Below are 55,196 nucleotides of genomic sequence, written 5' to 3' on the forward strand. Positions count from 1 at the left end.
ATCGGGCCGAAGGTCGTCATCCCGGCGGGCTTCGCGATCGCCGCGATCGCCATGGTCTGGCTCACCGGCATCGGTGTCGGCTCGTCCTTCTCGAGCGCCGTACTGCCGCAGTTGATCCTGATCGGCGTGGGCCTCGGCATCGTGATGCCGCCCGCGATGTCGCTGGCCACCATCGGGATCGCGGCCGAGGACGCGGGCGTGGCCTCCGCGACGGTCAACACCATGCAGCAGGTGGGCGGTTCGATCGGTACGGCGCTGCTGAACACGCTGGCCGCGAGCGCCGCGACGAGCTACCTGGTCGGCAAGAACCCGGCCGACAAGCTGGCCCAGGCACAGGCGACGATCGAGAGCTATACCACCGCCTTCTGGTGGTCGGCCGGCTTCTTCGCCGCAGGCGCGGTGATCACCTTCCTGCTCTACGGCGGCGGAAGGCTGGAGCAGGACCCGAACGCCGCACCGGTCGTCCACATGTGATCGCGTCCTGACCTCAGGATCACCCCTGGACCGAGGGGCCGCCGTCTGCAGGGAGACGGCGGCCCCTCATCCCTCTGCCACGGGACCACCCCTCATCCGCCTCCGGTAGCGGGCCCTCGCTGCCGCGAGGCGAACCTGCTGGGCCAGCTCGCTCTGCGGGACGGCGGGCCGGTAGACGACAAGTCCCCGCTGCCGTTTCTCCAGCCTCAACTCACCCGGCGTGGGGGCGACTTCACCGTCGTACGCGAGAGTGTCCGCGCCGGTGAGACCCTCCAGCTCGACCCAGGAAACGCGTTCGGCGCTGTAGACCCGTGAACGGCCGAGGGCCCCGGCGAGCGCGGAGACGACGACCCGGGTGCGGGCGAGCCGGTGGTCACCGTCGATCAGGCGCAGATCCAGGAGTCCGTCGTCCAGGCGCGGCCTGAAGGCGGGGGCGAAGCCGTCCGGGACATAGCGACCGTTGCCCGCGAAGAGCAGCCACAGACGCCGGGGACGGCCGTTGACCCGCAGCTCCATGGGGGTCGCGGTGCGCAGGACCCGGGTGAGGGCGACCGCGGCCGCCGGCCATTTGCCCCACCGCTCCTCCAAGTGCTCACGGATCCGGACGAGTTCGGGGTAGAGGCCGATGCTGAAGGTGTTGAGGAACCGCACCTCGTGGCCGGCCACCGGACGGGCCACGCCGATGTCCACGGCCACCGCCTCGCCCCGGGCGACCGCCACGGCGGTGTCCTCGAAGTTCGGTACGCCCACGTCCTGCGCGAAGTGGTTGAGGGTGCCGCCGGGGAACACCGCGAGCGCGAGCCCCCGTCCGGCCGCCGCGCGCGCCGCCGCGTTGACACTGCCGTCGCCCCCGCACACGCCGAGTGCGCCGCCCGCCGCCGCTGCCCGTTCCACCGCCTTGGCGAGCAGTTCTGCGAAGTCGTCGTCCGGGGCGCGTTCGATCAGCTCGGCCTCCGGCAGCAGCCCGCGCAGCCGTTCGACGGGCGGCATTCCTGTCGTGGATGCGCCCGTGCCGGCCCTGCTGTTGACGAAGACGACCAGTCCCCGCCCCCCGGGCAGCGCGGGCGCGTCGGCCGCGGGCCGCTCCCGCTCCGGCCGCGCGGGGTGCGGCGGCCACCAGCGGCAGGTCAGTGCGGCGGCGCCGGCGCCGATCGCGATCCCGGCCAGCACGTCTCCTGGGTAGTGCACGCCGACGTAGACACGCGAGAAGGCGACCGAGGCGGCGACCGGGGCGACCAGAGCCCCGTACCCGGTGGATTCCAGGGCGACTCCGGCGGCGAAGGCCGCGGCCGACGCGGAGTGCCCCGAGGGGAACGACGTGGTGTGCGGCTGACGTCTCAGGTGCCGGATCGACGGCACGTGGTCCAGTACCGGACGGGGGCGGCGGGCGCTCCACTTGACGACGGTGTTGACGGTCAGCGAGGCGAGGGCGAGCGAGCCGGTACCGCGCACGGCCGCCCGCCGGGCGGTACGGCCGCCGACGAGCGCGAGTGCCGCGGCCGCGCCGAACCACAGCCGCCCGTGGTCGGCGGCCCGGCTGAGCCGCCGCAGTGCCGGATCCGCGGCCGGGAACCGGGAGCCCGCCACCCGCCAAAACAGCCTCAGATCCAGTTCGCCGAGTGTGCCCATGGCCCCACTCCTACCGGGAGCGAAGCCGGATCGGCATCCGCTGCACCTCCAACCGGAGCAGCACCGTCACACAGTGCCGGGCCAATCCGTGTTCCCCGGACATCTCTCCTCAGCTGTAACGCCGGAGGCCGGCCGACAGCCCCACTCTGTCCGGCCGACCTCCGGTACGAGATCACGCGGCCCTCGCGACGAGGCCCGCCTTCCCCGGTATCGGGCTCTCGTTGGACGCCCACGGGGACCGCGCGATCCCGGTCTCTCAGAACGTGAAGACGTTCATCCCGTAGGAGTTCTTCACGCACTCGTTGGCGAAGGTGCGCTCGTAAGCGACCCGCTTGCCCTGCCAGACGCCGTCGACGGTGACGACGACGGGGTCGAACTCCTTCGTACACATCACGCCGGCTCTGACGGACAGGGCGCCGAAGTCCCCGCCTGTCTCACGGAGTTCGGCGCAGGCCCGCGGGGCGTCGGGGTGCGTGCCGGAGGCGGTCGGGGCGCAGTTCAGGGTGACGGCGCGATCCGCGGTGGCGGTGGCGGCGCTGTGACCGTGGCCCACGCTGAGCACGAGGGCAGAGGGGGCGTAGAGCGCGGACGGGCCGGGGCCCGGGGCGGCGAGGGCGGTTCCGCCCAGTGGCCCGCAGACGGCGGTGGCCGTCAGGGTGAGAGTCGCTGCCCAACGCGCGGTTGTCGGCATTGTGTGCATCCTTCCGCTCGATCGAATGCGGGACCGGCTCGGTCGGTGCCGGTTCGGCGAGCGCGAGTCTGCCGAGTCCGGACAGGAAACACACATCCGACCCACTGGTTTCAGTAACTTTGAGTATTGAATCAGTGGCTCGAAGTCACAGGATTCGAACGTAACAGCCCGGAAGCGAGCGCTTACTGATCGTCTTGAGCGCCTTCCTGGCCGGATTTCCCCGGCTCAGCAATAGGCCGGAAACATTCCGCTTCCGCTCACGGCTGACCCACTGCTCATCCCTTGCACAGGCCTCCGTCGGGGAGTAATGGTGATTACATGATTACTGCAGAGCAACACGAGAAGCTGCGCGGCTGGTTCACCGGCCGACTGCCCGACGACCTCTTCGAGAGCCTGACGGAGGTGACCGTCGACCGCGAGGAGATCACCGTCGTCGGCCGCATCCCCGAGCCCCGGGTCACCGAAGGCGCCTCCGCCGCCGAGAAGGAGGCGGCCCTCCAGTCCCGTATCCAGGAATTCCGGGAGCGCACCCGCGAGCAGCGGATCGAGGTGGCGCGCGAGGCCGAGCACCGGTTCCGCAAGAAGGTCTCGTGGGGCGTGGAGTGCGGGGGCGAGCGCGCCCTGTTCACCCACATCGCCGCGCCGGTCATGACCCGGCTGCGCCAGCCCGAGCGCCAGGTCCTGGACACCCTCATCGCCGCCGGTGTGGCGCGCAGCCGCAGCGACGCCCTCGCCTGGTGCGTACGTCTGGTGCAGCGGCACACCGACGACTGGCTCACGGAGCTGCGGGACTCGCTGGAGCACGTACAGCGCGTCCGGGCCCAGGGGCCGGACGCCGAGCCCCAGGCCGCCCCGGCCGCCGGCGAGGAGGAGTGACCAAGTCCCACTGGCGGAGGGGCGAACAGACCCACCCCCGGCCCCGATCCGCACCGCAGAGTGGACGGATCTTGCCGCAGTCGCAAGGATCGACCCGTACTGCGCGAACTCAGGGACGAGGGACGGGGACGCACGGATGGCGAAGCACTGGGCCGACTTCCAGTACGAGATCTATCTCAACGGGATGGCAGGCGCCGTACCGCGGCTGCCCACCGATCTGACCCGGCTGGAAGAGCTCACCGAGCAGCGGCTGGGCCCAGGCCCGGTCGGCTATGTGGCAGGCAGCGCGGGCAACGGAAGCACCGCCCAAGCCAACCGCACCGCCCTCGACCGGCGCCGGATCGTGCCCCGGATGCTGCGTGACGTACACGAACGCGACCTGTCCGTCGAGCTGTTGGGGCGACCGCTGCCCGCACCCCTGGCCCTCGCACCCGTCGGCGTACTGTCGATCATGCACCCGGACGCGGAGCCCGCCGCCGCACGGGCCGCCGCGGCACAGGGCGTCCCGTACGTCCTGTCCTCGGCCTCCAGCACACCCATGGAGCAGGTCGCGGAGGTGATGGGTGACGCGGAGCGCTGGTTCCAGCTGTACTGGGCGAAGGACCTCGAAGTCACCCGAAGCTTCCTGGAACGGGCCAAGGCCGCCGGGTTCACCGCGCTGTTCGTCACCCTCGACACTCCCATGCTCGCCTGGCGGCCACGCGATCTCGACCGGGCGTACCTGCCGTTCCTGCACGGCGTGGGCACCGCCAACTACTTCACCGACCCGGCGTTCCGGGCGGGCCTGGCGAAGCCGGTGCACGAGGACCCGAACGCCGCCGTCATGCACTTCGTGGGCATGTTCGCGGACCCGGGCAAGACATGGCCCGACCTGGCGTTCCTACGGGAGAACTGGGACGGCCCGATCGTCCTCAAAGGCGTCCTGCACCCGGACGACGCCCGTCGTGCGGCCAGTGCCGGGATGGACGGCGTGGTCGTCTCCAACCACGGCGGCCGTCAGGTGGCCGGCGCCGTCGCGGCGGCGGACGCGCTGCCCCGCGTGGTGGAGGCGGCGGGCGACCGGCTGACCGTCCTCTTCGACAGCGGCATCCGCACCGGCGACGACATCTTCAAGGCGCTCGCCCTCGGCGCGCAGGGCGTCCTCGTCGGGCGTCCGTACGCCTACGGACTCGGCCTCGACGGTCAGGCGGGCGTCGAACACGTCATCCGTTGCCTGCTCGCCGAGTTCGACCTCACACTCGCCCTGTCCGGGCACGCCCGCCCCACCGACATCGGCCCCGACGACCTGATCGAGGAAACCGCGTGACATCGACGCCGCACGGGGCACGCTGACCGACCAGGACGCCACGGAGCCCGCGACGACGTCTTCGGCCCCGAACCACCTGCGCCGGCCCCGCGGTTGCTCGGCGCCCCGTGCGTGGTGCTCTGCCCCGCATGTCGCGGGTCACGCGCGGGGCGCTCGTGCGGATCGCGTCGACAGCCGTCCCTACCGCCGCCCTCGTGGATGGCGGCGTGCGCCGGCCATCGTCCGGTAACCCGTGTTCGCCCACCCCTACAGGCCGATCCCCCTGATCACCGCGTCGAGTTGCGTGAGCAGAGGCAGCACGGGCTCAGGGCTCGCGTTGTCGCCGACCGTCACGGAGCGGGGTTCCCGGTAGGGCTCCGACGAGGTCGCCTCCGGGTCGACCGGCACGCCGGTCGGCTGTGCGCCGGGAGGCTGTTCACCCGGCGGCTGCTCACCGGGCAGCTGCCCGTGGGGAGGTTCGGGCGGGCTGTCGCCGGCGGACGGCGCACCGCTGGCGGCCTGCGGCGAAGGGCTGGTCCTGCCCGAGATCGACAGTGAATCCGGGCCGGCCGACTCGGAGTCCGTCCGCCACTGCTGTGCGCCGGAGCCGTCCCGGACTTTGACGACGATTTCGGAACCGGGGTCCGGCAAATCGGGCGCGACAGCGAGCCGGTCGCTCCACCGGGGCTGCAACTCGCCCCGCGCAGTGAGGTCGTAACGCACGTCGTCACCACGCGCCGCGTCCTCGGCGGCACAGGGCTCCAGCACCACGAAGCCGTCGTCGGCACGGGAGTCCAGGCACAGTTCGGGGTCGGCGACGCTGCGCAGCAGACCGTCGCCGCCGTAGGACCACTGCTGGGTCCAGGCGGAGGAACACACCGCGAGTTCGGTCTCGGCCCCTGCCTTGGCCTCACCGCCCCGGATGTCGAGGCACAGGTCGGCGGCGAGATTGCGCAGCCGGGTCTGCTCGGCGCCCGTGGGATGCCCCGCCGAGCCGGGGGGCGGGGACGCGGCCGGCGGGGCCTCGGATCCGGGCTCGGGCGACAGCGTGCGGGCGTTGCTCGCTCCCGTGGAGGCCGTGGGGTCGGCGCCCGGCTCGTCGTCCGACCACAGAGTGGTGGCGAGAACGGTCGCCAGCACGGTGGCCGAGACCACGCCCGCTCCGGTGATCAGGGCTTTGGCGTGCCGCTGTGCGGGCTGGGGCACGCCGCGTGGGGCGGGTATCTGGGACAGCAGACGATGACGTCCGCTGTTGCCCGGGAGCCCGCCACCGCCGTCCTGGCGCCTGCCGGCGAGCGGTCCTCCACCCCGGGGGCGCATGCCTTGCTGCGCGCGCCCCGGACGGGAGTCCAGATAGCGCCGGGCGCCCCAGCCGAGTACCGCTTCGGCGAGCAGAACGCCCAACCCGCCGTCGAAGTGGCTGAGTTGCTCGGCGGCGAAACGGCAGTAGCGGCACTCCAACAGATGCTGTTGGACATCGGGAAGCAAGGCGCCGCCGCGGCGAATCGGAACGTCCAGCAACCGATTGTGGAAAGCGCATTCCCGGGTCGGCGCGAGTTCCCGGTGGGCGCGTACACAGCCCTCACGGAATTGCTCGCGGGCCTGTTCCAGAGCCGCCGACGAGGTGTCGGTATCCATGCCCGACAGACCGGTCGGTACGGATATGTCCTCCGCTTCGACCTCGGTGTGCCACAGCAGGCTCTGGGCGAGTGGCTGCAGAGCGTGAAAAGCGCGCTCGGCGAGCTTCCGGCTTTCGGCCGTCATGGACTTGGCGGCCCTCATGCCGCGGCCCCCGGCGGGCTTTCTCAGGTCCGGCAGTACGCCGGTTATCCGATCCGCGGCGGCCCACTCTCTGACGGTGTCCCGAACTGCCACGAGAAGCCGGGGCCGCACGGCGACACCGGACTCGCCCCGCGTCAGGCGGTCGACCGTCCGCTGGAAGGAGGCCGCGGTCACCATCGAGGCGACGTTCGCCGAGGAAGCGAGGCAGATGACCGAGTAGTCGTACGCCGGCTGCCAGTGCCGGGCCATCAGCAGGGCTACGGGGTGCGCCGCCCCGTCCTCCGGCCGGTCTCGCAGCTCCGCGGCGAGACTCTCGTCGGATTCCCCGGGAGTGCCGCCGGGAGGATAGGGGGGACGTGGGGGGTGGGGGGTGTGCACAGAGCGGGTTCCTTCCAAGGTGCAAGGTGGCACATAGAAGTTCCTTCACCGCCGAAAAGCAGCTCTCATTGGTGCAGACCTTTTCGCCGGAGCGCCGGGAAAACAGCCGGGGCGAAGTCCGTAACGACAATCGCCGCCAAGAGCCTTTCGAGCTCCTCGACGGCCTTGAATACCGAACAGCGATTCGGGCCCGGCTATTGGCCCAGCACAGGAAGGTCACCTTCGCACAACATGCTCATGACCAACAAGACACCTGAGTAACTTCCGTCTCAGTGAGAGAAAGTCAGATCCGGTCGGCAACTCTCGCGACTCGTACCGGCTTTCGAAAATTTCATGCGCCCCGTGTGAACGGCGCGCACACGCCGGTGGCCCGCGCACGCTCCCGGCGCGCACTACGGGGCTGTCCACTGGAACCGGCCCTCCTCGGGGGCCCCGCGCGGTACGGCGGCTCTCCCGCGCGAAACGGGCCGCCGACCCTGATCTCCCGCCCTCGGTCGGCGGCCCCGAGGGCGGGTCGCCCGGCCCGCTCGCCGACCGGTGTCAGATCTGCCAGGACCTCAATCGGTCCGCCGCGGCGAAGACGTCCGTCTTGCCGTCGATCAGATCACGGGCGAGATCGACAAGAGCGCCGTACGGCGGGTCGATGCCGACACCGCTGACGAACATGTAGGCGACCGCCGCCGCGCAGGCGAAGCGGGCGTTGGCGGTCGGCAGAGGTTTCAGCAGGGCCAGGGTGTGCAGGAGCGCGGCGGCGCGCCAGGCGGGGTCGGAGTCGACGCCGAGGCGGGGCGGGTCGACGCGGTGCCGGGCCACGGCGGCGACGAGCGCCGAGAAGTCGTTGACCGTGGGCTGGTCCGGCATGACCTCTTCGTGGCGCTGGAGCAGCCAGGGCACGTCGATATGGATGACGGGTGCCATGGGTCAGGCTGCCCGGCCCGCGCCCTTGCGGGGCGGTTCGTCCTCGGGGAACGCGGCGGCGAACTCCGCCGCGTGCGCCGCGAAGAACCGGCGGAAGACCTCCGCGCCTTCCTGCAGCGCCCGGTGCCGCACGATGTCGGCCGCGGCCGCCTCCCGCACCAGGGCCTTCATCGACGTACCGCGTTCCTTGGCGATCTGCCTCAGGTCCTCTAGCTCGCGGTCGCTGAACTCCACATTGAGAGCTGGCATGCCTTCACGGTACCGCCCGGGTACTTACGCGTAAATACTCCCAGCTCAGCGATGACGGGGCGCGGTACCTGCGATGCCCGGAACAAGGGCGTGGGCGGGCGGGGGCAGTCCGATGTCCGGGAGCGCCGGAGCGACGCCGGTGCACTCCTGAGGCCGCGAGACCCGGAACCCGTCCCGTAAGACCGATACAACACGTCGCGGGCCCAGGGGGCATGAGTGTTGAGCAGATTCAGACACCGGTGGACGCGCTCGCCTCGGGCCAGCGGCGCGCCATGCCGACGCCCAAGTACCTGCGGCTGCTTGAGAGTTGGCTTCCGGCCCTGGTCACCGCCCATGATAGGACTGTGGGACCCCGAACACCACGCCACGCCCATCCGCCCGGTCGGCATGGCTAAGCTGTGCGTGAGCCATGTGTCGCGTGCGAAGGCCGCCCACGCACTAGGCTGGAACAACGAGTGACGCGCTTGTTCACTGTGTGTGCGCAATGGAGTGGCGACGATGAGCCCGGAGACACCCCTCGGTGGGCCCGCCACAGCGCGGGCCGTCATCGATCTGAACGGCACCGTGATTCGGTGGAGCGAGGGGGCCCGGCGCCTGCTGGGCTATGCGCCGGAAGAGGTCGAGGGAAAGCCCGCCGCGGACCTGCTGGCCACAAGGAGCAGGGTCCAGTTGCCGGACCCCGCCGAGGACCGATGGAGCGGCACCGTCGAGCTGCGCCACCGCGACGGCCACACGCTGTCCGTGTGGCTGCTCGCCCATCACGGCCCCCCGGGACAGGGCGGCGACGACTGGCTCGTGCTGACCCCGCTGAACCACGCCGATCCCGATCCGCAGGACGACTTCCTGATGACGGCCGCCCTGACGCAGTCCCCCTGTGCCACCGCCGTCTACGACGACCGGCTGCGCCTGCACGGGGTCAATGAGGCGATGGCCGCCGTGCTCGGTCTCCCGGCCTCGCGCATCCGTGGCCTCTCGACCCCCGAGGTCGGCGGCAATCTGGACGGCGAGGAGATAGAACAGGAGCTGCGCGGGGTCCTCGAGTCGGGACAGGGCCGCGAGACACAGGGATACGTGCGGGCGGGCGGCGAGGAGCGCGCGCACGCCTGGCTCGGACTGCTCGCGCCGCTGACCGACGCCGAGGGGCGGGTGCGCGGTGTGTGCCTGACCGCTCACGACTTCTCCGAGCACTACATGGCCCGGGAGCGCCTGCAACTGGTCAACGAGGCCAGCGTCCGCATCGGGAGCACCCTCGACGTCACGCGGACGGCCCAGGAGCTGGCCGAAGTGTGCGTCCCCATCCTCGCCGACTACGTCAGCATCGACCTGCTGGATCCCCCGGAAAGCGGGGGCGACCGGGAGTCGGCACCGCCGAGCATGCCGGTCGCGCTGCGCCGTGCCGCACACCAGTCGATCCACCCCGGATCCCCCGAGCTGGTGGTCAAACCCGGGCAGGTCGACGTCTACCCCGAGGGTTCGCCCCAGGCGGACTCCCTGATGGCCGGCCGGACGATCGTGGCAGCCGATGCCGCCAGCGCGCTCGCCGGCTGGCTCGGCCGGGACCAGATACGCAGCGAGGTCATGAAGGAGTACCGCATCCACGCGGTGATGTCGGTGCCGATCCGAGCCCGCGGCACCACCCTCGGAGTGGCCGTCTTCAGCCGGTCCCGGCGGATCGATCCCTTCACGTCCGACGACGTCCTGCTGGCCGAGGAGGTGACCGCGAGGGCCGCCGTCTGCATCGACAACGCCCGCCGTTTCTCCCGTGAGCGCGCCACAGCGCTGGCCCTGCAGCGGAGCCTGCTGCCCCAGTCACTGCCCCGGACGGCCGCCGTTGACGCCGCCTCGCGCTACCTTCCCGCGGCGCGTGCCGGGGTGGGCGGCGACTGGTTCGACGTGATCCCGCTGTCCGGGATGCGAGTCGCGATGGTAGTCGGCGACGTGGTCGGCCACGGCATCCAGGCCTCGGCGACCATGGGGCGGCTGCGCACCGCCGTCCGCACCCTCGCCGACATCGACCTCGCCCCGGACGAACTGCTCACCCACCTCGACGACCTCGTCGTACGACTGTCCGTGGAGGCCGGGGCCGAGGGAACCACCGGCGAGGTGGGGGCCACCTGTCTGTACGCGGTGTACGACCCGGTCTCCCGGCGCTGTGCCCTGGCCCGGGCGGGCCACCCACCGCCCGTCATGCTCCCGCCGGGCGGCTCGGCCCGCGAGATCGAACTCCCCGCGGGGCCGCCACTGGGCCTCGGCGGACTGCCCTTCGAGTCCGTCGAACTCGACGTTCCCGAGGGCACGGTGCTCGCACTGTTCACCGACGGCCTGATCGAGAGCCGCGAGCGGGACATCGACGCAGGCCATCGACTGCTGTGCGATGCGCTGGAAGCGTACTCGGACTCCCTGGAGGGGGCATGCCACGCGATCCTCCAGAGGCTCCTTCCCGGCGGCGGCGCCCCGGACGACGTGGCTCTGCTGCTCGCCCGTACCCACGGGCTCCCCGCCTCCCAGGTGGCGACCTGGGCCATTCCCGCCGACCCCGCCCTCGTCGGGCCGATCCGCAAGCAGGTCGTCAGGCAGCTGAACGACTGGGGCCTGGACGAGGCGACGTTCACGACCGAGCTCGTGGTGAGCGAACTGGTCACCAATGCCATCCGGTACGGCGAATCGCCCATCCGGCTGCGCCTGATCCACGACACCACCACCCTGATCTGCGAGGTCTCCGACGGCAGCCACACCGCACCGCATCTGCGCCGGGCCAGGACCTTCGACGAGGGCGGCCGGGGTCTCCTGCTGGTCGCGCAGCTGACGCAACGCTGGGGCAGCCGCCACACGGCGGACGGCAAGACGATCTGGGCGGAGCTGACACTGGTGGAGGAGTGACGGCGGACCGGCCCGGAAGGAAGTCCGCCCGGGAACGGGGCTTACCGGACCCCGGGAAACTCGCCGGTACGGGCCGGACGCGGTCGGCCTGGTTTGATGAAGGGGCACCATGACCGTGTCCCGGAGGACCGAATCCTGAACGCCCCGCTCGCCGAAACCCTCTCCATCGTGCTGCTCGTCGCGGTGCTCGCCTGCGCCGTGATCCGTCCCTTCAACTGGCCCGAGGCGGCCGTGGCGGTGCCGGCCGCCGCCGTCGTGATCGTCACCGGGGCGATCACCTGGGACCACACGGTCGCGGAAGCGGCACACCTGGGACCGGTGATCGGCTTTCTCGCGGCGGTGCTGGTGCTCGCCCGTTTCTGCGACGACGAGGGCCTCTTCCGGGCCTGCGGAGCGTGGATGGCCCACTGGGCGGCGGACCGCCCAGGCCGACTGCTGACCGCGGTCTTCGGGCTCGCCTCGGCGATCACGGCGGTGCTCAGCCTGGACGCCACCATCGTGCTGCTCACGCCGGTCGTCTTCGCGACCGCGGCACGGATGGGCGCCCGCCCGAAGCCGCACGTGTACGCCTGCACCCACCTCTCGAACACCGCCTCCCTCCTCCTGCCGGTCTCCAACCTCACCAATCTGCTCGCGTTCAGCGCCAGCGGTCTGAGCTTCACCCGCTTCGCCGCGCTGATGACTCTCCCCTGGCTGGTCGCCATCGGCGCCGAGTACGTGGTCTTCCGGCGCTTCTTCGCCCCCGACCTGGGTTCGGCGGCCATTCCGGTGCCCGATGTCGCCGAGCCACCCGCCATGCCGCTCTTCGCCCTGATCACGGTGGGCTGCACGCTCGCGGGGTTCGTCCTCGCCTCCGCGCTCGGCATCGATCCGGCGTGGTCGGCCGCGGCCGGGGCTCTGGTGCTCGCCACCCGCGCCCTCGTCCGCCGGCGGGCCACCCCTCTCACCGTGGTGCGTGCCACCGCGCCCGCCTTCCTGGCGTTCGTGCTCGCGCTGGGCATCGTCGTTCGGGCGGTGGTCGACCATGGGCTCGCCGACGCCCTGGGGCGGCTGCTCCCGGAAGGCAGCGGCCTGCTCGCGCTGCTCGGCATCGCGGCGCTCGCCGCCGTACTGGCCAACATGATCAACAATCTGCCCGCGGTCCTCGTGCTGATCCCCCTGGCCGCATCGTCAGGACCCGGCGCGGTGCTGGCCGTCCTGCTCGGGGTCAACATCGGCCCGAATCTGACCTACGCGGGCTCCCTGGCGACCCTGCTGTGGCGGCGTATCGTGCACCAGCACGACCATGGCGTAGATCTCAGGGAGTTCACCCGGCTCGGCCTGATCGCCGTGCCGGCCGCGCTGATCCCGGCCGTACTGGCCCTGTGGCTCTCACTCCAAGTCATCGGAGGCTGACAGACATGCGGGTGATCGTCTGGCTCGTCGAGGGAACGTGGCCCGCGTGCGTGGACGCCGTGCGCCGGCACGCGCCGCACGCGACGGATGTGGTCCTGCTGTACGTCGCCGAGCCCGACGTCCCGGGCCTGGCGCACGGCGCCTTCGCCGGCCTGCTCGGCCGCGCGCATTCCGAGCCCGACCCCGGGGACAGCCTGGCGGACCTCGGTACCTCGTCCGCGACGCGGCTTCTCGACGCGGCGGCCGAGCGACTCGCCCGCCCCTGCACCCGACTGGAGCTCACCGGACGCGCCGAACGTGAGGTGGTCGCCGCCGCGGAGGGCGCCGACCTGCTCGTCCTGGCCCGTGACGGCGACCGGTCGCACCTCGGCCCACGCAGTCTTGGACCGGAGGGGCGTTTCGTGGTCGACCACGCGCCCTGCCCGGTCCTGCTGGTCCGGCCCGAGCCGGCGACGGACGGCACGACACCGCCGCCCCACCGAGCCTGATCCGATAGGCCCCCGTCGATGGGCGCGGCGGCACGGCGTGGGGCACCGTGGACACAGCTGAGAAGGGACAGCCCAATGACCGTCACCGACATGAGCGGGCTGCGCCACCGGTTCGAACAGGACGGCTTCGCGGTGGTGCGCGGGCTGTTCGACGGCGCCGAGATCGACGCGCTGTGCGCGGAGTTCACGGCGTTGCACGCCGCGGGGCCCGTGCCGGGTCACTTCGAGCCCCGGGCCACGGAGACCGGCGGCCCGACCGATCCGCTGCACGCCTATCCCCGGGTCCTCCACCCGCACCGCATCAGCACGCTCTCGCTGCGCCGCCTCCTCGACCCGCGGCTGGGGAACATCGTGGAGACACTGCTGGGCGAGGAGGTCCTGGCCGCGCAGAGCATGTTCTACTTCAAGCCGCCGGGCGCCCGGGGCCAGGCGCTGCACCAGGACAACTTCTATCTGCGGGTCGAGCCGGGCACCTGTGTGGCCGCCTGGATCGCCTGCGATGTGATCGACCGTGAGAACGGCGGCCTGGAGGTCGTGCCGGGCACGCACCGCATGGACCTGTTCTGCCCGGAGGAGGCGGACGCGGAGCTGTCGTTCGTACGCGAATACGTGCCCCCGCCGCCCGGGCTGGCCACTGTGCCCGTCGACATGGGGCCGGGCGACGTGCTGTTCTTCAACGGCAGCCTGGTGCACGGCTCCGGGCCCAACCGCAGCGCCGACCGCTTCCGCCGTTCGTTCATCGGCCACTACGTCGGCCGCTCCACCCGGCGCATCGGCGGTTTCTACCGGACGCTGACCATGAGCGGGGAACCGGTCCAGCTGCCCGAGAGCGAGGGCGCGGGCCCCTGCGGCACCGAGTTCGCGGCGCCGGCTCCGCACTGATGGGCTTGCGGTTGCCTGCGTACCGCCCCGCTGCGGGCACTTGACGCAGGCGGACCCCGCGCTTCGAGTGACCGGCTGAGCATCGTGCGCCGGGATGTGCTGGTGCCGACGCCCGGTCCCGCGGAGTATGTCCGCAGGACCCGGTGACCACCTCCGGCGGGCCGACGAACGCACGAGGACAGGTGCCCGCGGGTGAACGGGGGGCCACGAAGTGGACGTACCAAAGGGCATGGTGACTTTGCAGGCCGACGAGCGGCGGGAACGCCTGTCGGCGAACGGCTCGCGCCCGCCGAGGCGCTTGCGGGTGCCCCGGCCGTGGCTGTTCGCGCTCGCGGTGGTCGCGCTGCTGGCCCAGATGGCGGTCGCGATGGTCACCACGGCCGTGCGGCAGACGCCGACGATCGACGAGCCCGTGTACGTGGGCACGGCGGTCGTCTACGTCCAGCAGCACGACCTGCGTTACAACCCCGAGCACCCGCCACTCGGCAAGTTGATCATCGCGAGCGGTCTGGTGTTCGCCCACCCGCATCTGGACGCCGGGTTCACGGGTGATCAGACGGCGCTGGGAAAGCGTGTGCTGTACGAGTCGGGCAACGATCCCTGGCGGCTGATGCTGTGGGCCCGGCTGCCGGTGATCGTGCTGACCCTGCTGTTCGGACTCGTGGTCCTCGCGTTCGGCAGTGAACTGGCGGGCCGCAAGGGCGGGTTGGTGGCGCTCGCTCTGTACGCCTTCTCACCCGACGTCATCGCACACGGCTCACTCGCCACTCTCGACGTACCGGCGTGCGGATTCCTGCTGACGTCGGTGTGGCTGCTGTGGCGGGCACGGCGGCGTCCGCTGCTCCACCTCCCGCTCGCCGGGGCGGCACTCGGCGCAACGGTGGCCACGAAGATGAGCATGCTGCCCGCCGTACCGGTGCTGCTGCTCCTGGCAGTGGTGTCCGTCTGGCGGGCACCCGGCCTCGGCACTCGCGCGAAGGTTCGTCGGGCCCTGGCCGCGGCGTCCGGTGTCGCGCTGGTGGCCCTGGCCGTGGTGTGGGCGACGTACCTCGCGGTCGACCCGCGCCTGCGCTGGACCACACCCGCGGACCTCCCGGCCGTCCATGGCCTGCGGGCGCTCCTCAGCGACCTGCTGCCCTTTCCGCAGCCGTACCGGGACGGCATGCGCGTCCAGTTCGGCTACGAGAACCAGGCGTGGGGCGGCTTCCTGTTCGGGCGGCACTATCGCGGAGCGCTCTGGTACTACCTGCCGGCCGCGCTGCTGGTGAAGACGCCGCTGGGCACGCTGGTGCTCTGGGCGGCCGGCGCGCTGGCCATGGTCGCCGTTCCCCGGCTGCGGCCCGCGGCCCCGTACCTCCTGATCCCGTCGGCGCTGCTGCTGGCCACGGCGATGAGCGGCTCGCGCGACCTCGGCGTCCGCTACGCCCTCTTCCTGCCGCTGTTCCTCGCGGTGGCGGCCTCCGCCGTCGTCACGTTCCGCCGGCGGTGGGCCTACGCGGTCACAGCGGCCCTGGTGCTGTTCGTCGCCGTCAGTTCGCTGCGCACCTACCCGTACTACCTCCCTTACTCGAACGAGGCCTTCGGCGGGCCCTCGAAGACCCGTCTACGGCTGCACGACTCGAACGTCGACTGGGGCCAGGACCTGGGCCGCCTCGCCGACCGGCTGGACGAGCGTTACCCACAGGAGCGGATCTGGCTCGTCTACAAGGGCGCCGGTGTGCCGTCGTACTACGGCATCGAGGCGGACGACCCGCGAACGGTGCCGCCGGGCGAGGTGCACGGTCTGCTGGTCGTGTCGGACTCCTCGATCGCCAAGGCCGACGGGCAACTGGCGACGCTGATCGACGCAAGCACGCCGATCGACGAGGTGGGTCACTCCATCACGATCTTCCGCAGGCCGTAAGCCTGAGATTCCGGACGTTCCTGCCCTCAGGTGACGGTTCGGCGTGGGAGCCTCGCGGCGGTCGACCGCTCGCGCATCGTCAACAGCGCATGACCGGCACCGGGCCGGTCGCGGCCGTGCAGGAGGATCCGGTGCTCACCAGTCCCACGTCTCGTAGGACGCTCGCCGCGTTGGCTGTGCTGGCCGCGGCCGGGGTGGCAGCCCTGGGGCAGCCGCCCGCGGAGGCCGTTCACCGGTCCGCCGCTCCCCCGGTGCCGGCTCAAGGGCCGCCGACGCCGACGCCTGCTGCTGCTCCTGCTCCTGCTCCTGCTCCTGCTCCTGCGACGCTCTGCGCGCACGCCGGCACCCTGAAGGGCGAGGGCGGGCAGCGCGCCTCCGTCAGCCTCTGCGTGGGCACGGGCGGTCCGAACATCTCCGTGTCCGCTCCGGCCCGTTGCGGGCGGCCCGGGTCCGTGACGTACGCCTGTCTCACCTCGGGCACCTGGACCGTACGGCGGGACGGGCAGACCCTGGCGACGGGTCCGCTCCCCAGCGGCAAGGAGTACCCAGGACCCGGGACCTACGACGTCAGCGGCAGCGTGCAGGTGCGTTCGTCGCCCGCCGGTGTCGATCTGCGCGGCGAGGTCCACGCCACGCTGACCCTGACCGAGCCGAAGGCGCCGCCCACGCATCGCATCGAGGTCGACCGGAGTGTGCTGCGGCCGAACTCCGTGACCCTCGTGACGTACACGGTCGCGCGGGACAGCGATCGCGGGGACGGCAGCGCACGCCTCGGGATCATCGGGGAGGAGTCGTCCGGCGTGGAACTGGCCACGTCCGACCCCCGTTGCGTGAATCCGCTGACCGGCCGCTACCCGTCGACGACCAGGAGCGGCCACGCGCTGGACTGCGCGCTCACCGATCTCCAGCCGGGCCGGCCCTCCACCGTCGTCGTCCAGGTGTCGGTGAAGGACACCTGCTCCACCGTCGTCTCCAAGGCGGGCTACTGGATGCCGCAGGGCCAGACCGTGTTCACCGGGGGCATGCTCGTCGGCCCCACCGTCACGTGCGAGGAGTGAGCAGGTCCAGCACCCGCTCCCAGCGGAACTCCGGCCGCCCGCCGCCCTGTTGGGCCTCCCCGGAGTGGGGCGCGCCGAACCGGACGCCCATGGCGCCCAGCCGGTCGACGCTGGCCCTCGGGGCCGGGGAAAGGCCGAGGGTCGCCGGGGGCCCTCCACGCGGAGCGGATGGGGCGGCCGGTCTGCGCCTCGACGGCCGCGGCGTCGATGAAGCCGAGGCCCTGCGGGGTGGCGATGACGCCCACCTCCCAGTTCCGCTCCTGTGCCGCGATGATCAGCTCGCCGACGTCCGAGGCGATACCGGCCGCGCAGACGACGAGATACAGGAAGGGCTTCTCCGGGTGTTCACTCACGCGGAAGACCCTAGTGAACCGGGAAGGTGTCCCCACGCTCGGAGTGGGGGCGGGGGCCGAGGATCCGGCGTTCCCTCTCCTCGATCCGGACGTCGTTGATGCTCGCCTCGCGCCGGGTCATCAGGCCGTGCTCGTCGAACTCCCACAGCTCGTTGCCGTAACTGCGCCACCACTGGCCGTCGGCGTCGCGGGACTCGTACTGGAAACGGACCGCGATGCGGTTGCCGTCGAAGGCCCAGAGGTCCTTGCGGAGGGCGTAGTCCAGTTCGCGCGCCCACTTCGCCGTCAGGAGTTCGACGATCTCGGCGCGACCCGTCACGAAGGTGCCACGGTTGCGCCAGACCGAGTCCTCGGAGTAGGCGAGCGAGACCTTGTGGGGATCCCGGGTGTTCCAGGCGTCCTCGGCCGCCTGGACCTTCTGGGCGGCCGTCTCACGGGTGAACGGTGGAAGGGGCGGGCGATCGGCCATGGAGTCTCCCTGACAGCTGTTTCCCGCGAAGGAGCAGCTCGTGGTGGCGTACTTGGAGCGGCGCGACTGCTGGTGGATGCTCAGCGACAGGCGCGCTGTTCAGGTGTCGGACACGGTGATGGCGCCGACGGGACAGGCTCGTGCCGCCTCACGCAGCATAGGGTCGCCCGCGCCGTGAACGCGGCCGGGCAGCAGCTCACTGACTCCGTCGTCGTCCTGGGTGAAGACGCCCGGGGCGGCGAGGGCGCACTGGCCGGCGCCGATGCAGACGTCCTTGTCGATGGAGATCGAGAGGTCGATGTTCATGCTGGCAGCTTCTTACCGGGGCACAGGGTGCGCCAGCCGAGGCGCCGACCAGGGCGGATGATTTGCGCCGGCGCGGGTGTTGAACTCTGCTGGGACAGAACAAGTACCAACGCAACGATGGGACGGAAATCATGCCTCTTGAGGGTGAGTACGAACCCAGCCCTGAGCAATGGGTGCGCGACCAGGTGGAGCTGTACGAGAGCTCCGGGGGCACCAAGGGGACGACACTGATGGACACGGGCCTGCCCGTCATCATTCTCACCTCCCGCGGTGCCCGGAGCGGCAAGATCCGCAAGACCCCGCTGATGCGCGTCGAGCACGACGGGAGCTACGCGGTGGTCGCCTCTAAGGGCGGCGCGCCCGAGCATCCGGTCTGGTACTACAACATCAAGTCGGACCCCCACCTGGAGCTTCAGGACGGCGCCGAGCGCCGCGACTACACGGCCCGTGAGGTCACCGGCGAGGAGAAGGCGCAGTGGTGGGAGCGCGCGGTCGCGGCGTATCCCCCGTACGCCGACTACCAGCAGAAGACCGACCGGCAGATCCCGGTCTTCGTGCTGGAGCCGACGGACGCCTGACCGGCGCCGAATTTCCTTCGCATCGGCATGCATGCCCGGCCGCCTGCCGGGCACCCGAGTTCCAGGCCCCGTCGCGTCCCCCCGTCGCGGCGGGGCTTTTCCCTGCCCCGCCTGGAGGCGTCATGAGCGAAACCGAGGGAAACGCCGATCTCGGTAAGAAGGCATTCAGGCGGTCCAAGAGCCATTTCGCCGACCGCGTCACGGCGGACGGCCGGGACGGCTGGCCCGTGGAGGCGGGCCGCTACCGGCTGGTCGTCAGCCGCGCCTGTCCCTGGGCGAGCCGAGCGGTGATCTCGCGCCGTCTCCTCGGTCTGGAGGGCGCCCTGTCGCTGGCGATCACCGATCCGATCCAGGACGACCGCAGCTGGCGGTTCACCCTGGACCCCGACGCCCGCGACCCCGTTCTCGGCATCCGCTTCCTCAGCGAGGCCTACGACGCGCGGGAGACGGGCTACCCCGGAGGCGTCAGTGTGCCCGCTCTCGTGGACGTACCCAGCGGGCAGCTCGTCACCAACGACTACCAGCGGCTGACCCTCGACCTCGCCACCGAGTGGTCGGCCCTGCACCGGGACGGCGCGCCCGACCTGTATCCGGCAGCGCTGCGGGACGAGATCGACGAGGTCATGGAGGACGTCTACGAGGACGTCAACAACGGCGTGTACCGGGCGGGCTTCGCCTCGCACCAGGAGGAGTACGAGGAGGCCTGCCGCGGCCTCTTCCGGCGACTTGATCTCCTGACCGAGCGGCTCGGTGCCCGGCGCTATCTCGTCGGTGAGGCGATCACCGAGGCGGACATCCGGCTGTTCACCACGCTCGTCCGCTTCGACGCCGTCTACCACGGCCATTTCAAGTGCAACCAGTGGAAGCTGACCGAGAACCAGGTCCTGTGGGCTTACGTCCGCGACCTCTACCAGACACCCGGTTTCGGCGACACGGTCGACTTCGACCACATCAAGCGGCACTACTACCAGGTCCACACGGGCATCAACCCGACCGGCATCGTTCCCCTCGGACCCGACCTGTCCGGCTGGCTGACACCTCATCACCGCGAGGAGCTCGGTGGCCGGCCGTTCGGCGACGGCACCGCGCCTGGCCCGGTGCCCGAGGGCGAGAGGGTTCCGGCGCCCGGCCGCCCGTGACGGAACGCGGACGTCGGATCCACCCCCGCTTCAGCGGCGTACCTCGGCAGTCAGTCCTGCTTCGGCGCGGTCGTCGCCGCGTGGCGCAAGGTGAAGGAGTGTCCGGCCGGATCGGAGTAGCCCCGTTCCTCGAAGGGACCGGACGGGTCCTTCGTCTCGATGGGGCGGCCGCCGAGGCCGATGATCCTGAGCTCGGCCGCGTCGAGGTCGTCCACGTGGAAGTCCAGGTGGACCTGTAGGGAACTCTCGGGACGCGGCCAGCTCGGCGGCGTCGCCGACATGTCCCGGCGGAAGGCCATCCGGATGCCGTCGGTGCCCCTGATCTCCACACGGTTCGCGTTCGCGTCCGTCTCCTCGGCGTCCAGCAGCTCCTTGTAGAAGTCGGCGAGCTTCTCGGGTTCGGCGCAGTCCAGCACCACGACGCCTGCCGTGACCAGTGTCATGCTTCCTCCGTAGGGATTACCGGGCGCCGACGGCCTCCCCGGGCGTCTGCTGCCTCGCCTTCCCGTATTACCCCGTACGGCCGAATCAGTCGGCGACGAGCCATTCGCCGTCGCGCATGAGGTCGCGGCCGGCGATCTCGTTGGCCTCGCGCCAGGCCTGGACGCGCTGCGGGGTGACGCTGAAGTAGAGGTAGGCGCTGGTGAGTCGACGCGGGTCGAACCCGGTCTTGAAGGCGAAGGCGTCGCCGACCCCCTCCGGCAGCTCGACGGGTTCCAGCGTCCGCACGGTGCCCTCGATCATGACCACGTCGCGGGTCGGACCGATGCCCAGACGTGCCTTGCCGGTGGCCCGCAGGTTGCGGCCGGTCGGGCTGGCGGCCGGCGTGGCCAGCAGCAGAGTCTCGCCGTCCCAGAGGAAGGAGAGCGGGACCAGGTAGGGGCTTGCGCCGTCCTCGGCGGCCGTGGACACCCAGACATCCTCGTCGTGCTCCAGCCGGTTGAGGGTGTCCTGCTTGCGTTGCTTGGGGGTTCGGGCGGGCGGGTTCGTCATCGAGCAGCCTCCTGTTGGGCGTCGTACAGGTGTGACGGCCGGGCGTTCCCTTATTGTGGCGGACCGCCTTTCCCCCGTGCGGTGATCTCCGCCGGACGTGCCGCCGCCGCGGTCAGCAGCATGTCGAGCGCCGCCGGGTAGACGCTGTGCCGCATGTCGGCCACCAGGTGCGGTGGCGGCGATGTGCGGGTGTATGTCGGCGGCAGCCGCGTACGTCGCCCGCCGGACGCCGGCCTCCGCCTCGCGGGCGCGGCGCGCGGAAGAGCCACACTCGCGGCGTCGTAGGGCCGCGGCAGCGAGGACCGGGCCGACGCCATTCCCGGGAAGTGGCTCACCCCGTCCGGCAGTTGCTGGTCGCCCTGCACCGGAGCCGATGACGTCTCACATGCAGGCCACGAAATCCTTCGCCTCGGGCCACGCCTCCACCCCGTCGGAGGTGCGGACGTACGCCGTCGACTTGTCGTCCGTCAGCCAGAGCTGCCAGTCCTCGAAGCGGTATCCGGTGTCGTGCGCGTCGGCGGGCATCGGGACGTCACCGTCGTAGGCGGCGGTGAGCAGTTCGGTCCCCAGCACCCCGTTCGGATCCCGCGCGTACTGCCTGCTGTCCTCGTCCCGGCCCATCCCCAGGAAGTGCGCGCTCTCCCAGTCGCAGTGCTCGGCACCCACGTAACTGGTCAGCACGGTGGTGGGCACGCGGTGGCCGGCGCGGTCGGTCCAGATCTCCTCCGAAATCGCGTCGGTGTAGCTCGCGGGGAGTTCGGCGGGGTCGCAGGAGGCGTTGGTCTCCGGGCCCCAACCGGGGTGGTCCGGCTGGTCCTTGGCGACGACGACGGCGACCTTCGTCCTGCCGTCGACGTCGTAGGAGAACAGGACACGGTCTCCCTGCCTGCTCTCGATCCGGTAGCCGTGGTCGGGCAGTTGGGGCTGGTCCATGTCGAAGAACGCGTTCAGGCCCTCCTCCGGTGTCGAGCCGCCGTCAGCCCTGGTCCACGTCTCGCCTCCGCTGCCCGCATAGATCTCGCCGTCGCACTCCAGCGCCCGGCCGGCAGCGCCCGAACTCTCCTCGGCCTCCCGTTCACTGCCGTCTGCGCTCACCGTGAACGGCAGGTCCAGGGGCCCGGCGTAGGGCGTGGCCGGGGGCGTTCCGGTGACCACCAGGTCGTCACGCATCTCCTCGCCGCACCCCACCGTTGTCAGCCCCAGCGCAATCACCGTCGCCGCGATCCGTTTACGCATCCCCACCCCTGTCCGCCGACTGCCGTTCTTCCGTTCCCTCCTCCGACGCGGGAGCGGCGGTGATCGTTCAGTGCCGATCGCAGTGCCTAGCGGGTCGCCTGGAAGGTACGTCGGTACGCCTGGGGCGTGACGCCGATCGCGGCGTGCAGGTGCTGGCGCAGGGAGGCGCCCGTCGCGAAGCCGACCCGGCCCGCGATCTGGTCGACCGGCAGGTCGCTGGACTCCAGCAGGTGCCGGGCCCGGACGACACGCTGCTGGATCAGCCAGCGGCCGGGACTCAGGCCCACCTCGTCGTGGAAGCGGCGGGCGAAGGTGCGCAGGCTCATCCCGGCGTGCCGGGCGAGGTCGGCCAGGGGGAGGGGCTCGTCGAGCCGGGTCAGCGCCCAGTCGCGGGTGGCGGCCGTGCTCGTGACCCCGGGCTCGGGGACCGGCTGTTCGATGTACTGGGCCTGTCCTCCGTCGCGGAACGGCGGGACGACGCAGCATCGGGCGACGGTGTTGGCGAGTTCGCTGCCGTGGTCCGTGCGCACGATGTGCAGACAGACGTCGACTCCGGAGGCCGCGCCGGCCGAGGTGAGGATCCGGCCGTCGTGGACGAAGAGCACGTCCGGGTCGAGGTCGACCTGCGGATACTCGGCCCGGAAACGGTCGACGACGTGCCAGTGGGTGGTGGCGCGGCGGCCGTCGAGGAGACCGGCGGCCGCGAGGACGAAGGCGGCCGTGCAGATCGAGACGATCCGTGCGTCCGGGCGGATCCGGGCGAGGGCGTCGGCGACCTCGGTGGGAAGCCCGGTCGGGATGTGCGAGGTCGCCACGGAGGCGACCACGACCGTGTCCGCCGTCTCGAGAATCTCGGGTCCGTGGTCAACAGTGACGGAGAAATCCGCGACGGTGCGCACCGGACCGCCGTCGACGGTGCACGTCAGCACCTCGTAGCGATCACCGGCCGCGCCGAAGATGCGGCTGGGGATGCCCAGCTCGAAGGGGTAGACGCCGTCGAGCGCCAGGACCACGACCCGCTCCACACGCTGCATGGCACGATCCTATCGAAGGTTGGCCATCGTGCCATTTTCCTGCCGGGCGGCGCACGGCAGGCTGAACGACCATGAGCACTGTGAACACCATGCGAGTCATCACCCAACACGTCCTCGGCGGTCCCGAAGTCCTCGAAGTGGTCGAGGTGGAGCGGCCCGCGCCGCGGGCCAACGAGATCCTCGTCAGGGTCCGTGCCGCCGGGGTCAACCCCACCGACTGGAAGCACCGCGCCACCGGCGGTTTCCTCGGCGAGCCGCCTTTCGTCCTCGGCTGGGACGTCTCCGGTGTGGTCGAGGCCGTCGGTGCCGGCGTCGCCCGCTTCAAGCCCGGCGACGAGGTCTTCGCCATGCTGTCCTACCCGTTCGGGCACGGCTCGCACGCCGAGTACGTCGCTGCCCCGGCCCGCGCCTTCGTCCTCAAGCCCGCCGGTATCGACCACGTCCAGGCGGGCGCGCTGCCGCTGGTGTCGCTGACGGCGTGGCAGTCGCTGGTCGAGACGGCGGACGTCCGGCCCGGGCAACGAGTGCTGATCCACGCGGCGGCCGGCGGGGTCGGTCATGTGGCCGTGCAGATCGCCAAGGCGCGGGGCGCGTATGTGATCGGTACGGCGAGCGCGGGCAAGCACGAATTCCTGCGCGAGATCGGCGTGGACGAGGCGATCGACTACCGGGAGACCGACTTCGCCGAGGCGGTGAAGGAGGTGGACGTCGTCCTGGACACGATCGGCGGCGACAACGCGGTCCGCTCGTTGCGGGTCCTGCGTCCGGGCGGGATCGTGGTCTCGATCCTGCCCATCGGTACGGAGGACTTCTACGAGGAGGCCGAGCGGCTCGGCGTACGGGCGGTCCGGCTGCTCGTCGACGCCGATCGCGCCGGCATGGAGACGATCGCGGAACTCGTCGAGGCGGGCAAGCTGCGCGCGACCGTCGCCGGGACGTTCCCGCTGGCCGAGGCCGCCGAGGCGCACAGGCTCGGCGACACCGGCCGGACCACGGGCAAGCTGGTGCTGGTCGTCGACTGAGAGCGGTCGCCGGTGGTCGCCGACCGAACTGAGAACTCCCGCCGGCAGTCGTCGGCTTCGGCGCCGTAGGGCGGGGAGCCAACAGGAACGAGGGTGCCGCGCGCGGTCGGCGCGTCGGCACGCTCGCCGGATCGACCGGTTCCGCCAGGCCCTGTGCAGGGCCTGGCGCTCGCCGTCGCAACTTCGTCGCCTCCTCCTGAAGGACGACAACCGTCGGCCGCGAGGACGACGCTTCAAGCAAATCGAAGACATATGTCAATCGAACATGCTGAAATTCATCCCAACGAGGGTAACTTGCAGAGCGAGGAAGCCGGTTGGAGGTGATGCCGTCGTGGCGCCCGGCCCCGCACCCCACACCCGGCATCTGCGTGTCCACCGGCACCGCGGTCACACCGTGCTGGAACTGCACGGGGAGATCGACATCCTCGCGGCGATGGAGGTCACTCCGTTCCTGGACTCCGCGACGGGTGGCCAGGCACCGCAGATCGTGATCGACCTGCGGCCGGTCGAGTTCTTCGACTGCTCCGGGCTGCGCCTGCTGTACCGGGCCAGGCGCCGCGTGCTCGCCCGGGAGGGCCGGCTGCACCTCGTCTGCATCCACCCGCTGACCCTGCGGATCCTCAAGGTGACCGGCCTCTCACAGCTGCTGCCGCCGTCCGCGTCGCTGGACGAGGCGCTGGGGCAGCCCGAGGCCACCTCGGGCACCCTCTGACGCCCGTCCGGCGCCCGGCTACGTGAGGATCTCGGTGACCTGCCCTGCTCCCACCGTCCTGCCGCCCTCGCGGATGGCGAACTTCAGCCCCCTGGCTGAGCGACGGCAGGAAGTCTCGCCACTACACCTGTGTATTCGTTCTCAGGCGTGTCGAACAGGTCTATTCGTTCTCAGGTGTGTCGAAGAGGGCGCTGACGGACTCACCGTTGTGAATGCGCCGCACGGCCTCGGCGAGCGCCGGGGCGATGGACAGGACCCGCAGCTTCCCGGTGTGCTCCTCGGCCGGGATCGGCACGGTGTTCGTGCAGACGATCTCAAGGACGTCGGGCTGGTCGCTGAGCCGCTTCAGCGCGCCCGCCGCGAACAGTCCGTGGGTGCAGGCGACGCGAATGGAGCGCGGACCCAACTCCCTCAGTCGGTCCAGGAGTTCAAGGACGGTGCTGCCCTTGGCGATTTCGTCGTCAAGGACGATGACATCCCGGCCGGTGACCTCACCGATGACGGAACTGATGCTCACCCGGTCGTCGGCGAAGCGCTGCTTGGCGCCCGCGGCCACCTGGGCGCCGATCAGCCGCGCGAAGTGGGCGGCCTCCTTGGCGTTGCCCAGGTCCGGCGACACGACCGTCGTACGCGACAGGTCATGGTGCCGGAAATGCGCGGCCAGTTCCCGCAGGGCGTGCAGATGGTCGACCGGCACCGAGAAGAACCCGTGCACCTGCGGGGAGTGCAGTGTCATCGCCAGCACCCGGCTCGCTCCCGCCGCCACCAACAGGTCCGCGACCAGCCGTCCGCCGAGCGAGATCCTCGGCATGTCCTTCTTGTCCGAGCGGGCGTACGAGTAGTGCGGCATGACCACGGTGATCCGCCCGGCGGAGGCGCCGCGCGCCGCGTCGCACATCATCAGCAGCTCGACGAGATTCTCCTGCACCGGCCTGACCAGCGGCTGCACCAGGAAGACATCGCGCTCCCGGCAGTTGGACTGAAGCTGCACTTCCAGACAGTCGTTGGCGAACCGGCTGGTGCGGCTCGGGCTGAGGGGCACACCGAGATGCGCGCAGACCTCGGCGGCCAGTTCGGGATGGGCACTACCGCTGAACACGGCGATGTCACGCACGACCGCTCCTCGCATGATCGAACCGGATACGCCGCCGGTTTCGGCATGATCGACCCGGGATCCGTTCCTCATGCTACTTGCCCGCGCCCGGCGCCCCAACCGGGGGAAACGCGGCTGCGGACGACCCCCGGGGACGCCTCACCGGCGGCGGCTGTTCGACGGCGAGAGCGTCCGGCCGCAGACCCGTGACCTGATGAGCCGCCCCCCTGTGGGTCGCACAGATCCGGTACGGCACCTGGACCCGATGAGTCATCGGCGTACGCGAATCGCGCGGTGCGCAGGCGGCCGTGAACACCTGCTGCGGCTGGTCGCGAAGCCGGCTGGGCGGACGGGGCCGCTGCGGCCCGGAGGGCGTCCTGGGGTGGTCACCTGAGGCATGGGCGCAGGGGCCGAACTTTCCCCCTCGGGTGGTCCGGATCCGGGCGCGCCGGAGCAGACACTCCGCGCCGGACGGACCCCGCGTGTCCGTCTCCTGCGCCGGCCCACCAACAAGTGCGCCTACCAAGGGATTTGAGGGGCATCTGGTTAGGTGAAAGAGAGGACCGTAGACATGACGACGTCCATCAAGCGCTTGCCCGGGTGGGCGAAGGTGCTCAGCGCCTTCGTGTTGGTGCTCGTGGTGCTGTTCGCAGGCCTGCGGCTGGCTGTTCTGCCGGGGCTGCGCGATGTGTTCGGCACGGAAACCAACGACCGCAGCGGCCCCACGCTCCTCAAGTCCATCCAGGACATGAGCCGTTACGACGCCGCCTCCGGGAACTTCCAGGTGGTCGTGGACCTGGAGAAGGACGCCAAGTACCTGCCGGACGCGCTCCGCGGCACCCGCACCCTGTACGTGGGCGCCGGCACGGTCGACTCGTACGTCGACCTCGGCAAGATCGACGACAAGGACGTCACGGTCAACGAGGACCGTACGTCGGCCACGCTCCGGCTGCCGCACGCGGCGCTGGGCAAGCCCGCGCTCGACCCCGACAACTCCTACGCCGTCTCCAAGCAGCGCGGTCTCCTCGACCGGATCGGCGACATCTTCTCGGACAACCCGAACAGCGAGCAGGCCGTGCAGCAGCTCGCGGTCAAGCACATCGGCGACGCCGCGAAGGACAGCCGCCTCACCGCGCGCGCCGAGGAGAACACCACCAGCATGCTCCAAGGACTGCTGACCTCGCTCGGCTTCACGGAGGTGAAGGTCACCTACGGCACATGAGCCGGACCCGGCGCGGAACTCGTCCGGCCGCCGTGTCCCTCGACATCGTTTTCCCCATCGCGGGTAGTCGGCTTCACCCACAGGCAGTTGAAAATGGAGGATCGCATGCTGCGTACGGCATTGCGTGCTCGGACCGCGAAGTCGGGTCGCCAGCCGTCCACGCGGAAGCAGGAACAGGGACGAGAACCGGCACGGGCGCGGGGAGCACTCCCCCTTCCCGTGCGGCTGTTGGTCATGTTGCTGGCTCTCGGGGCGATGGTGGCCTTCGCCGCCGCGCTGGCCCGGGTGACCCTGGAGCCGTCCCCGGCGTCCGAGTCGCTGATCCACACCAATCTGCACCCCGGCCGTTCCCTGAACGCCTATCTCAACCAACCGGAAATGCGCGACGCCTTCAAGCAGATCGGCGGGAACATTCTGCTCGGAGTGCCCTTCGGACTACTGCTGCCCGTCCTGGCGCCCAAGACCCGGGGAGTCCTGCGCGTGCTGCTGCTGACCGCGGTGGTCATGCTGCTGGTCGAGATGCTCCAGGGGGCGCTCATCACCGGGCGGGCCTTCGACATCGACGACGTGATCCTCAACACGACCGGGGCCCTGCTGGGATACCTGCTCCTCGGGCGTCGGCTCGCCCGAGCGGTGCACGGGCGTCGTCGCACGCGAAACACATCCAGGAACGCCTGAGGCGGCAGTGTGAACGAATGGTCCGGACCAGGGCCTTGACACCCCCTTACCTCACTTCTTAAATCAAGAGGCAAAGCATGTACCCCCCACCTCAGTCGACCCGCCCCTCTCCCCGGGTCGCGTACAGAAGGGAGAGTCGTGGTTTCTCCGCGCCTGCTCCGAAGATGCCTCTTTGCCGCTCTGTCCGCCACGCTCATCGCGTCCGCCGCCATCGCTCCCGCGCAGGCGGGTCCCGCAGCGGCTGCCGATGACGTGAGCGCGGCGGCAGTGGTGTTCCAGGACACGTTCGACGGCTCCGCCGGATGGGCCGTGGATCCTAACAAGTGGCAGATCGAGACCGGCGACAACGTGAACAACGCCGAGCGGCAGATGTACACGGCCGGTGCCAACAACGCGGCGCTGGACGGCCAGGGCCACCTGGTCATCACCGCTCGCAAGGAGAATCCGGCCAACTACCAGTGTTGGTACGGGACGTGCCAGTACACCTCGGCCCGGCTGAACACCGCCGGCAAGTTCACGGCTCAGTACGGCCGTGTCGAGGCCACGCTGAAGGTTCCGCGCGGGCAGGGCATGTGGCCCGCGTTCTGGATGCTCGGCAACGACCTCGGTTCGGTCGGCTGGCCCGCGTCGGGTGAGATCGACGTCATGGAGAACGTCGGCTACGAGCCGTCGACCATCCACGGCACGATCCACGGACCGGGATACTCCGGCTCGACTGGCATCGGCGCCGGTTACACCCTGCCGAACGGCCAGCAGTTCGCGGACGGTTTCCACACGTTCGCGGTCGACTGGGCGCCCAACTCCATCAAGTGGTCAGTGGACGGTGTCGTCTACCAGACGCGTACGCCCGCCGATGTCGGCGGCAACGCGTGGGTGTTCAACAAGCCGTTCTTCCTGATCCTCAACCTCGCGGTCGGCGGCTACTGGCCGGGTGACCCCAACAGCTCCACCGTCTTCCCGCAGTACCTCGTCGTTGACGAGGTGAAGGTGACCACGAGCGACACCTCGGTCGGCGGGGTTCCGATCAGGGGCCTCGCGGGCAAGTGCGTGGACGTCGCCGGGGGCAGCTCGGTCAACGGCGCGGCCGTACAGCTCTACGACTGCAACGCGAGCGCCGCCCAGCAATGGACGGTCGGCTCGGACGGCACGATCCGCGCGCTGGGCAAGTGCCTCGATATCACGGGCGGCGGCACGGCGGACGGCTCGACCGTGCAGCTCTACGACTGCAACGGGAGCGCCGCCCAGCAATGGGTGGTCAGTTCGGCCAATGACATCGTGAACCCACAGGCCAACAAGTGCCTGGATGTCACGGGCAACAACTCGGCCAATGCCACACGTCTGCAGATCTGGACGTGCACCGGCACAGCCAACCAGAAGTGGACGGTTGGCTGACAGACCGCCCGGGCGGGCAAGCGGAAGGTCCGGCAGGGTTCACCCCTGCCGGACCTTCCGTGTTCTCCGTTCTCCCGCAGCAGCGTCAGCGAGGTATCCAGGTCAGCTTGTCGCCGCCCACCCAGCGCACCACGGCCGGGTCGTCGAGATCGTGGACCGTGATGCCGTAGGCCGCGGCCGTCGTCAGTACGTCGATGAGCGCCTCGACCCGGGCGACCACTTCGCCGTCGATCTCCATGATCCGGAACGGCGGCTTCCCCGGCTGTACCCCGAGCACCACGATTCGCGGGTAGGAGAGGTGGGGGCTCGCGATTTCGGTCATACCCGGAGCGTAGAGCGGTTTCCTCCGGCCGGCGGCTGCGCGCGGGAGGCTCCGGCGCCCCGGCGGCCCCTCGTACGGCGGGACGGCGGGGGTCGGCGTGTTCGCCCAGCCGGGTGAGCGTTCCCGCCTCCGGCCGGTGGCGGCCGTCCGCCGTGCGGGCAGGCCACGGCTGGGCAAGGCTTGAGGGAAGGGAGGTGCCCATGGACCCCGTCGAGGCGCTGGACCGGATCGCGTTCCTGCTGGAGCGGGGCCAGGCCCCCACCTATCGCGTACGTGCCTTCCGCACCGCTGCGGCCACGCTCGCGGCACTTCCCGAGGCCGAGGTGGCGGAGCGCGCCGCCGCCGGGTCACTGGAGTCCCTCAAAGGCGTCGGCCCCAAGACGGCGCAGGTCGTGCGCGAGGCACTGGCCGGTCAGGTGCCGGGCTATCTGGAGAAGCTGGAGCGGGAGGCCGGGGCACCGCTCGCCCAGGGGGGTGAGCGGCTGCGGGCACTGCTCCGCGGCGACTGCCATCTGCACTCCGACTGGTCGGACGGCGGCAGCCCGATCGAGGAGATGGGCCGGACGGCGGCGCGGCTCGGCCACGAGTGGGCAGTGCTCACGGACCACTCGCCGCGGCTGACCGTGGCGCGCGGGCTGTCCCCGGAGCGCCTGCGCGAGCAGCTGGCGGTGATCGCGGAACTCAACCGGCGATGGGCGCCCTTCCGGCTGCTCACCGGCATCGAGTGCGACATCCTCGACGACGGGTCGCTCGACCAGGACCCGGAGTTGCTCGACCTGCTCGATGTCGTGGTGGTGTCCGTGCACTCCAAGCTGCGCATGGACGCGCGGCCGATGACCCGCCGTATGGTCGCCGCCGTACGCAATCCGCTGGCGGACGTGCTCGGGCACTGCACTGGCCGTCTGATCACCGGGCGCGGCCGGCCCGAGTCGGAGTTCGACGCGGAGGCCGTCTTCGCGGCCTGCGCGGAGTCCGGCACGGCCGTGGAGATCAACAGCCGCCCCGAACGGCTCGACCCGCCGCGCCGGCTGCTGCGCCGTGCGGTCGACGCGGGCGTGCTGTTCTCCGTGGACACCGACGCGCACGCCCCCGGGCAGCTCGACTGGCAGATTCACGGCTGCGCCCGGGCCGAGGAGTGCGGGGTGCCCGCGGAACGCGTGATCACCACCTGGACGGCAGACGAACTGCTTTCCTGGACCAGGGACCGGACGGTCCCGGCACGCGTCGGCGGCCCCTGACATCACCCCGGGGCGCCCGTCGGCCGCGGTCTCCGGCCGTGCACCAGTCGGCGCCGTCCCGTGCCGTGCCCGTGACGTACATCACCAGGCCCGAGCACGCCCCGGGGAACACCCACCGTTAGTTCTCCGTTGAACAAACCGTGGGTACGGATGGAACAGTGTCCCCGGGCCTCATCCATCGCCCGCAGGGAAGATCGTTCGGCTGAAGCCCTGCGGAGCCCCCCGCCGAGAGGCGACCGCCGTCCGTGCCCACCCACAGACGACCCCGACCGAGATTCCCCCGTCCGGTCGGGGTCTTCCCGTGCCCGCCCACCCGTCGGCCTCCGCTTGACTTCGAGTGCCCTCCAGTTCGTAGCGTTCGAGACATGACCACTGCACAGCACAAGATCGGTTCGGGCTTCGGCGCCCGGAGCACCGCCGCCGACGTCCTCGAGGGCATCGACCTCTCCGGAAAGCTGGCGATCGTCACCGGCGGGTACTCGGGCCTCGGCCTGGAGACGACGCGCGCGCTCACCAAGGTAGGCGCCCACGTCGTCGTCCCCGCGAGGCGCCCGTCCACCGCGCGCGAGGCGCTGGACGGCATCGAGGGCGTCGAGGTGGACGAACTCGACCTCGGTGACCTCGACAGCGTCCGCGCCTTCGCCGAGGGGTTCCTCTCCTCGGGTCGCACCGTCGACCTGGTCATCAACAACGCGGGGATCATGGCCTGCCCAGAGACCCGCGTCGGGCCCGGCTGGGAGGCGCAGTTCGCGACCAACCACCTCGGCCACTACGCGCTCGTCAACCGGCTCTGGCCGGCGATCGCACCCGGTGGAGCGCGCGTGGTTTCCGTGTCCTCGGGCGGTCACCACAACTCGGCGATCCGCTGGGACGACGTGGAATTCACGACCGGGTACGACAAGTGGGAGGCGTACGGACAGGCAAAGACGGCGAACGTGCTGTTCGCCGTCCAGCTCGACCTGCTCGGCCGGGAGTCCGGCGTACGGGCCTTCTCGCTGCACCCCGGCGGCATCCTCACGCCGCTCCAGCGTCACCTCTCCCAGGCGGAGATGATGGAGCGCGGCTGGATCGACGAGGAGGGCGAGCTGTTGCACCCCGAGGCCTTCAAGTCCCCGGAGCAGGGCGCGGCCACCCAGGTGTGGGCGGCGACCTCCCCGCAACTGACCGGCATGGGCGGGGTGTACTGCGAGGACTGCGACATCGCCGAGCCCGCTCCGGCGCAGGAGCGGACCGGCGTCAAGGCGTATACGATCGACCCCGAGCAGGCCGCACGCCTGTGGGAGCTGTCGGCGGAGCTGACCGGAGTGAACGCGTTCGCCTGAGCCCGTGAGGTGAGCGACGGGCCGCGACCTCCCGGAACGGGTGGCGGCGCGAGCGTCACCATGAAAACCGTGTCCACTCGCCGGTCACGTCGCCGTGAAGGGCCTGTCCCCCGCCGGTCATGTCTCCCGTGGGCCTCCCCGTCGAGGTCAGTCCGGGGACTCGCCCGGATCGGGGTCCTCGGGGTGGACGGTGTCCGAGCGCGGGGCACCCTTTCTGCCTGTGCCCGCCTCGTCCGTGTCGGGGACGTCGGTGGCGGGCTCGTCCTCGCCAGGACGCGCCGCGGGAGCCAGGTCCCAGGGATCCTCGTCCTCCTGGACCTGCTGGTCGGGCATGTCCCGTGGGACCGGATCGGTGTTCTCGCCGGGGCCCTCCGGTCGGTATTCCGTCATGTCGCACCCCAATCCTCGGCAGCTCGGCGCGGCTCGCCCACTCGGGGCCGGCCGTCGCCGGCACGGCCCCCACAGTCAGGCCCGCCGCTTTCCGTCCGGTGCGGGTACCGCGGGGGTGATCGGCGAAACCGGCCGCCCGAGTTCAGTGCGGTGCCCGGTCCTCCAGCGCGGTGCGCCAAGCCGGAGAAGGGCTCTCGCCGGCCGGTGCGGCACGTCTGCCGCCGCGGGCGAAGAAGTCGGCGAGGGGCAGGATGGCGGCTCCGACGGTGACCGCGTCCGGGCCCAGCTTGCCGAGGTCGATGGACACACGCTCGGCCGGATAGCGCAGGGCGTACTCGGTCGCGTACCGGCGTACGGCGGGCAGGAAGCGGGAGCCGAGCTGGAGGCCCGCCCAGCCGCCGATGAGGATGCGCTCGGGCTGGAAGAGGTTGATCAGGTCGGACAGGCCGGCGCCCAGGTACTCGGCGGTCTCCTCCAGGACGGCGAGCGCCACCGCGTCGGGCTCGACCCCCCGGCCGTCCTCGGTGTCCTCGGGCGGATAGGCGGCCGCGAGCATCGCGGTCAGCGCGGTCTCCTCGTCGACGTTGTCCGGCGGGCGTCCGCCCTCCTCGCGCCAGCGGTCCAGGAGCGCTTCCGCTCCCGCGTAGGCCTCCAGGCAGCCCAAAGCACCGCAGCGGCAGCGGCGCCCCCTGACCCGTACGGTCAAGTGCCCCCATTCGACGGCCCGGCCGTACTCCACGTCCTCCGTGACGAGGCACGCGCCGACGCCGGAGCCGAAGAGGACCACGATCGCGTTGCGGGCGCCGCGTCCGGCGCCGAACCACATCTCGGCCTGGCCGAGGGTCCGGGCGCCGTTGTCGGCGAAGTAGGGGACGGTGGCGGGGAGTTCGCAGGTCTGGCGGAGCAGGGATTCGAGCGGGACCGCGTCCCAGCCGATGGTCTGGCCGTGCACCACCGCGCCGAGCCCCGGGGTGCGGGCCACTATGCCGGGGACGCCGATGCCGACGCCGAGGAGCTGGTCGGGGGTGATGTCCGTCTGGGCCAGGACCTCGGCGATACCGTCGCGGATGTGGCCGACGACGACATCGACGTCGTAGCCCTGCTGCTCCAACGGCCGGTCGGTGCGGGCGAGTTCGGTGAGGGTGAGGTCGAAGAGCTCGACGCGGACGCGGGTTTCGCCGACGTCGACGCCGATCATGTGGCCGCTGGCGGGCGCGACGCGCAGGAGGGTGCGCGGGCGGCCACCGTCGGAGTCGACGCTGCCGGCCTCCTCGACCAGTCCGTCGGCGACCAGCTCCGCGACGACGTTACTGATGGAACCAGAACTCAGTGACGTGGCCGGACCGAGTTCGTAGCGGCTCATGGGTCCGTCGAAATACAACCGTTGCAGTACGGCGGTTCGATTGCCCCGCCGCAGGTCACGGACTGTGCGCCCGTTCCGCCCTGCCATGTGGCTCCCCTCCGGTTCGCCCGACTTGCAAGATACCGCTGTGCCAACCCTTGACGCGACTTTCTTCCGAGTCTTAACTCACATCCTAAATTAAGTCGTGAGGGGCGTTCGAGAAGTGAACACTCGCAAGGGACGTACGCGGGGTGCCTGTACATGCCGCGGACGCCGTCATGACTCTCCTTCGGAAAGGGACGCCAGAGCCATGCGCAGAATCCGAGCCGCGGCCGCCGGTGCGGTCACTGTCTCCATGCTGACCGCCGTGACCGCCTGTGGTGGCGGCTCGTCGACGGACGGCGGGTCCAACGACTCGCCCAAGACCCTCACCTACTGGGCCTCCAACCAGGGCACCAGTGTCGAGGTCGACAAGAAGGTCCTCCAGCCCGAGCTCGACAAGTTCGAGCAGGACACCGGGATCAAGGTGGAGCTGGAGGTCGTGCCCTGGTCGGATCTGCTCAACCGGATCCTCACCGCGGCCACCTCGGGCCAGGGGCCCGACGTCCTGAACATCGGCAACACGTGGAGCGCCTCCCTCCAGGCCACGGGGGCGCTGCTGCCCTGGGACGCGAAGAACTTCGACAAGATCGGCGGGAAGGACCGCTTCGTGGAGTCGGCGCTCGGCTCCACCGGCGCGGCGGGCCAGGACCCGGCCGCGGTGCCGCTGTACTCGATGGCGTACGCGCTCTACTACAACAAGCAGATGTTCGCCGACGCCGGCATCGCGAAGCCGCCGACGACCTGGGACGAGTTCGTCGCCGCCGGTAAGAAGCTTTCCCAGGACGGCAAGTGGGGAGCGGCCTTCGAAGGCTCGAACCCCGCGGAGAACATCCACCACGCCGTCGTCTTCGCCAAGCAGCACGGGGGTGACTTCTTCACCGCCGACGGCAAGCCGGACTTCACCAATGACGGCGCGGTCGAGGGGGTCAAGCAGTTCGTCGACCTGATGGCCACGGACAAGATCGTCGCGCCGGGCAACGCCGAGTACGCGCAGAACCAGTCCGTCAGCGACTTCGCCACGGGCAAGACGGGCATGCTGCTGTGGCAGTCCGCGACCGCCAACCTGGTGTCGCAGGGCATGAGCGAGGACGACTTCGGCATCGCTCCGGTGCCTGTGCAGTCGGGCACTCCGGGGACCGGCACGAGCGTGAACTCGATGGTCATGGGCATCAACCTGTCCGTGTTCAAGAACACCGACAACCTCGACGGCTCCACCGAGTTCGTGAAGTTCATGACCAGCGACGCGGAGCAGAAGATCCTCAACAAGGCTTACAGTTCCATCCCGCCCGTCAAGGCCGCCCAGACGGACGCCGCCTTCAACACCGCGGCGACCGCCGTGCTGAAGGACACGCTCGCCAAGAGCGCCGTCGCGGCTCCGCAGGTCGCCGACGAGTCCCAGTTCGAGACGGCCGTAGGTACAGCCATCAAGAACCTGTTCGCCGACGCCGCCGCCGGCAAGCCGGTGACGACGGAGTCGGTGAAGGCCCAGCTCGAAAAGGCCCAGACGCAGATGCCGACGAAGTGAGCGCGAGCACAAAAATGACCACCACGACCGCCTCCCAAGAGGCCGGCGATCGGACGGTGCGCAAGAACTCCCCCGGTGCGGCGCGTGGCCCGCGCCGCCCCGGGCGGATCACTCGCATCGGACTGCCCTACCTGCTGCTTCTGCCCGCCCTGCTTCTCGAACTGCTCGTACACCTCGTGCCGATGGTGATCGGCATCGTGATGAGCTTCAAGGAACTCACCCAGTTCTACATCCGCGACTGGGGCACCGCGCCCTGGTCGGGCCTGGACAACTACAAGGTGTCGGTGGACTTCGACGGGCCCGTCGGCAAGGCGCTGCTCGACTCGTTTCTCCTCACCATCGGCTTCACCCTGCTGTCGGTCGGCCTGTGCTGGCTGATCGGCACGGCGGCCGCGCTCTGCATGCAGGACGCCTTCCGGGGCCGCGGTCTGCTACGGGCCCTGTTCCTGGTGCCGTACGCGTTGCCCGTCTACGCGGCCGTCATCACCTGGGTGTTCATGTTCCAGCACGACAACGGCCTGGTGAACCACGTCCTGCACGACCAGTTGGGCATCACCGACCAGCCGTCCTTCTGGCTTCTCGGCGACAACGCCTTCTACGCCCTGCTCACCGTGTCCGTGTGGAAGGGCTGGCCGTTCGCCTTCCTCATCGTCATGGCGGGCCTGCAGAACATCCCCAAGGACCTGTACGAGGCGGCCGCCCTCGACGGCGCCGGTGTGTGGCAGCAGATCCGCCGCATCACCCTGCCCTCGCTGCGACCTGTCAACCAGGTACTGGTCCTGGTCCTGTTCCTGTGGACGTTCAACGACTTCAACACGCCGTACGTCCTGTTCGGCAAGTCCGCACCGCCGGCCGCGGACCTCATCTCGGTGCACATCTACCAGGCGTCGTTCGTCAGCTGGAACTTCGGCTACGGCTCCGCCATGTCGGTCCTGCTGCTGCTCTTCCTGCTCGTCGTGACGGGCGTCTACCTCCTGCTGACCTCCCGAGGAAGGAAGACGGCCGATGTCTAGTACCTCCACGAAGCTCCGCTCCCCGATGGCCCAGCCGCGTTCTTTCCTCTGGACCCGGCGGATCTTCCTCACCCTGCTCAGCGGCTTCGTCCTGGTGCCCGTCTACGTCATGGTCTCCAGTTCGCTGAAGCCCTTGCAGGACGTCCAGACGAAGTTCGAGTGGGTGCCGAGCAGCCTGACCATCCGCCCGTACATCGACATCTGGACGACGATCCCGCTCGCCAAGTACTTCGTGAACTCGCTGATCGTGGCGGGTGCGGCGACGGCCTGCTCGGTGGTGATCGCGGTCTTCGCGGCGTACGCCGTCAGCCGCTACAACTTCCGCGGCAAGCGCGTCTTCACGGTCACCGTGCTGTCCACCCAGATGTTCCCCGGCATCCTCTTCCTGCTGCCGCTGTTCCTCCTCTACGTCAACATCGGCAACGCCACCGGCATCGCCCTGTTCGGATCCCGCGGCGGGCTGATCCTGACGTATCTGACCTTCTCCCTCCCGTTCTCGATCTGGATGCTGATCGGGTACTTCGACTCGGTGCCGCGCGACCTGGACGAGGCGGCACTGGTGGACGGCTGCGGGCCGCTCGGCGCACTGTTCCGGGTCGTCGTGCCGGCCGCGATCCCCGGCATCATCGCGGTCGCCGTCTACGCCTTCATGACCGCCTGGGGCGAGGTGCTGTTCGCGTCGGTGATGACCACCGAACAGACCCGCACACTCGCCGTCGGGCTCCAGGGCTACTCCACGCTCTACAACGTCTACTGGAACCAGATCATGGCCGCGTCGCTCGTCGTCAGCGTCCCCGTGGTCGCCGGCTTCCTGCTCCTCCAGCGTTTTCTGGTCACCGGGCTCACCGCGGGAGCCGTCAAGTGACCAACTCCCCCCTCCCCGAAAGGACTTCCGTGACCATCGACCTTGCCGCTTTCCCCGAGGACTTCCTGTGGGGCACGGCCACGTCGGCCTACCAGATCGAGGGTGCCGTCGCCGAGGACGGCCGCTCCCCCTCCATCTGGGACACCTTCTCGCACACCCCCGGCAAGATCGACAACGGCGACGACGGGGACATCGCCTGCGATCACTACCACCGCTGGCGCGAGGACATCGATATCATGCGCCAACTGGGCACCAACGCCTACCGGTTGTCCGTCGCCTGGCCACGTGTCGTACCGGGCGGCGACGGCCCGGTCAACGCCAAGGGGCTCGACTTCTACGACGGGCTGATCGACGCTCTCCTGGAGGCGGGCATCACCCCGTCCGTCACCCTCTACCACTGGGATCTGCCCCAGGTGTTGCAGGACCGGGGCGGCTGGCCCGTCCGCGACACGGCCTACCACTTCGCGTCATTCTCGGCGGCCGTCGCGGAGCGTCTCGGTGACCGCGTCAAGCACTGGACCACGCTCAACGAGCCGCTGTGCTCGGCCTGGATCGGCCACCTGGAGGGCCGGATGGCCCCTGGCTGGACGGACCTCACGGCCGCGGTCCAGACGTCGTACCACCTGCTCCTCGGTCATGGCCTCGCCACCCAGGCGATCCGCGCGGCCGTCTCCGACGCCCAGGTCGGCATCGTCAACAACCTTTCCTACGTCGAGCCCGCCACCGACCGCCCCGAGGACGTGGCGGCGGCCCGCCGGCTCGACGGCCACACCAACCGCTGGTGGCTCGACCCGGTGCACGGCCGCGGCTTCCCGGCGGACATGCTGGAGGTCTACGGAGTCGAACTCCCCGAGCAGCCTGGCGACTTGGAGACCATCGCGGCGCCCCTGGACTGGCTGGGCCTCAACTACTACTTCCCGTCCACGGTCGCCGACGACCCCACAGGTCCGGCGCCCCGCGTCCGCGCGGTCCGCCGTCTCGGCGTACCGCGCACCGGCATGGACTGGGAGGTCGGCGCCCACGGCATGGAGAGCCTCCTGCTCCGTCTGACGAACGACTACGGCGCCCAGAAGATCTACATCACCGAGAACGGCTCCGCCTACCCCGACATCGTGCGTCCCGACGGGACGGTCGACGATCCCGAGCGCACCGACTACCTGGAGCAGCACCTCGCGGCCTGTGCCTCGGCGGCTGCCCAGGGCGTTCCGCTCGCCGGCTACTTCGCGTGGTCGCTGCTCGACAACTTCGAGTGGGCATACGGCTACGACAAGCGTTTTGGGCTCGTGCACGTGGACTACAAGACCCAGCGCCGCACGGTGAAGGGAACCGGGCACCGGTACGCGGACATCATCCGGGCACACGGAAGGAAGCGGCGGAGCGCCGCCTAGCCGATTCGGCTGCCGGTGGGCCCCCTGTCGCGGGAGGGGCCCACCGGTCGTACGCACCGGTCGTAAATGCATTGGATCTCTCCGGACGGGTCTCTGTAGCTTGGCCAAAAACCTAGTACTCCTAGGTTTTGTCACGCCCGAACCCAGGAGCACTCCCCCATGCGATCACTCACCGAGCAGGACATCCGCAACTCGTTCGTCAACTGCTCCAAGGGCGAGGCCAAGCGTCTCTCGATACCGCGCGATCTCGGTGAGCGTCCCTGGGACGACCTCGACTTCCTCGGGTGGCGAGATCCGGGGGCGCCCGACCGCAGTTACCTGGTCACCGAACGGGCCGGCGACCTGGTCGGCGTCACGCTGCGCTTTCCCTCCTCCCAACGCGGCTTCCTGCACCGCAGCATGTGCTCGCTGTGCCTGACCACGCATCCGGGCAATGGCGTGTCGCTGATGACGGCCCGTAAGACGGGCGCGGCCGGGCGCGAGGGCAACTCGGTCGGCATCTACATGTGCGCCGACCTCGCCTGTTCCCTGTACGTACGCGGCAAGAAGGCCCTTGAATCCGGCAGTCGCTTCGAGGAGAGCCTGACAGTGGAGCAGCAGATCGCCCGGACGGTGAGCAATCTGTCGGCGTTCCTGGAGAAGCTGGATTGATCTGCCCCGAGCGGTCATCCCTCAGCCACGGCGATCACGATCGTGCCGGTTACCGGTCGCGCAGCCGCGCCGCCTCCACCCGGTGAAGGTGGATCAGGATGTCGTGGCTCGGGGCGAGCGCGATGTCGTAGGGGCCGTCCGGGTAGTCGGTGCCGATGCTGCGGGTCGGCCGGGCCGTGTTCAGCCAGGCCCTGGCCGGTGACCCGGTCGTCCGCAGGTCGACGACGTAGTCGCGGTACCGCACGCGGTCCAGGGTGCGCTCGTTCGTCCCGGCACTGGCCGGACCCAGGGTGAAGCGCTGGACCTTGCCGTCGGGACCCGTGGCGTTGAACGAGCCCTGGTCGAAGGTGAGGCCGACGCTCACGTAGTCCGGGCCGAGGCTGTCGCGCAGGAACGCGCCCTGCATCCTGGGGTAGTCGGCCGGGGCGAACGTCTCGTAACCGACGTGCGCGTTGTGCGCGGAGAGCAGGACCTTGGTGCCCGTGTGCCGCTCCCACCAGGCGACGTCCTCCGCCATCACCGAGTCGCGGTAGCGCATCGCGGCGGCGGCCTGTGCCGGATCCTCCATGTCGAAGGCGTAGCCGCGGGCGGTCTGGTCGATGGCGTTCGCGTGCTGGACCGCCCAGGCGTACGCCTCGTTCGCTTCCCCTCCCGAGCCGGCGGGCCGGCGCCGCAGCAGTTCCAGCGCCTCACCGGTCCTGGCCGCCATGTCCTTCCGCTCGGCGAGCGGCTTGGTGAAGTACCGATCCATGTACGTCCCCGTCGCCACGGTGGGGCGCAGTCCTCGGTAGAGCTCGGTGAAGCGCGCGAGAAGCTCGGGGTGGGAGCGGGCCACATAGTCCGTGACCTTGTCGTAGAGCTCGGGTCCGGCCCAGCCGAAGTCGTCGCCCATGAACTGAACCGGATCGTGCGGGTGCTGGATGTTGTAGGCGCGCATCCACGAGACGAGCTCCAGGTACTCCGCGTTGTTCCACCACGAGTAGTCGGCCTGGAACTCCTCGCTCATGATGCGCCGCGGGTCGCCCTTGCCGTACAGGACGTAGTCATTGAGGCGCAGGCCTGTGCTCCAGGCGGCCTCCAGGGCGAAGGTGCGGAAACCCTTCTCCTGGACGAGGTGGCGGAAGACGCGGTCCTTGAGGGCGAAGAAGTCGTGCGAGCTGTGGGTGGCCTCGCCGACGCCCACCACGCGCGCGTGGCCGATCATCCGGTCGAGGGCGTGCAGATCAGTGCTGTCGCCGCCCGGCTCCGCGGTCCGCAGCGGGTGCGCTTCACGTTCGAGTGCACCGACGACCTGGTGGTCGGTCGCCATGGCGACGGAGTCGGGGGGCGCGCCGACGAGGCAGGCGCCGAGACAGACGAGCAGGGCCAGGACGGTTCCGGACCGGTGCAATTTCATGATCCAAGGCTCCCGTGCCGGACCCGTACGATCCATCCGGCAGGCCCCCACAAGGTGCCGGGGGAACACTGGTCGGTGTAGATGTGGTTTTCCCCACACGTTCGATGCATCCATGGAACGGGAAAGGCCCAAGGGTGCGACAGGAACGTAGTGAGGACCGTGGTGAGTGGGCGACCTCCGTCGCCCAGCTCGTGAAGCGTCGACGAGAGCCCGTGGTCGTCCAGGCGCTCAGATCGGCGGCGGCCGCGACGATCGCGTACGTCATCGCGCTGCACCTCAGCCCCGAGCCCGCGCCGCTCACCGCGCCCCTGACGGCCCTGCTCGTCGTGCAGGTCACCCTGTACGCCACGATCACCACCGGCATCCGGCGGGTGAACTCCGTGGTCGCCGGCGTCATCATCGCCATCGCGTTCAGCAGCCTGGTCGGGCTGACCTGGTGGAGCCTGGCCCTGCTGATCATCACCTCGCTGGCCGTGGGGCATCTCGTACGGGTCAGCGAGTTCGTTCCCGAAGTGGCGATCAGCGCCATGCTGATCCTCGGCGTCACCAGGGTGGGTGACACCGCGTGGGCCCGGGTGCTGGAAACGCTGATCGGGGCGGTCGTGGGGCTCGCCTGCAACCTCGTACTGGCGCCACCCGTGTGGGTGGGCGTGGCCGGGGAGTCCATCGAGGATCTGGCGCGCCGGATGCGGCAGTTGATGCTGCGGATCGGCGAGGAGGTCGCGGGCCGCACCCCCGCCTCGCTGGCGGCCGAGCGACTGTACGAAGCGCGCCGCCTGGACCACGACATCGTCGACGTGGACGCGGCGCTGCGGCAGGCCGAGGACAGCCTGAAGCTCAATCCGCGCGTGCGCGAGGGCCTGCTGCACCGGGTCGTGCTGCGCACCGGCCTCGACACACTGGAGATCTGCACCGTGGTCCTGCGGGTGCTCGCACGCAGCCTCACCGACCTGGCCAAGGAGCGCGAGCCGGAGCCGCTGTTCGAGCCCCAGGCCGGGGCCACTCTCGAGCAGCTGTTGTCCGAGGTCGCCGACGCCATCGTCAGTTTCGCCGTCCTGGTGACCACCGATGTCACCCGCAGCGCCGAGTCCGCGGAGGAGCGGCTCGCCACGGAACTCACCACGGCCGCCGCCACCCGCGACAAGCTGGCCCAGCTGTTCCTCGAAGAGATCCAGCGTGACGCCAGCCAGTGGGAGCTGCAGGGCGCGGTGCTCACCGAGGTCAACCGCATCATCGCCGAACTCGACACGGAGTACCGGTCCCGACGGCTCCTGGAGGAGCTGGACCGCTGCGCGCGCGAGGACCGCGAGCGCCGGCCATGGCTCACGCGGCTGCGCCGCCAACTGCGCGTCCCGCGGGTGCTGCGCAGGAACCGGCGCCCTGCTTCCCGTCGTTCTACGTGAGGAAGCCGCAGTTCTGGGCGAGGAAGCCGCACGAGCATTTTCACGACGAGGGACGCTTCACAACGAGGGTCGCTTCACAACGACGAGGGGGGAGCGGACGGATGACCGACAGCACCGTGCGGATCGAGGGGAACACGCTGCGTCTGCCGGGCGAGGTGCGGGTGCGGTTCATCCGGACCCTACGCCTGCCCGAAAAGGGCACCCACTCGCTGCCCCCGGGGCTCGGCGAGTTCCCGGTACGTCGTGTCGAGGACTACGTGGACACCGTGCCCGCCGAATGGCGGGCGCGCGGCGGTGTGATGCTGCCGGTGTATCTGCGCGAGGCGATGTGGCTGAGTTTCGGGGGGACGGCGGAACCGGCCGCCCTGCAGGTCGGTGTGGGCAAGGTGTGCGCCGTCTCGGGCAAGCCGTGGAGTTCCCGGCTCGGCAGGGACCCGCAGAACTATGTGGTGCTGCCCCGTCAGCCGTGGCTCGACGGGATCAACTCCGGCAAGGGCACGGTCCGCCAGTTCGTGGCGGTGCCCCTTGGTCTGGGCGCCACCGTCGAGGGCCAGGTCACCGGCGAGGAGGTGTGGGGCGGCGTGCAGCTGCAGTCGTTCCCCCTGCGCGAGGAGGAACTGCGTGCCTGGCGCGAGGCGGAGCAGCGCAGGGCCGCGGCGCGCAGGGAGATGACGGTGTCCGCCGGTGGCTATGGCGCCGCGTTCCCGATGGCCGCGCCGCCCGCTCCGGGCGGCGCACCGGGGCCTGTGCGGGCGCCGGGGGGCCGGGCGAGGAGCGCTCCGGCGATGGGGCTCGGGGTCGGCGGCTCGATGCGTCAGGAGGTCTACCAGGACGACCGGCCGCTCAAGGCCTGGACCGAGGAGCCCGCCGGGCGGGTGTTCGTGCACCTGGTGACGCCCCCGGAGTGGCGCCGCATCACGGGCGAGGCGGCCCCGCCGTCCCCCGTGGACCGCGCGGCCTACACCAGGGCGGGGCTCCCGTGGTTCGACTACTACGACCAGGACGCCACGGACCTCTCCCCCACGGACACGCTCGGCTCGGTGCAGCCGGTCGGCGACTGGCTCGGGGACGACCACGACCCCTGGCAGCAGCCCCTCCCGAACCAGGTGAAACCGCTCGGAGACGCGCCGGGCAGGCCGGTCGCGGACGGTGACTGGTGACGGTGACTGGTGACTCGTAACCGGTAACTGGTAACTGGTAACTGGTAACTGGCGAAGATCCCGTTGCGCAGTCCGCAACGCTCATTGCCCTTCTTGCATCTCCGGGGTGGCGCACGCCAAGGTGGCTGTCACAGGTGAGGCAACCGACACCCGAGGTGCAGACATGAGCAGTGAGGCAGATCGGCCCCGCGACTCGGGCCGCGGCTGGACAAGGCGCCGTTTCGTCGGCGCACTGGCCGGGGTCGCCTCGGTGTCGACGGTCGCGGCAGCGGCCGTCGTCAGGTCTGATCCATCGCCGGCCGCCCCGAGGACGGTTCCGCCGACGTCCGGACGCCCGGAGGAGACGACCGCGCCGACCACCAACAGCTCCCGCCCGCTCTTCCTCGGGACATACACCTCGGTCGAGGGCGGCGGAAAGGGCATCGGCCTGGCCACGTACGACTCCGCGACGGGCCGCATCACTGGTAAGGGCGCCGTCATCACAGGCGTCGGCGACCCCTCGTATCTCGCGGTCCATCCGGACGGCCGCACGCTGTACGCCGTCGATGAGCGGGAGGCGGGCAGGGTGACGGCCGTACGCCTCGCCCGGAACGACGTTCTCGGCAGCCGCACCACCGGTGGCGCGAGCCCCTGCCACCTGTCCGTGCATCCGAGCGGGCACTGGCTGCTGAGCGCGGACTACGGGTCGGGGAGTGTGGCCGTGCACCCGATCGAAGCCTCAGGGGCGCTCGGTGAGCGCACCGACCTCGTCACGCACTCGAGCCCCGCGCCCGGTCCGGGTCAACAGGGGCCGCACGCCCACCAGTTCATCACCAGCCCCGACGGCGGCCACGTGCTCGCCGTCGATCTGGGCACCGACACCGTCTACACCTACCGTCTGGACGAGTCCAAGGGCACGCTCACCGAGGTTTCCCGAGCGCATACCCGGCCGGGGGCGGGACCGCGCCATCTCACCTTCCACCCCGGCGGCCGCTTCGCCTATCTCGCCGACGAGGTCGACAACACGGTCACCGTCTGCGCCTACGACCCGGCCGACGGGCGGCTCACACCGGGCGAGCCGCAGCCCACGGGGACGGGCGCGGGAACGAGCTATCCGGCGCAGATCCTGGTGACCTCGCACGGGTCGTACGCCTATCTCGCCAACCGGGGCCACAACAGCCTGACGCGGTACGCGGTCGAGGCGGACGGCGCCCGTCTGAAGCTGCTGGACACCGTGCCGGTCGGCGGTGACTTCCCGCGCCACATCGCCTTCTCGCCGGACGAAAGGCTGCTGTTCGCGGCGAACCAGAGGTCGAGCACCGTCAGCGTCTTCCACGTCGACGGCGAGAGCGGTGAACTCCGGCTCGCGGGTGAGCCGTTCACCTCACCTGTCGCCGTCTGTGCGCTGCCGCTGTAGCGCGCGGGGGCAGGACGCGGCGGCGGCCTGGTTGAGCAGGACGTGCATCCGTTCCGTGAGCTGCGCGACGGTGTCGGCGGGCTTGTGGAAGGGCAGGCGTACGTCGCCGTTGCCACGCATCCGCTCGATGCGCAGCGTGAGTCCGTGGCGGTCGACGGCGAGAGGCTGGACGCGCACAGCGCCGTGCAGGCTGTCCGGTTCGACCAGCCGGGTCAGCCGGTCGATCGCGTCCGGGTGGGCGTCGGCGAGATGGGTGAGCAGCGCGGACTCGGCCATGGCGAGGGGGTCCGGGTGCGCGTCGGCGAACTCGTCGAGGTCGAGCACGACCGTCCCGGACGGCTGACGCAGCACCGCGCGCGTCGCACGGAACGCCAGATGCCCTTGCTCGGAGGCGAACCAGCCGGCGAGCCACAGTCTGGCGCGGATCCGGTTCCGCACGGGAACGGGCGCGACATCGGCGAACTCCAGGACTGCGGACGGCTCACCGCGAGGCGCGCAGATCGCGGCCGTGAGCAGCGCGCTGTCGTCCGGCACATGCAGGAGGATCCTGCCGTCCGCGGCCACGGAGTGCGCGCCGACGAACTCCTCCCGGCCGCCCTCCGCGGTCACCGCGCATGACCATGCCGCGGCAAGCACCGAACGTGCGCGCTCCGCCGCGGCAGGCGCGGCCGTCCAGGTGTCACGGTCACCCATCAGACTCCTCCTTAGGTAAGGCTTGCCTAACCTATCGAAGATCCGGGTGTACGCCAACCACAACTCGCCATCCTTTGAGAACGCTTTTGAAGCGCGGTGAGCGAACCGGGCCTCAGGGAGCGATCGCACCCAGCAGCGCCCGTGCACACAGATCGCGCACCTGTTCCCGGCTCAACTCCGCACCCCGCAGCCACTCCAGGCACACGGCCGTGGTGAAGGCCGGCCAGCCGCGCCCGACCCCGGTTACCGGCTCCGGGTGGCCGAACGGCTGACGCTTACGCCGGCGGGCTGCGTCTGCACCTCGAAGGCCGCACGCATGCGTCGGACTCAGCGGTCGGCGGTCCAGTGGCCCGGGCGGGTGAGTGACGGCGGCAGCTTCGTCCCGGCGCTGCCGCGGGCCGCGTTCAGCTGCGGCCGGGTCAGGAAGAAGGCGCCGGTCAGATCGGCGTCCGTGAGGTCGGTGTCCCGCAGGTCGGCGCCGATCAGGTCAGCTCCTCGCAGGTCGGCGCCGGTCAGGTCGGCGGCGATGAGGTAAGCGCCGCGCAGATCGGCACCGCGCAGGTCGGCGCCCTTGAGCCGGGCGCCCATCAGGTCGGCGCCCCGGCGGTCCTTCTTCCTCCCCCGGCCGAATCCGGCGCGCATGAGTTCGCTGGCCCGCAGCAGCAGTACGTTGACCTGCTGTCGGTGCGCACCCACGTCCAACTCGCCCAGTTCTTCCGGGGTCCGGCGGGTGAGGTGCTCGGTGCTGTCGAGCGCGCGGCGGAGGTCGGCGTACAGGGGTTGAGCGGCGGGCAGCGTCAGTGCCTCTTGGAGATACCAGAGCAGTTCGTGGAGTTGGCGTACGACCGGGAAGACGTCGAACATCTGCCGGGCCTGTTCACGGCTTCCCGAGCGCCAGTCCCGGCCGCCGAAGGTGATCTGCGAGACCTTCTGGCCGGCGCCGAAGCAGTCGTACACCGTGCAGCCCGTGAAGCCCTTCTGCGGCAGTTCGGGGTGGATGCCGCACCGGGAGTCGGTCCGCAGGTTCGGGCACGGCGTCCCCGCGTCCTTGTCGATCGCGAAGTCGGCCGAGCGGGTGAAGGGCAGGGCGACACAGCAGAGCCCGAAGCACTCGCCGCAGTCGGCCTCCAGGTCGAGGCGCCGGTCACGGGCAGCTCCGTTGTCCTCTTGCATGACGCCCAGCCTACTGAACTGGGGCTATGCGGTTTTCGCCCCCACCGCACCACCACGACCCCGCCCCGCTTCTGGAGGTTTGGAGGCACACCGGATTCCTACGACCAGTTGGACCAGGTGCAGGCGCTCCGCCGTGACGGCGTCCAGCCGCCGTCCGGAAGGTGTCGATCATCCGTGCCCCCTCCGGATTCTGACGGCTCATCAGAATCCTGGGGCACCTCGGAATCCCAGAGCTTCGGAACCTCAGACCTCGTCGCGGGCGAGCGCCAGCAACCGGTCCAGGACACGCGGTCCGCCCGCCCGTACGCCGTCGTGCTCGAACTCGTCGGTCACCCACGTGCGCAGCCCCCGGATGGCGCGTGCCGTGCGCAGCGCGTGCCCGGTGTCGACGTACATGTCGTCGTGGTAGACAGCCGCGGCGACCGGCACCTCGTTGGCGGCGAGCCTGGCCGTGTCGTAGAGCGGCTGCCAGTCGGTGCGGGCAGCCAGTTCCTCGGCCGTTTCGCGCAGCGGGCGCAGCGCCGGGTCGGTGTCGAACGTCCAGGGGTGCACGGACTCGCCGGTGAACAGCAGCGGCCGGTCGTCCGCGAGGGCCTTGGCCGCGTCGAACTGCGGGAACTCGGCGCGCACCCGCTCGGCGGACCAGGCGGTGGGGCGGTCGCCCTGGGCGTAACAGGCCTCGTGGACGAGGGCGTACAGCGGGTGGCCCGCGTACGACAGCAGTCCCTGCACCTCTTCCTGGAAGGCGTCGGAGAGGGCCGGACCCTGCGGGGTGCGGACGAAGGCCTGCTCCAGGAGGTAGTGGAGGCGGTGGCTGCCCTCGCCGGCGCCGAGGAGCACGCCGAGCGACTGGAAGGCCTCGGCGGTCAGGCGGTAGCCGCCGTGCAGGACCGGCTCGTGCTGGAGGAGGTACTCCGCGATCCGGCGGGCCCGCTCGACGTCCTGCGGGTAACGCGCGTAGTGCGCGACGACCTTGCGCTCGATGCGCGGATACGCGGCACGGTAGACATCGTCCGCGTGGCCGTCCAGGGTCGGCAGTCCGCCGGTGATCAGGGCGGCGCTCAGGCCCTCGGGCGCGGTGGACAGGTAGTGCACCGTACAGAAGCCGCCGAAGCTCTGGCCCAGTACGGTCCAGGGGGCACCGCCGGTGAGCCGTTGGCGGATGGCCTCGCAGTCGCGGACGATGGAGTCGGCGCGGAAGTGCGCGAGGTACTGGGCCTGTTCGCGGGGGCCGCCGCGCAGCGGCAGGGTCTGCCGGTTGGCGGGGGTGGAGTTGCCGGTGCCACGCTGGTCGAGAAGCAGTACCCGGAAGTCCCGCAGGGCTCGGCCGAGCCAGGCCTGCTTGCCGACAAAACGGTTGGCCCCGAAACCCGGACCACCCTGGAGATAGACCAGCCACGGCAGGTCCTGGTGTGCCTTCTCGCTCGCGACGACCTCGCGGGCGAACACCTCGATGCTCTCCCCCGCCGGGTCGGCATGGTCGAGAGGCACGGTGAAGTGTCGGTCGGTGAGGACGACACCGGGCTGGCGGTAGCTGACGGTCAACAGGGCTCCCGAGGCGTACGGTTTCCAGGCTGCGTCCCAGTTGAGCACACGATCCGCGAGCTGCCGAGTCCGGGGATCAAGAAATCCTACTGAACAGCGGCTCAGCACGGCGGTTGCCACAACTGGACCAGGGAGCGCCGGCGAAGGACACCGCCGGAGAGGGGGTCCTGCACGTTGCGGTGACACGAGCCCGTGGGCGACGCGGCCGCCCCGAGTGCCGCGGACAAACGGCTCCCGACCGGCCCGTGAGAGGGGGCTCCCGTGTCACGCGCCCGCCGCGTACGCTGCACCCATCCGATGATCGAACCCGAGGAGCCGCGATGCGTGTCGCCCTGTTCCTGACCTGTGTCAACGACACGCTCTATCCGGACACGGGCCGCTCCGTGGTGAAACTGCTGACCAGGCTGGGCGTCGAGGTCGACTTCCCGATGGCGCAGACATGCTGCGGACAGGCGCACTACAACACGGGATACCGTCACGAGGCCGAGCCGCTCGCCCGACATTTCTCCGATGTATTCGGTGAGTACGAGGCGATCGTGACGCCTTCCGGGTCCTGCGGCGCGATGGTGCGGGAGCTGTACCCGCGGATGGGCGAACGGGCCCGCGCCGAGGGCCGCGGGGACACTCTCGCGGCCACGCTCGCGCCGGTCGTGCCGAAGACGTACGAGCTCACCGAGTTCCTCGTCGACGTGCTCGGCGTGACCGACGTCGGCGCCTACTACCCGCACACGGTGACCTACCACCCCACCTGTCACGGTCTGCGCAGCCTCGGTCTCGGCGACCGCCCGCACCGACTGCTCCAGGCGGTCAAGGGGCTTGAGCTCCGCGAGCTGCCCGGAGCCGACGAGTGCTGCGGCTTCGGTGGCACCTTCGCCGTCAAGAACTCCGATGTGTCCGCGGCGATGGGCGCCGACAAGGTGCGCAACGCCGAGTCGACGGGCGCCGATGTGCTGTGCGCCGCCGACAACTCCTGCCTGATGCACATCGGCGGCACGATGACCCGCCTCCACACGGGCATGCGGCCCGTGCACATCGCGGAGATCCTGGCGAGCACGGAAGAAGAGCCGAGCACGGTCCCCGGGACCTTCAGGGAAGCGGAGTCCAAGGCATGAGCGGAACGTTCGTCGGTATGCCGGCCTTCCCCAAGGCCGCCGGCGTTGCCGTGCACAACGCGACCCTGCGCGGCAATCTGCGCCACGCCACCCACACGATCCGCACCAAGCGCGCCAAGGCGGTCGCCGAGCTGGCGGACTGGACGGAGCTGCGCGAGGCGGGCAAACAGATCAAGGACCATACTCTCCGCCATCTCGACCAGTACCTCGTGCAGTTGGAGGAGTCGGTGACAGCCGCCGGCGGCACCGTGCACTGGGCCGCCGACGCCGACGAGGCCAACCGGATCGTCACGGACCTGGTGAAGGCGACCGGCGAGAGCGAGGTCGTCAAGGTCAAGTCGATGGCCACGCAGGAGATCGGTCTCAACGAAGCCCTCGAAGCCGAGGGTATCCGCGCCTACGAGACGGATCTCGCCGAACTCATCGTGCAGTTGGGCAAGGACCGCCCCTCGCACATCCTGGTCCCCGCCATCCACCGCAACCGCGGCGAGATCCGCGACATCTTCGTGCGCGAGATGAGCGAGTGGGGCCGCCCGGCCCCCGAGGGCCTCACCGACACGCCGGCCGAGCTCGCCGAGGCCGCTCGCGTCCATCTGCGCGAGAAGTTCCTGCGCGCCAAGGTCGGCGTCTCCGGCGCCAACTTCATGATCGCCGAGACCGGCACGCTGGTGGTCGTGGAATCGGAGGGCAACGGCCGGATGTGCCTCACCCTCCCCGAGACGCTGATCTCGGTCGTCGGAATCGAGAAGATCCTCCCCACCTGGCAGGACCTGGAGGTCTTCCTCCAGACCCTCCCGCGCTCCTCGACCGCCGAGCGGATGAACCCGTACACGAGCACCTGGACCGGCACCACCGACGAGGACGGCCCCCAGACCTTCCACCTGGTCCTCCTCGACAACGGCCGCACCGACACGCTCGCCGACGAGGTCGGCCGCCAGGCCCTGCGCTGCATCCGCTGCTCGGCGTGCCTCAACGTCTGCCCGGTGTACGAGCGGGCCGGCGGCCACGCGTACGGCTCGGTCTACCCCGGCCCGATCGGCGCCATCCTCAGCCCCCAGCTCCGGGGCACCGCAAGCGAGATCGACGCCTCACTCCCGTACGCCTCCTCCCTGTGCGGCGCCTGCTACGAGGTGTGCCCGGTCGCCATCGACATCCCGGAAGTCCTCGTCCATCTGCGCGAGCGGATCGCCGAGGGCGGTCCGGCCACCAGCCAGGGCAACAAGGTCGTCCTCAAGCCCGCCAAGGGCCACGCGGCCGAGCGGGCGGCGATGCGCGCGGCGCGCTGGGCGTTCAGCCACCCCGGCGCCCTGCGCACCGGCCAGCGGCTCGCCTCCCGCACCCGCCGCTTCCATCCGCGGACGCTGCCGGGCCCCGGCAGGGCGTGGAGCGAGAGCCGTGATCTGCCGAAGGTGCCCGCGGAGCCCTTCCGGGACTGGTGGCAGCGTACGAACGGTGGAAAGGACACGGCGAAGTGAGCAGCAGGGAACTGATCCTGGGCCGGGTGCGGCGCGCGATCGCGGACGTACAACAGGACGACACGCCGTACGAGCAGGCCATCGACCGGAGCTATCTGCGCGAGCACGGTGCCCGCAGTCTCGCGGAGACGGTTGATCTGCTCGCGGAGAACCTGGCGGACTACCGGGCCATCGTGCACCGGGCGGATACCGAGGGCCTGCCGTCGCTGCTCACCCGGCTGCTCACCGAGCGAGGCTCGCGGACCGTTCTGGTGCCGCAGGGACTGCCGTCCCACTGGGTCGAGGGCGTCGAGCAGGTGCGCGATCACGCTCAGAGCACGCCGAGGGAGCTGGACGGGGTCGACAGCGTGGTCACGGCGTGTGCGGTGGCCATCGCCGAGACCGGCACCATCGTGCTCGACGGCTCCCCAAACCAGGGCCGGCGCCGCATCACGCTGATCCCCGACCACCACATCTGCGTCGTACGAGTCCCCGACCAGGTCGTGTCCTCGGTCCCGCAGGCCATGGGACGCCTCGACCCGACCCGCCCGCTGACCTGGATCTCCGGCCCGTCCGCGACCAGCGACATCGAACTCGACCGGGTGGAGGGGGTGCACGGTCCGCGCGTACTTGAGGTCGTGCTGCTGAGCGGAGAGTGACCGGCGCGGTTAGCGTGAGGGCATGATCCGGTTCGAACAGGTCACCAAGCGGTATCCGGACGGCACGACCGCCGTGGACGACCTCTCCTTCGAGGTCGCCGACGGCGAACTCGTGACGCTCGTCGGCCCGTCGGGCTGCGGCAAGACGACGACCCTGCTGATGGTCAATCGCCTGATCGAACCGACGTCCGGGCGGATCTTCGTGGACGGCGAGGACATCGCCACCATCGACCCTGTGCAGCTGCGGCGCCGCATCGGCTACGTCATTCAGCAGGTCGGACTCTTCCCGCACCGGACGATCCTCGACAACGCCGCGACCGTGCCGTCGCTGGTCGGCTGGAAGAAGGCGAAGGCGCGGGCGCGCGCCGCCGAACTGCTCGATCTGGTGGGCCTGGACCCCAAGACGTACGGAGCGCGCTATCCGGAGCAGTTGTCGGGCGGTCAGCGCCAGCGGGTCGGCGTGGCCCGGGCACTGGCCGCCGACCCGCCCGTGCTGCTGATGGACGAGCCGTTCGGGGCGGTGGACCCGGTGGTGCGGGAGCAGTTGCAGGACGAGTTCCTGCGCATGCAGCAGGCCGTGCGCAAGACGGTGGTGCTGGTCACGCACGACATCGAGGAGGCGGTGCGGCTCGGCGACCGGATCGCGGTGTACGGGCAGGGGCGCATCGAGCAGTTCGACACGCCGGGCGCGGTGCTCGGTACGCCCGCCACGCCGTACGTCGCCGGGTTCGTGGGCGCCGACCGCGGGCTGAAGCGGCTGTCGGTGACGGAGATCGAGCCGAGCGACCTCGAACAGCCGCCGGTCGTCCGGCTCGAAGAGCCCGCCGAGCAGGCGGCGGCCCGGATGAGGTCACAGGACGCGCGCTGGGCGGTGGTCCTGGACTCCGAGGGTGATCTGCACGGCTGGGTCGGCGTCGACGAGCTCGGGGCGGGCGGCTCCGTGCGCGACCTCGTCCACCGGATGAACTCCTGGGTGGCCGTGGGCGCCCCGCTGAAGCAGGCCTTCGGCGTGATGCTCCAGCACGACGCGGGCTGGGTCGCCGTACTGGACGGAGCGCGCTTTCTGGGTGTGCTGACTCCGGCGAAGCTGCACGAGGCGCTGCGCCGGTCGGTGGACGCGGACGCGCTGGGCGTGTCGCGGGGTCAGGTGACGTTCGATTCGGTGGCGGATGCCTGACCCGTGGACAGCGCTTGACGCTCGGGCCGATGTGAGCGGGCGAGGAGTCCGTAGGCCCGGCGTTCGTTGAAGCGCGTTCATCAGCCCGTTTGTTGAAGCCAGTCAGGAATCCGACGCCGGTCACGGATCTGTCACTTCAGCAGGTCCTTCTCCTTCAGATAGGTCCGTGCCACGTCCTCGGGCAGCCGTCGCCAGCTGTCCACCTGTTCGTTCATGGACGCCAAGTCGGCAGTGGTGAGTACGTCGTTGAGCTTGCCGAGTGCCTTGGTGACGCCCTCGCTGCCGGCCCGGGAGCGGTTGACGACGGGGACGATGTAGTCGGCGTTCTGCAGGTGTCTGTCGTCGGTGAGCAGGACGAGCCCGAAGTCGCCGAGGGTCGCGTCCGTCGTGGTGGTGAGCACCATCTGGTCCTGGCCGTTCTGCACGGCGAGCTTGGCCTGCGTGGTGCCGACTCCCTTGGGGTCGACGGCGGTGATGTCGATGCCGTAGGTCTTCTTCAATCCCGGTTCGCAGTACGGCCGTTGCACGCACTCGTCGCCCGCAGCGAGCCGCACCTTCAGCCCTGACTCCCCGAGGTCGCTGAGCGTCTTGAGGTGGTGCTGGGCGGCGTACGCCTCGGCGACGGCGAAGGCGTTCTGATCGACGGCCCTTCCCGCGTCGAGGACGGTGAGACCGCGTGGCGTGGCCAGCCTGCGCAGAGCGGTCATCGTGGCGTCGAGGTCGGGCGAGCCGACGGGCGGTGCGTCGGCGCCGTTGGTCTTGGCGTTCAGCCAGTCGGCGAAGGTTGCCGCGTATTCGGGGACGACGTCGATCTGGCCCGATTCCAGGGCCGGTTCGTACAGTTCGCGGTTGGCGACGGTGAGCATCGAGGTCTGGTAGCCGGCCTGGTTGAGGAGCAGCGCGTACATCTGGGCGAGCAGGTCGCTCTCGGTGAATCCGGCCGAGCCGATGGTCAGGTGTCTGCTGTCTCCGGGCGGGGCGGTGACCGCGCCCTGGTTCTCCAGGGACGGGCCGGTGGTGCAACCGGTCACCAGGACGAGGGTCAGGGCTGCCAGGCGTCGTGTCATCGCGATCTCCTCGCCCAACTCGGTGCCAGCCGCTCGGCGATCTCGAAGATCCCCTCGACGATGAGCGCGAACACGGCGACCAGGACGGCACCGGCCACGACCTGCGGCGTACTCGCCAGGTTGAAACCGGCGGTGATGATCCGGCCGAGCCCGCCGCCGCCCGCGAGTGCGGCGATGGTGGCGGTCGCCACGAGTTGCACCGCGGCGATCCGGACCCCGTTCATCACCATCGGGAGTGCGAGGGGCAGTTCCACGCGGAACACCATCTGCCGCCCGGTCATCCCCATCCCGCGCGCGGACCGCACCACGCTGGGGTCGACCTCGCGCATCCCCACGTAGGCGTTGGTGAGCAGGGGCGGTACGGCGAACAGGACGAGGGCGACGACGGTGGGGCCCTCGCCCCAGTTCCCGACCGGGGTGAGGAGCAGGAGCACCAGCACGGCGAAGGTGGGGACGGCACGGCCGACGTTGGAGATGTTGACGGCGAGCGCGCCGCCCTTGCCGAGGTGGCCGAGGACCAGGGCGATGGGCAGCGCGATGAGACAGCTGATGACCAGGCAGACGACGGTCAGGACGAGATGCTGGCCGAGCCGGTGCCAGACGCCGTCGGCGCCCGCCCAGTGCGCGGAGTCGGTGAGCCAGTTCCAGGCGTCCGTCAGTGTGTTCATCCGCGAGCCGCCCTGGCCCAGGGGGTGATGAGCCACTGAACGCCGAGGAGCAGGAGGTCGGCGGCGACCGCGATGACGACGCACAGCACGGACGCGGTCAGGACCTGGGCCTTGAAGTAGGTGTTCATGCCCGCGTAGATGAGGTTGCCGAGCCCTCCGAAGCCGACGATCGCCCCGACCGTCACCAGCGACACGGCCGAGACCATGGCGATCCGCAGGCCGGCCATGGCGGCGGGCAGGGCGAGGGGCAGTTCCACGGTGAGCAGGAGGCGGATCGGCCCGTAGCCCATGCCGCGGGCGGCCTGCCGGGTGTCCTCGGGTACCGCACGCAGGCCCGCGAGGATGTTCCGTACGAGCAGGGTCAGCGAATAGAGGACGAGACCCGCGACGACGAGCGTCGCGGAGAGTCCGTACAGGGGAAGGAGCAGTGAGAACATCGCCAGCGACGGAATCGTGTAGAGGATCGTCGTCACGGCGAGTACCGGCCCCGCCGCCCAGCCCCAGCGGCGCGCGAGGACGGCCAGTGGTACGGCGACGACGACGGCGATGAGCACCGCGAGCGAGGTCAGCTGGAGATGCTGGACCACGGCGTCGAGGAGGATCTGGCGGCGGGTGCTCAGATACTCACCGCAGATCCACTCGTTGCGCGCGAGGCAGTCGTCCGGGGGCGCGGTCACCTGCCCATTGCATCTGTCCCGCAAGGCGGTCGGCGCGTTGTGGTGACCCGTACGGGGTGTCGCTGGGTACACCCCGGCATACGGGTTCTGCGCCCAATGTGGTCTGCCACGGCTCTCCGTAGCGTCGTCGGCGAGGCACAGGGCGTGCCGCACGGAGGCTGATGACGATGTTTCGCAAGCCCGCGCGACGCAGGAACGACTCGGGACCCGCCCCGGAGGCTCTGCGGCTGGTCAAGGTCACCAAGACGTACGGGTCCGAGGAGAATGCCGTGACCGCGCTGGACGGGGTGACGCTCACGCTGGCTCGGGGCACTTTCACCGCGGTCATGGGGCCCTCGGGCTC

54 protein-coding genes and 3 pseudogenes (2 of these 57 cut by a window edge) are annotated in these 55,196 nt (G+C 70.3%); 31 read left to right on the forward strand and 26 right to left on the reverse strand.

All coding sequences use genetic code 11. From position 1 onward, the window contains the following. Positions 1-474: the end of an MFS transporter gene (locus ACFYPC_RS29680; protein ID WP_391888774.1), read on the forward strand. It extends 1,026 nt beyond the left edge of the window; 474 of the gene's 1,500 nt are visible here — the last part of the coding sequence; the start codon falls outside the window, past its left edge; the stop codon is at positions 472-474. A 66-nt stretch (positions 475-540) separates the two neighbouring features. Here the strand turns inward: ACFYPC_RS29680 and ACFYPC_RS29685 are convergent, their stop codons facing one another. Then, positions 541-2,103: a bifunctional phosphatase PAP2/diacylglycerol kinase family protein gene (locus tag ACFYPC_RS29685; protein WP_391888776.1), complete on the reverse strand. Its 1,563-nt coding sequence runs from the start codon at positions 2,101-2,103 to the stop codon at positions 541-543. Positions 2,104-2,359: 256 nt separating this feature from the next. Further along, positions 2,360-2,794 carry a protease inhibitor gene (locus ACFYPC_RS29690; protein ID WP_391888778.1) on the reverse strand — a complete coding sequence of 145 codons (435 nt, stop codon included), beginning with the start codon at positions 2,792-2,794 and terminating at the stop codon, positions 2,360-2,362. Positions 2,795-3,112: 318 nt separating this feature from the next. Between ACFYPC_RS29690 and ACFYPC_RS29695 the strand changes: the two genes are divergently transcribed. Both ACFYPC_RS29695 and ACFYPC_RS29700 read left to right on the forward strand, forming a co-directional pair. Beyond that, entirely contained in the window at positions 3,113-3,670 is a 558-nt protein-coding gene (locus ACFYPC_RS29695) for a hypothetical protein (protein ID WP_391888780.1), read from the forward strand. A gap of 136 nt (positions 3,671-3,806) precedes the next feature. After that, positions 3,807-4,976, forward strand: a complete 1,170-nt coding sequence (locus ACFYPC_RS29700) for a lactate 2-monooxygenase (RefSeq protein WP_391888782.1) — start codon at positions 3,807-3,809, stop codon at positions 4,974-4,976. A gap of 246 nt (positions 4,977-5,222) precedes the next feature. Here the strand turns inward: ACFYPC_RS29700 and ACFYPC_RS29705 are convergent, their stop codons facing one another. The 3 genes from ACFYPC_RS29705 to ACFYPC_RS29715 form a co-directional block, all read right to left on the reverse strand. Continuing rightward, positions 5,223-7,115 carry a ricin-type beta-trefoil lectin domain protein gene (locus ACFYPC_RS29705; RefSeq protein WP_391888784.1) on the reverse strand — a complete coding sequence of 631 codons (1,893 nt, stop codon included), beginning with the start codon at positions 7,113-7,115 and terminating at the stop codon, positions 5,223-5,225. A gap of 540 nt (positions 7,116-7,655) precedes the next feature. Beyond that, a complete protein-coding gene (locus tag ACFYPC_RS29710; RefSeq protein ID WP_391888786.1) occupies positions 7,656-8,033 on the reverse strand; it encodes a toxin Doc in 378 nt (125 codons plus the stop codon). Between the two features lie 3 nt (positions 8,034-8,036). Then, on the reverse strand, positions 8,037-8,282 hold the full coding sequence (locus ACFYPC_RS29715) for a hypothetical protein (RefSeq protein WP_391888788.1): 246 nt from the start codon (positions 8,280-8,282) through the stop codon (positions 8,037-8,039). Positions 8,283-8,780: 498 nt separating this feature from the next. On the opposite strand from ACFYPC_RS29715, the gene ACFYPC_RS29720 reads away from it, so the two are divergent. From ACFYPC_RS29720 to ACFYPC_RS29745, 6 genes are all read left to right on the forward strand, one after another. Next, on the forward strand, positions 8,781-11,162 hold the full coding sequence (locus ACFYPC_RS29720) for a SpoIIE family protein phosphatase (protein WP_391888790.1): 2,382 nt from the start codon (positions 8,781-8,783) through the stop codon (positions 11,160-11,162). Positions 11,163-11,258: 96 nt separating this feature from the next. Then, positions 11,259-12,557, forward strand: a complete 1,299-nt coding sequence (locus ACFYPC_RS29725) for an arsenic transporter (protein ID WP_391888792.1) — start codon at positions 11,259-11,261, stop codon at positions 12,555-12,557. A gap of 5 nt (positions 12,558-12,562) precedes the next feature. Continuing rightward, positions 12,563-13,045: a universal stress protein gene (locus tag ACFYPC_RS29730; protein WP_391888793.1), complete on the forward strand. Its 483-nt coding sequence runs from the start codon at positions 12,563-12,565 to the stop codon at positions 13,043-13,045. 75 nt (positions 13,046-13,120) lie between these two features. Next, the gene (locus ACFYPC_RS29735; protein ID WP_391888795.1) at positions 13,121-13,927 is read left to right on the forward strand and encodes a phytanoyl-CoA dioxygenase family protein; all 807 of its coding nucleotides are present in this window, start codon (positions 13,121-13,123) and stop codon (positions 13,925-13,927) included. Positions 13,928-14,282: 355 nt separating this feature from the next. Further along, complete coding sequence (locus ACFYPC_RS29740; protein ID WP_391889090.1) at positions 14,283-15,830, forward strand: ArnT family glycosyltransferase; 1,548 nt, start codon at positions 14,283-14,285, stop codon at positions 15,828-15,830. Positions 15,831-15,919: 89 nt separating this feature from the next. Beyond that, positions 15,920-16,888: a hypothetical protein gene (locus ACFYPC_RS29745; RefSeq protein ID WP_391888797.1), complete on the forward strand. Its 969-nt coding sequence runs from the start codon at positions 15,920-15,922 to the stop codon at positions 16,886-16,888. Here ACFYPC_RS29745 and ACFYPC_RS29750 read toward each other — a convergent pair. From ACFYPC_RS29750 to ACFYPC_RS29760, 3 genes and pseudogenes are all read right to left on the reverse strand, one after another. After that, positions 16,872-17,241: pseudogene (locus ACFYPC_RS29750) on the reverse strand (hypothetical protein). The gene ACFYPC_RS29745 and the pseudogene ACFYPC_RS29750 overlap by 17 nt on opposite strands. A gap of 10 nt (positions 17,242-17,251) precedes the next feature. Beyond that, positions 17,252-17,710 (reverse strand): nuclear transport factor 2 family protein, encoded by a 459-nt coding sequence (locus tag ACFYPC_RS29755; RefSeq protein ID WP_391888799.1) that lies wholly within the window; start codon positions 17,708-17,710, stop codon positions 17,252-17,254. Positions 17,711-17,809: 99 nt separating this feature from the next. Further along, positions 17,810-18,016 (reverse strand): ferredoxin, encoded by a 207-nt coding sequence (locus tag ACFYPC_RS29760; RefSeq protein WP_391888802.1) that lies wholly within the window; start codon positions 18,014-18,016, stop codon positions 17,810-17,812. Positions 18,017-18,147: 131 nt separating this feature from the next. Here ACFYPC_RS29760 and ACFYPC_RS29765 point away from each other — a divergent pair, with 131 nt between their 5' ends. Together ACFYPC_RS29765 and ACFYPC_RS29770 are read left to right on the forward strand one after the other, a co-directional pair. Then, positions 18,148-18,594 carry a nitroreductase family deazaflavin-dependent oxidoreductase gene (locus ACFYPC_RS29765; RefSeq protein ID WP_391888803.1) on the forward strand — a complete coding sequence of 149 codons (447 nt, stop codon included), beginning with the start codon at positions 18,148-18,150 and terminating at the stop codon, positions 18,592-18,594. A 122-nt stretch (positions 18,595-18,716) separates the two neighbouring features. Further along, positions 18,717-19,733 carry a glutathione S-transferase family protein gene (locus ACFYPC_RS29770; protein ID WP_391888805.1) on the forward strand — a complete coding sequence of 339 codons (1,017 nt, stop codon included), beginning with the start codon at positions 18,717-18,719 and terminating at the stop codon, positions 19,731-19,733. 50 nt (positions 19,734-19,783) lie between these two features. Here ACFYPC_RS29770 and ACFYPC_RS29775 read toward each other — a convergent pair whose 3' ends face one another. From ACFYPC_RS29775 to ACFYPC_RS29795, 5 genes are all read right to left on the reverse strand, one after another. Then, positions 19,784-20,176 (reverse strand): VOC family protein, encoded by a 393-nt coding sequence (locus ACFYPC_RS29775; RefSeq protein ID WP_391888807.1) that lies wholly within the window; start codon positions 20,174-20,176, stop codon positions 19,784-19,786. Positions 20,177-20,261: 85 nt separating this feature from the next. Further along, positions 20,262-20,726, reverse strand: coding sequence for a pyridoxamine 5'-phosphate oxidase family protein (locus tag ACFYPC_RS29780; RefSeq protein WP_391888809.1), 465 nt, complete (start codon positions 20,724-20,726; stop codon positions 20,262-20,264). 50 nt (positions 20,727-20,776) lie between these two features. Further along, positions 20,777-21,091: a hypothetical protein gene (locus ACFYPC_RS29785; protein WP_391888811.1), complete on the reverse strand. Its 315-nt coding sequence runs from the start codon at positions 21,089-21,091 to the stop codon at positions 20,777-20,779. 16 nt (positions 21,092-21,107) lie between these two features. Then, positions 21,108-21,962 (reverse strand): hypothetical protein, encoded by an 855-nt coding sequence (locus tag ACFYPC_RS29790; protein WP_391888813.1) that lies wholly within the window; start codon positions 21,960-21,962, stop codon positions 21,108-21,110. Between the two features lie 86 nt (positions 21,963-22,048). Next, a complete protein-coding gene (locus ACFYPC_RS29795) occupies positions 22,049-22,996 on the reverse strand; it encodes a GlxA family transcriptional regulator (protein WP_391888814.1) in 948 nt (315 codons plus the stop codon). Between the two features lie 71 nt (positions 22,997-23,067). Here ACFYPC_RS29795 and ACFYPC_RS29800 point away from each other — a divergent pair, with 71 nt between their 5' ends. Both ACFYPC_RS29800 and ACFYPC_RS29805 read left to right on the forward strand, forming a co-directional pair. Further along, entirely contained in the window at positions 23,068-24,018 is a 951-nt protein-coding gene (locus tag ACFYPC_RS29800; protein ID WP_391888816.1) for an NADP-dependent oxidoreductase, read from the forward strand. Between the two features lie 331 nt (positions 24,019-24,349). Continuing rightward, on the forward strand, positions 24,350-24,730 hold the full coding sequence (locus ACFYPC_RS29805) for an anti-sigma factor antagonist (RefSeq protein ID WP_391888818.1): 381 nt from the start codon (positions 24,350-24,352) through the stop codon (positions 24,728-24,730). Between the two features lie 18 nt (positions 24,731-24,748). Here ACFYPC_RS29805 and ACFYPC_RS29810 read toward each other — a convergent pair. Further along, a pseudogene (locus tag ACFYPC_RS29810) lies at positions 24,749-24,820 on the reverse strand (hypothetical protein); the annotation flags it as partial. A 70-nt stretch (positions 24,821-24,890) separates the two neighbouring features. Then, complete coding sequence (locus tag ACFYPC_RS29815) at positions 24,891-25,844, reverse strand: ribose-phosphate diphosphokinase (protein ID WP_391888820.1); 954 nt, start codon at positions 25,842-25,844, stop codon at positions 24,891-24,893. A gap of 550 nt (positions 25,845-26,394) precedes the next feature. Here ACFYPC_RS29815 and ACFYPC_RS29820 point away from each other — a divergent pair. The 3 genes from ACFYPC_RS29820 (at position 26,395) to ACFYPC_RS29830 (ending at position 29,115) form a co-directional block, all read left to right on the forward strand. Next, positions 26,395-27,045 (forward strand): DUF4230 domain-containing protein, encoded by a 651-nt coding sequence (locus ACFYPC_RS29820; protein ID WP_391888823.1) that lies wholly within the window; start codon positions 26,395-26,397, stop codon positions 27,043-27,045. A 105-nt stretch (positions 27,046-27,150) separates the two neighbouring features. Beyond that, on the forward strand, positions 27,151-27,723 hold the full coding sequence (locus ACFYPC_RS29825) for a VanZ family protein (RefSeq protein ID WP_391888825.1): 573 nt from the start codon (positions 27,151-27,153) through the stop codon (positions 27,721-27,723). A 138-nt stretch (positions 27,724-27,861) separates the two neighbouring features. After that, entirely contained in the window at positions 27,862-29,115 is a 1,254-nt protein-coding gene (locus tag ACFYPC_RS29830) for a ricin-type beta-trefoil lectin domain protein (RefSeq protein WP_391888827.1), read from the forward strand. Positions 29,116-29,200: 85 nt separating this feature from the next. On the opposite strand, the gene ACFYPC_RS29835 is transcribed toward ACFYPC_RS29830, so the two are convergent. Next, on the reverse strand, positions 29,201-29,437 hold the full coding sequence (locus ACFYPC_RS29835) for a hypothetical protein (RefSeq protein ID WP_391888830.1): 237 nt from the start codon (positions 29,435-29,437) through the stop codon (positions 29,201-29,203). A gap of 200 nt (positions 29,438-29,637) precedes the next feature. Here ACFYPC_RS29835 and ACFYPC_RS29840 point away from each other — a divergent pair, with 200 nt between their 5' ends. Further along, positions 29,638-30,675, forward strand: coding sequence for a PHP domain-containing protein (locus tag ACFYPC_RS29840; RefSeq protein WP_391888832.1), 1,038 nt, complete (start codon positions 29,638-29,640; stop codon positions 30,673-30,675). A 365-nt stretch (positions 30,676-31,040) separates the two neighbouring features. Further along, on the forward strand, positions 31,041-31,997 hold the full coding sequence (locus tag ACFYPC_RS29845; RefSeq protein WP_391888833.1) for an SDR family NAD(P)-dependent oxidoreductase: 957 nt from the start codon (positions 31,041-31,043) through the stop codon (positions 31,995-31,997). Positions 31,998-32,144: 147 nt separating this feature from the next. Here the strand turns inward: ACFYPC_RS29845 and ACFYPC_RS29850 are convergent, their stop codons facing one another. Next, positions 32,145-32,387, reverse strand: a complete 243-nt coding sequence (locus ACFYPC_RS29850) for a hypothetical protein (protein WP_391888834.1) — start codon at positions 32,385-32,387, stop codon at positions 32,145-32,147. A 142-nt stretch (positions 32,388-32,529) separates the two neighbouring features. Then, positions 32,530-33,837 (reverse strand): ROK family protein, encoded by a 1,308-nt coding sequence (locus ACFYPC_RS29855; protein ID WP_391888836.1) that lies wholly within the window; start codon positions 33,835-33,837, stop codon positions 32,530-32,532. A gap of 202 nt (positions 33,838-34,039) precedes the next feature. Here ACFYPC_RS29855 and ACFYPC_RS29860 point away from each other — a divergent pair, with 202 nt between their 5' ends. From ACFYPC_RS29860 to ACFYPC_RS29880, 5 genes are all read left to right on the forward strand, one after another. Next, entirely contained in the window at positions 34,040-35,356 is a 1,317-nt protein-coding gene (locus tag ACFYPC_RS29860) for an ABC transporter substrate-binding protein (protein ID WP_391888838.1), read from the forward strand. Between the two features lie 14 nt (positions 35,357-35,370). Beyond that, positions 35,371-36,369 (forward strand): carbohydrate ABC transporter permease, encoded by a 999-nt coding sequence (locus ACFYPC_RS29865; protein WP_391888841.1) that lies wholly within the window; start codon positions 35,371-35,373, stop codon positions 36,367-36,369. Further along, positions 36,362-37,234, forward strand: a complete 873-nt coding sequence (locus ACFYPC_RS29870; protein ID WP_391888843.1) for a carbohydrate ABC transporter permease — start codon at positions 36,362-36,364, stop codon at positions 37,232-37,234. The genes ACFYPC_RS29865 and ACFYPC_RS29870 overlap by 8 nt, the downstream gene beginning before the upstream one ends. A gap of 29 nt (positions 37,235-37,263) precedes the next feature. Then, positions 37,264-38,622, forward strand: coding sequence for a GH1 family beta-glucosidase (locus tag ACFYPC_RS29875; protein ID WP_391888844.1), 1,359 nt, complete (start codon positions 37,264-37,266; stop codon positions 38,620-38,622). A gap of 159 nt (positions 38,623-38,781) precedes the next feature. Then, on the forward strand, positions 38,782-39,273 hold the full coding sequence (locus ACFYPC_RS29880) for an FBP domain-containing protein (RefSeq protein ID WP_391888846.1): 492 nt from the start codon (positions 38,782-38,784) through the stop codon (positions 39,271-39,273). Positions 39,274-39,322: 49 nt separating this feature from the next. On the opposite strand, the gene ACFYPC_RS29885 is transcribed toward ACFYPC_RS29880, so the two are convergent. Next, on the reverse strand, positions 39,323-40,669 hold the full coding sequence (locus ACFYPC_RS29885) for an erythromycin esterase family protein (protein WP_391888848.1): 1,347 nt from the start codon (positions 40,667-40,669) through the stop codon (positions 39,323-39,325). Positions 40,670-40,803: 134 nt separating this feature from the next. Between ACFYPC_RS29885 and ACFYPC_RS29890 the strand changes: the two genes are divergently transcribed. The 3 genes from ACFYPC_RS29890 (at position 40,804) to ACFYPC_RS29900 (ending at position 44,628) form a co-directional block, all read left to right on the forward strand. Then, positions 40,804-42,072 (forward strand): aromatic acid exporter family protein, encoded by a 1,269-nt coding sequence (locus ACFYPC_RS29890; protein ID WP_391888850.1) that lies wholly within the window; start codon positions 40,804-40,806, stop codon positions 42,070-42,072. A 101-nt stretch (positions 42,073-42,173) separates the two neighbouring features. After that, a complete protein-coding gene (locus ACFYPC_RS29895) occupies positions 42,174-43,232 on the forward strand; it encodes a hypothetical protein (RefSeq protein ID WP_391888852.1) in 1,059 nt (352 codons plus the stop codon). A 163-nt stretch (positions 43,233-43,395) separates the two neighbouring features. After that, on the forward strand, positions 43,396-44,628 hold the full coding sequence (locus ACFYPC_RS29900) for a lactonase family protein (protein ID WP_391888855.1): 1,233 nt from the start codon (positions 43,396-43,398) through the stop codon (positions 44,626-44,628). Here the strand turns inward: ACFYPC_RS29900 and ACFYPC_RS29905 are convergent. The 4 genes and pseudogenes from ACFYPC_RS29905 to ACFYPC_RS29920 form a co-directional block, all read right to left on the reverse strand. Further along, a complete protein-coding gene (locus ACFYPC_RS29905) occupies positions 44,596-45,321 on the reverse strand; it encodes a DUF2470 domain-containing protein (protein ID WP_391888858.1) in 726 nt (241 codons plus the stop codon). The two genes, ACFYPC_RS29900 and ACFYPC_RS29905, sit on opposite strands and share 33 nt — an antisense overlap. A gap of 112 nt (positions 45,322-45,433) precedes the next feature. Continuing rightward, positions 45,434-45,553 (reverse strand): annotated as a pseudogene (locus ACFYPC_RS29910) (TetR/AcrR family transcriptional regulator); the annotation flags it as partial. A 95-nt stretch (positions 45,554-45,648) separates the two neighbouring features. Next, on the reverse strand, positions 45,649-46,494 hold the full coding sequence (locus ACFYPC_RS29915; RefSeq protein WP_391888860.1) for a pentapeptide repeat-containing protein: 846 nt from the start codon (positions 46,492-46,494) through the stop codon (positions 45,649-45,651). Between the two features lie 243 nt (positions 46,495-46,737). After that, on the reverse strand, positions 46,738-48,039 hold the full coding sequence (locus tag ACFYPC_RS29920; protein WP_391888863.1) for an alpha/beta fold hydrolase: 1,302 nt from the start codon (positions 48,037-48,039) through the stop codon (positions 46,738-46,740). 320 nt (positions 48,040-48,359) lie between these two features. Here ACFYPC_RS29920 and ACFYPC_RS29925 point away from each other — a divergent pair, with 320 nt between their 5' ends. From ACFYPC_RS29925 to ACFYPC_RS29940, 4 genes are read left to right on the forward strand one after another with little or no spacing between them, the layout of a single operon-like run. Next, positions 48,360-49,151: a (Fe-S)-binding protein gene (locus ACFYPC_RS29925; protein WP_391888865.1), complete on the forward strand. Its 792-nt coding sequence runs from the start codon at positions 48,360-48,362 to the stop codon at positions 49,149-49,151. After that, the gene (locus tag ACFYPC_RS29930) at positions 49,148-50,626 is read left to right on the forward strand and encodes a LutB/LldF family L-lactate oxidation iron-sulfur protein (protein WP_391888867.1); all 1,479 of its coding nucleotides are present in this window, start codon (positions 49,148-49,150) and stop codon (positions 50,624-50,626) included. Before ACFYPC_RS29925 ends, ACFYPC_RS29930 begins: the two co-directional genes overlap by 4 nt. After that, the gene (locus ACFYPC_RS29935) at positions 50,623-51,264 is read left to right on the forward strand and encodes a lactate utilization protein C (protein ID WP_391888870.1); all 642 of its coding nucleotides are present in this window, start codon (positions 50,623-50,625) and stop codon (positions 51,262-51,264) included. The genes ACFYPC_RS29930 and ACFYPC_RS29935 overlap by 4 nt, the downstream gene beginning before the upstream one ends. A 22-nt stretch (positions 51,265-51,286) precedes the next feature. Further along, positions 51,287-52,441, forward strand: coding sequence for a betaine/proline/choline family ABC transporter ATP-binding protein (locus tag ACFYPC_RS29940; protein WP_391888872.1), 1,155 nt, complete (start codon positions 51,287-51,289; stop codon positions 52,439-52,441). A 131-nt stretch (positions 52,442-52,572) separates the two neighbouring features. Here ACFYPC_RS29940 and ACFYPC_RS29945 read toward each other — a convergent pair whose 3' ends face one another. The 3 genes from ACFYPC_RS29945 to ACFYPC_RS29955 are packed head-to-tail and all read right to left on the reverse strand — an operon-like array spanning position 52,573 to position 54,853. Further along, complete coding sequence (locus ACFYPC_RS29945) at positions 52,573-53,508, reverse strand: ABC transporter substrate-binding protein (RefSeq protein WP_391888874.1); 936 nt, start codon at positions 53,506-53,508, stop codon at positions 52,573-52,575. After that, a complete protein-coding gene (locus ACFYPC_RS29950; RefSeq protein WP_391888877.1) occupies positions 53,505-54,176 on the reverse strand; it encodes an ABC transporter permease in 672 nt (223 codons plus the stop codon). The genes ACFYPC_RS29945 and ACFYPC_RS29950 overlap by 4 nt, the downstream gene beginning before the upstream one ends. After that, positions 54,173-54,853, reverse strand: coding sequence for an ABC transporter permease (locus tag ACFYPC_RS29955; protein WP_391888880.1), 681 nt, complete (start codon positions 54,851-54,853; stop codon positions 54,173-54,175). Before ACFYPC_RS29955 ends, ACFYPC_RS29950 begins: the two co-directional genes overlap by 4 nt. 161 nt (positions 54,854-55,014) lie before the next feature. Here ACFYPC_RS29955 and ACFYPC_RS29960 point away from each other — a divergent pair, with 161 nt between their 5' ends. Beyond that, positions 55,015-55,196, forward strand: the 5' end (the start) of a protein-coding gene (locus ACFYPC_RS29960; RefSeq protein ID WP_391888883.1) for an ABC transporter ATP-binding protein. The gene runs 610 nt beyond the window's last position; 182 of the gene's 792 nt are visible here — the first part of the coding sequence; the start codon lies at positions 55,015-55,017; its stop codon lies beyond the right edge, outside the window.

Origin of the sequence: Streptomyces sp. NPDC005808, from assembly GCF_042871385.1 — a bacterium.
Classification (GTDB): Bacteria; Actinomycetota; Actinomycetes; order Streptomycetales; family Streptomycetaceae; genus Streptomyces.

What these genes read in the sequence shown, in the direction of transcription:
- ACFYPC_RS29685 (WP_391888776.1), bottom strand. Translation starts at nt 2,103, where the DNA reads ATGGGCACACTCGGCGAACTGGATCTGAGGCTGTTTTGGCGGGTGGCG.
- ACFYPC_RS29690 (WP_391888778.1), bottom strand. Translation starts at nt 2,794, where the DNA reads ATGCCGACAACCGCGCGTTGGGCAGCGACTCTCACCCTGACGGCCACC.
- ACFYPC_RS29695 (WP_391888780.1), top strand. Translation starts at nt 3,113, where the DNA reads ATGATTACTGCAGAGCAACACGAGAAGCTGCGCGGCTGGTTCACCGGC.
- ACFYPC_RS29700 (WP_391888782.1), top strand. Translation starts at nt 3,807, where the DNA reads ATGGCGAAGCACTGGGCCGACTTCCAGTACGAGATCTATCTCAACGGG.
- ACFYPC_RS29710 (WP_391888786.1), bottom strand. Translation starts at nt 8,033, where the DNA reads ATGGCACCCGTCATCCATATCGACGTGCCCTGGCTGCTCCAGCGCCAC.
- ACFYPC_RS29715 (WP_391888788.1), bottom strand. Translation starts at nt 8,282, where the DNA reads ATGCCAGCTCTCAATGTGGAGTTCAGCGACCGCGAGCTAGAGGACCTG.
- ACFYPC_RS29720 (WP_391888790.1), top strand. Translation starts at nt 8,781, where the DNA reads ATGAGCCCGGAGACACCCCTCGGTGGGCCCGCCACAGCGCGGGCCGTC.
- ACFYPC_RS29725 (WP_391888792.1), top strand. Translation starts at nt 11,259, where the DNA reads ATGAAGGGGCACCATGACCGTGTCCCGGAGGACCGAATCCTGAACGCC.
- ACFYPC_RS29730 (WP_391888793.1), top strand. Translation starts at nt 12,563, where the DNA reads ATGCGGGTGATCGTCTGGCTCGTCGAGGGAACGTGGCCCGCGTGCGTG.
- ACFYPC_RS29735 (WP_391888795.1), top strand. Translation starts at nt 13,121, where the DNA reads ATGACCGTCACCGACATGAGCGGGCTGCGCCACCGGTTCGAACAGGAC.
- ACFYPC_RS29740 (WP_391889090.1), top strand. Translation starts at nt 14,283, where the DNA reads ATGGCGGTCGCGATGGTCACCACGGCCGTGCGGCAGACGCCGACGATC.
- ACFYPC_RS29745 (WP_391888797.1), top strand. Translation starts at nt 15,920, where the DNA reads ATGACCGGCACCGGGCCGGTCGCGGCCGTGCAGGAGGATCCGGTGCTC.
- ACFYPC_RS29755 (WP_391888799.1), bottom strand. Translation starts at nt 17,710, where the DNA reads ATGGCCGATCGCCCGCCCCTTCCACCGTTCACCCGTGAGACGGCCGCC.
- ACFYPC_RS29760 (WP_391888802.1), bottom strand. Translation starts at nt 18,016, where the DNA reads ATGAACATCGACCTCTCGATCTCCATCGACAAGGACGTCTGCATCGGC.
- ACFYPC_RS29765 (WP_391888803.1), top strand. Translation starts at nt 18,148, where the DNA reads ATGCCTCTTGAGGGTGAGTACGAACCCAGCCCTGAGCAATGGGTGCGC.
- ACFYPC_RS29770 (WP_391888805.1), top strand. Translation starts at nt 18,717, where the DNA reads ATGAGCGAAACCGAGGGAAACGCCGATCTCGGTAAGAAGGCATTCAGG.
- ACFYPC_RS29775 (WP_391888807.1), bottom strand. Translation starts at nt 20,176, where the DNA reads ATGACACTGGTCACGGCAGGCGTCGTGGTGCTGGACTGCGCCGAACCC.
- ACFYPC_RS29780 (WP_391888809.1), bottom strand. Translation starts at nt 20,726, where the DNA reads ATGACGAACCCGCCCGCCCGAACCCCCAAGCAACGCAAGCAGGACACC.
- ACFYPC_RS29790 (WP_391888813.1), bottom strand. Translation starts at nt 21,962, where the DNA reads ATGCGTAAACGGATCGCGGCGACGGTGATTGCGCTGGGGCTGACAACG.
- ACFYPC_RS29795 (WP_391888814.1), bottom strand. Translation starts at nt 22,996, where the DNA reads ATGCAGCGTGTGGAGCGGGTCGTGGTCCTGGCGCTCGACGGCGTCTAC.
- ACFYPC_RS29800 (WP_391888816.1), top strand. Translation starts at nt 23,068, where the DNA reads ATGAGCACTGTGAACACCATGCGAGTCATCACCCAACACGTCCTCGGC.
- ACFYPC_RS29820 (WP_391888823.1), top strand. Translation starts at nt 26,395, where the DNA reads ATGACGACGTCCATCAAGCGCTTGCCCGGGTGGGCGAAGGTGCTCAGC.
- ACFYPC_RS29825 (WP_391888825.1), top strand. Translation starts at nt 27,151, where the DNA reads ATGCTGCGTACGGCATTGCGTGCTCGGACCGCGAAGTCGGGTCGCCAG.
- ACFYPC_RS29835 (WP_391888830.1), bottom strand. Translation starts at nt 29,437, where the DNA reads ATGACCGAAATCGCGAGCCCCCACCTCTCCTACCCGCGAATCGTGGTG.
- ACFYPC_RS29840 (WP_391888832.1), top strand. Translation starts at nt 29,638, where the DNA reads ATGGACCCCGTCGAGGCGCTGGACCGGATCGCGTTCCTGCTGGAGCGG.
- ACFYPC_RS29845 (WP_391888833.1), top strand. Translation starts at nt 31,041, where the DNA reads ATGACCACTGCACAGCACAAGATCGGTTCGGGCTTCGGCGCCCGGAGC.
- ACFYPC_RS29850 (WP_391888834.1), bottom strand. Translation starts at nt 32,387, where the DNA reads ATGACGGAATACCGACCGGAGGGCCCCGGCGAGAACACCGATCCGGTC.
- ACFYPC_RS29855 (WP_391888836.1), bottom strand. Translation starts at nt 33,837, where the DNA reads ATGGCAGGGCGGAACGGGCGCACAGTCCGTGACCTGCGGCGGGGCAAT.
- ACFYPC_RS29860 (WP_391888838.1), top strand. Translation starts at nt 34,040, where the DNA reads ATGCGCAGAATCCGAGCCGCGGCCGCCGGTGCGGTCACTGTCTCCATG.
- ACFYPC_RS29865 (WP_391888841.1), top strand. Translation starts at nt 35,371, where the DNA reads ATGACCACCACGACCGCCTCCCAAGAGGCCGGCGATCGGACGGTGCGC.
- ACFYPC_RS29870 (WP_391888843.1), top strand. Translation starts at nt 36,362, where the DNA reads ATGTCTAGTACCTCCACGAAGCTCCGCTCCCCGATGGCCCAGCCGCGT.
- ACFYPC_RS29880 (WP_391888846.1), top strand. Translation starts at nt 38,782, where the DNA reads ATGCGATCACTCACCGAGCAGGACATCCGCAACTCGTTCGTCAACTGC.
- ACFYPC_RS29885 (WP_391888848.1), bottom strand. Translation starts at nt 40,669, where the DNA reads ATGAAATTGCACCGGTCCGGAACCGTCCTGGCCCTGCTCGTCTGTCTC.
- ACFYPC_RS29895 (WP_391888852.1), top strand. Translation starts at nt 42,174, where the DNA reads ATGACCGACAGCACCGTGCGGATCGAGGGGAACACGCTGCGTCTGCCG.
- ACFYPC_RS29900 (WP_391888855.1), top strand. Translation starts at nt 43,396, where the DNA reads ATGAGCAGTGAGGCAGATCGGCCCCGCGACTCGGGCCGCGGCTGGACA.
- ACFYPC_RS29905 (WP_391888858.1), bottom strand. Translation starts at nt 45,321, where the DNA reads ATGGGTGACCGTGACACCTGGACGGCCGCGCCTGCCGCGGCGGAGCGC.
- ACFYPC_RS29915 (WP_391888860.1), bottom strand. Translation starts at nt 46,494, where the DNA reads ATGCAAGAGGACAACGGAGCTGCCCGTGACCGGCGCCTCGACCTGGAG.
- ACFYPC_RS29925 (WP_391888865.1), top strand. Translation starts at nt 48,360, where the DNA reads ATGCGTGTCGCCCTGTTCCTGACCTGTGTCAACGACACGCTCTATCCG.
- ACFYPC_RS29930 (WP_391888867.1), top strand. Translation starts at nt 49,148, where the DNA reads ATGAGCGGAACGTTCGTCGGTATGCCGGCCTTCCCCAAGGCCGCCGGC.
- ACFYPC_RS29940 (WP_391888872.1), top strand. Translation starts at nt 51,287, where the DNA reads ATGATCCGGTTCGAACAGGTCACCAAGCGGTATCCGGACGGCACGACC.
- ACFYPC_RS29945 (WP_391888874.1), bottom strand. Translation starts at nt 53,508, where the DNA reads ATGACACGACGCCTGGCAGCCCTGACCCTCGTCCTGGTGACCGGTTGC.
- ACFYPC_RS29950 (WP_391888877.1), bottom strand. Translation starts at nt 54,176, where the DNA reads ATGAACACACTGACGGACGCCTGGAACTGGCTCACCGACTCCGCGCAC.